This window comes from Amycolatopsis sp. NPDC058986 (assembly GCF_042741125.1).
Lineage (GTDB): Bacteria > Actinomycetota > Actinomycetes > Mycobacteriales > Pseudonocardiaceae > Amycolatopsis.
This window is the reverse complement of sequence record NZ_JBHYJW010000021.1, coordinates 1-57,671: the sequence shown is the minus strand read 5'-3', so window position 1 is coordinate 57,671 and position 57,671 is coordinate 1. Positions and strand designations below refer to the sequence as shown.

General features: G+C 69.0%; 44 protein-coding genes (1 of these 44 running past the window's edge). 33 read left to right on the top strand and 11 right to left on the bottom strand.

Features of this window, described 5'->3' with window-relative positions:
* A protein-coding gene (locus ACFW0G_RS19965) for a glycoside hydrolase family 99-like domain-containing protein (RefSeq protein ID WP_378326823.1) crosses the window boundary here: on the bottom strand, positions 1 to 326 show its 5' end (the start). The gene continues 1,264 nt to the left of window position 1, outside the view; only the first 326 of its 1,590 coding nucleotides appear in the window; it begins with the start codon at positions 324 to 326; its stop codon lies off the left edge, out of view.
* Positions 327 to 597: 271 nt separating this feature from the next.
* On the opposite strand from ACFW0G_RS19965, the gene ACFW0G_RS19960 reads away from it, so the two are divergent.
* The 17 genes from ACFW0G_RS19960 to ACFW0G_RS19880 all read left to right on the top strand — a co-directional run bounded on the left by ACFW0G_RS19960 (position 598) and on the right by ACFW0G_RS19880 (position 26,915).
* Positions 598 to 1,632 carry a pyridoxal-phosphate dependent enzyme gene (locus ACFW0G_RS19960; RefSeq protein WP_378326822.1) on the top strand — a complete coding sequence of 345 codons (1,035 nt, stop codon included), beginning with the start codon at positions 598 to 600 and terminating at the stop codon, positions 1,630 to 1,632.
* A 69-nt stretch (positions 1,633 to 1,701) separates the two neighbouring features.
* Positions 1,702 to 2,865, top strand: coding sequence for an MFS transporter (locus ACFW0G_RS19955; protein ID WP_378326821.1), 1,164 nt, complete (start codon positions 1,702 to 1,704; stop codon positions 2,863 to 2,865).
* A 37-nt stretch (positions 2,866 to 2,902) separates the two neighbouring features.
* A complete protein-coding gene (locus tag ACFW0G_RS19950; protein WP_378326820.1) occupies positions 2,903 to 3,973 on the top strand; it encodes an ornithine cyclodeaminase family protein in 1,071 nt (356 codons plus the stop codon).
* A gap of 15 nt (positions 3,974 to 3,988) precedes the next feature.
* A complete protein-coding gene (locus ACFW0G_RS19945) occupies positions 3,989 to 4,804 on the top strand; it encodes a class I SAM-dependent methyltransferase (protein ID WP_378326819.1) in 816 nt (271 codons plus the stop codon).
* Entirely contained in the window at positions 4,801 to 8,160 is a 3,360-nt protein-coding gene (locus ACFW0G_RS19940; RefSeq protein ID WP_378326818.1) for an amino acid adenylation domain-containing protein, read from the top strand. The genes ACFW0G_RS19945 and ACFW0G_RS19940 overlap by 4 nt, the downstream gene beginning before the upstream one ends.
* A complete protein-coding gene (locus ACFW0G_RS19935) occupies positions 8,160 to 9,974 on the top strand; it encodes an amino acid adenylation domain-containing protein (RefSeq protein ID WP_378326817.1) in 1,815 nt (604 codons plus the stop codon). Before ACFW0G_RS19940 ends, ACFW0G_RS19935 begins: the two co-directional genes overlap by 1 nt.
* Positions 9,975 to 10,012: 38 nt before the next feature.
* Positions 10,013 to 11,542 (top strand): M20/M25/M40 family metallo-hydrolase, encoded by a 1,530-nt coding sequence (locus ACFW0G_RS19930; RefSeq protein ID WP_378326816.1) that lies wholly within the window; start codon positions 10,013 to 10,015, stop codon positions 11,540 to 11,542.
* Positions 11,539 to 12,972 carry a condensation domain-containing protein gene (locus ACFW0G_RS19925; protein WP_378326815.1) on the top strand — a complete coding sequence of 478 codons (1,434 nt, stop codon included), beginning with the start codon at positions 11,539 to 11,541 and terminating at the stop codon, positions 12,970 to 12,972. The genes ACFW0G_RS19930 and ACFW0G_RS19925 overlap by 4 nt, the downstream gene beginning before the upstream one ends.
* Positions 12,973 to 13,210: 238 nt before the next feature.
* A complete protein-coding gene (locus tag ACFW0G_RS19920; RefSeq protein ID WP_378326814.1) occupies positions 13,211 to 13,387 on the top strand; it encodes a hypothetical protein in 177 nt (58 codons plus the stop codon).
* A gap of 501 nt (positions 13,388 to 13,888) precedes the next feature.
* Positions 13,889 to 15,250 (top strand): amidase, encoded by a 1,362-nt coding sequence (locus ACFW0G_RS19915; RefSeq protein ID WP_378326813.1) that lies wholly within the window; start codon positions 13,889 to 13,891, stop codon positions 15,248 to 15,250.
* Positions 15,247 to 16,431, top strand: a complete 1,185-nt coding sequence (locus ACFW0G_RS19910; protein ID WP_378326812.1) for an MFS transporter — start codon at positions 15,247 to 15,249, stop codon at positions 16,429 to 16,431. Before ACFW0G_RS19915 ends, ACFW0G_RS19910 begins: the two co-directional genes overlap by 4 nt.
* A gap of 69 nt (positions 16,432 to 16,500) precedes the next feature.
* On the top strand, positions 16,501 to 17,181 hold the full coding sequence (locus ACFW0G_RS19905; RefSeq protein ID WP_378326811.1) for a FadR/GntR family transcriptional regulator: 681 nt from the start codon (positions 16,501 to 16,503) through the stop codon (positions 17,179 to 17,181).
* A gap of 210 nt (positions 17,182 to 17,391) precedes the next feature.
* Complete coding sequence (locus tag ACFW0G_RS19900) at positions 17,392 to 19,656, top strand: ATP-binding protein (protein WP_378326810.1); 2,265 nt, start codon at positions 17,392 to 17,394, stop codon at positions 19,654 to 19,656.
* Positions 19,657 to 20,005: 349 nt separating this feature from the next.
* Positions 20,006 to 20,587: a DUF6801 domain-containing protein gene (locus ACFW0G_RS19895; protein WP_378326809.1), complete on the top strand. Its 582-nt coding sequence runs from the start codon at positions 20,006 to 20,008 to the stop codon at positions 20,585 to 20,587.
* Positions 20,588 to 20,666: 79 nt separating this feature from the next.
* Positions 20,667 to 21,539, top strand: a complete 873-nt coding sequence (locus ACFW0G_RS19890) for an alpha/beta hydrolase (protein ID WP_378326808.1) — start codon at positions 20,667 to 20,669, stop codon at positions 21,537 to 21,539.
* Between the two features lie 65 nt (positions 21,540 to 21,604).
* Positions 21,605 to 23,629, top strand: a complete 2,025-nt coding sequence (locus ACFW0G_RS19885) for an oxygenase MpaB family protein (RefSeq protein ID WP_378326807.1) — start codon at positions 21,605 to 21,607, stop codon at positions 23,627 to 23,629.
* A gap of 133 nt (positions 23,630 to 23,762) precedes the next feature.
* A complete protein-coding gene (locus ACFW0G_RS19880; RefSeq protein ID WP_378326806.1) occupies positions 23,763 to 26,915 on the top strand; it encodes a GH92 family glycosyl hydrolase in 3,153 nt (1,050 codons plus the stop codon).
* A 33-nt stretch (positions 26,916 to 26,948) separates the two neighbouring features.
* Here ACFW0G_RS19880 and ACFW0G_RS19875 read toward each other — a convergent pair whose 3' ends face one another.
* Genes ACFW0G_RS19875 through ACFW0G_RS19860 form a run of 4 tightly spaced genes read right to left on the bottom strand, consistent with a single transcriptional unit; the run spans position 26,949 to position 32,845 of the window.
* The gene (locus ACFW0G_RS19875; protein WP_378326805.1) at positions 26,949 to 28,589 is read right to left on the bottom strand and encodes an amidohydrolase; all 1,641 of its coding nucleotides are present in this window, start codon (positions 28,587 to 28,589) and stop codon (positions 26,949 to 26,951) included.
* Entirely contained in the window at positions 28,589 to 30,052 is a 1,464-nt protein-coding gene (locus ACFW0G_RS19870; protein WP_378326804.1) for a purine-cytosine permease family protein, read from the bottom strand. The genes ACFW0G_RS19875 and ACFW0G_RS19870 overlap by 1 nt, the downstream gene beginning before the upstream one ends.
* Before the next feature lie 37 nt (positions 30,053 to 30,089).
* On the bottom strand, positions 30,090 to 31,808 hold the full coding sequence (locus ACFW0G_RS19865) for an amidase (protein WP_378326803.1): 1,719 nt from the start codon (positions 31,806 to 31,808) through the stop codon (positions 30,090 to 30,092).
* Entirely contained in the window at positions 31,805 to 32,845 is a 1,041-nt protein-coding gene (locus ACFW0G_RS19860; RefSeq protein ID WP_378326802.1) for an agmatine/peptidylarginine deiminase, read from the bottom strand. Before ACFW0G_RS19860 ends, ACFW0G_RS19865 begins: the two co-directional genes overlap by 4 nt.
* Before the next feature lie 126 nt (positions 32,846 to 32,971).
* On the opposite strand from ACFW0G_RS19860, the gene ACFW0G_RS19855 reads away from it, so the two are divergent.
* The 3 genes from ACFW0G_RS19855 (at position 32,972) to ACFW0G_RS19845 (ending at position 34,250) form a co-directional block, all read left to right on the top strand.
* Entirely contained in the window at positions 32,972 to 33,592 is a 621-nt protein-coding gene (locus ACFW0G_RS19855; protein WP_378326801.1) for a TetR/AcrR family transcriptional regulator, read from the top strand.
* A 30-nt stretch (positions 33,593 to 33,622) separates the two neighbouring features.
* A complete protein-coding gene (locus ACFW0G_RS19850) occupies positions 33,623 to 33,754 on the top strand; it encodes a hypothetical protein (protein WP_378326800.1) in 132 nt (43 codons plus the stop codon).
* A 136-nt stretch (positions 33,755 to 33,890) separates the two neighbouring features.
* Positions 33,891 to 34,250: a beta/gamma crystallin domain-containing protein gene (locus ACFW0G_RS19845; RefSeq protein ID WP_378326799.1), complete on the top strand. Its 360-nt coding sequence runs from the start codon at positions 33,891 to 33,893 to the stop codon at positions 34,248 to 34,250.
* Positions 34,251 to 34,925: 675 nt separating this feature from the next.
* On the opposite strand, the gene ACFW0G_RS19840 is transcribed toward ACFW0G_RS19845, so the two are convergent.
* Together ACFW0G_RS19840 and ACFW0G_RS19835 are read right to left on the bottom strand one after the other, a co-directional pair.
* Positions 34,926 to 35,603, bottom strand: a complete 678-nt coding sequence (locus tag ACFW0G_RS19840) for a response regulator transcription factor (RefSeq protein WP_378326798.1) — start codon at positions 35,601 to 35,603, stop codon at positions 34,926 to 34,928.
* Positions 35,604 to 36,541: 938 nt separating this feature from the next.
* Positions 36,542 to 37,462, bottom strand: coding sequence for a LysR family transcriptional regulator (locus tag ACFW0G_RS19835; protein ID WP_378326797.1), 921 nt, complete (start codon positions 37,460 to 37,462; stop codon positions 36,542 to 36,544).
* Between the two features lie 499 nt (positions 37,463 to 37,961).
* Between ACFW0G_RS19835 and ACFW0G_RS19830 the strand changes: the two genes are divergently transcribed.
* The 4 genes from ACFW0G_RS19830 (at position 37,962) to ACFW0G_RS19815 (ending at position 42,053) form a co-directional block, all read left to right on the top strand.
* The gene (locus ACFW0G_RS19830; RefSeq protein WP_378326796.1) at positions 37,962 to 39,470 is read left to right on the top strand and encodes an AMP-binding protein; all 1,509 of its coding nucleotides are present in this window, start codon (positions 37,962 to 37,964) and stop codon (positions 39,468 to 39,470) included.
* A 75-nt stretch (positions 39,471 to 39,545) separates the two neighbouring features.
* On the top strand, positions 39,546 to 40,496 hold the full coding sequence (locus ACFW0G_RS19825; protein ID WP_378326795.1) for an aldo/keto reductase: 951 nt from the start codon (positions 39,546 to 39,548) through the stop codon (positions 40,494 to 40,496).
* A gap of 32 nt (positions 40,497 to 40,528) precedes the next feature.
* Positions 40,529 to 40,963, top strand: coding sequence for a nuclear transport factor 2 family protein (locus tag ACFW0G_RS19820; RefSeq protein ID WP_378326794.1), 435 nt, complete (start codon positions 40,529 to 40,531; stop codon positions 40,961 to 40,963).
* Between the two features lie 49 nt (positions 40,964 to 41,012).
* Positions 41,013 to 42,053 (top strand): NAD(P)-dependent alcohol dehydrogenase, encoded by a 1,041-nt coding sequence (locus ACFW0G_RS19815; RefSeq protein WP_378326793.1) that lies wholly within the window; start codon positions 41,013 to 41,015, stop codon positions 42,051 to 42,053.
* A gap of 62 nt (positions 42,054 to 42,115) precedes the next feature.
* Here ACFW0G_RS19815 and ACFW0G_RS19810 read toward each other — a convergent pair whose 3' ends face one another.
* Positions 42,116 to 43,753 (bottom strand): AMP-binding protein, encoded by a 1,638-nt coding sequence (locus ACFW0G_RS19810; RefSeq protein ID WP_378326792.1) that lies wholly within the window; start codon positions 43,751 to 43,753, stop codon positions 42,116 to 42,118.
* 51 nt (positions 43,754 to 43,804) lie between these two features.
* Positions 43,805 to 44,254: a nuclear transport factor 2 family protein gene (locus tag ACFW0G_RS19805; protein ID WP_378326791.1), complete on the bottom strand. Its 450-nt coding sequence runs from the start codon at positions 44,252 to 44,254 to the stop codon at positions 43,805 to 43,807.
* Positions 44,255 to 44,436: 182 nt separating this feature from the next.
* Between ACFW0G_RS19805 and ACFW0G_RS19800 the strand changes: the two genes are divergently transcribed.
* Together ACFW0G_RS19800 and ACFW0G_RS19795 are read left to right on the top strand one after the other, a co-directional pair.
* Entirely contained in the window at positions 44,437 to 45,630 is a 1,194-nt protein-coding gene (locus tag ACFW0G_RS19800; protein WP_378326790.1) for a sensor histidine kinase, read from the top strand.
* On the top strand, positions 45,627 to 46,313 hold the full coding sequence (locus ACFW0G_RS19795; protein ID WP_378326789.1) for a response regulator: 687 nt from the start codon (positions 45,627 to 45,629) through the stop codon (positions 46,311 to 46,313). The genes ACFW0G_RS19800 and ACFW0G_RS19795 overlap by 4 nt, the downstream gene beginning before the upstream one ends.
* Positions 46,314 to 46,336: 23 nt before the next feature.
* Here ACFW0G_RS19795 and ACFW0G_RS19790 read toward each other — a convergent pair whose 3' ends face one another.
* Complete coding sequence (locus ACFW0G_RS19790) at positions 46,337 to 47,734, bottom strand: DUF2079 domain-containing protein (RefSeq protein ID WP_378326788.1); 1,398 nt, start codon at positions 47,732 to 47,734, stop codon at positions 46,337 to 46,339.
* A gap of 404 nt (positions 47,735 to 48,138) precedes the next feature.
* Between ACFW0G_RS19790 and ACFW0G_RS19785 the strand changes: the two genes are divergently transcribed.
* The 3 genes from ACFW0G_RS19785 to ACFW0G_RS19775 all read left to right on the top strand — a co-directional run bounded on the left by ACFW0G_RS19785 (position 48,139) and on the right by ACFW0G_RS19775 (position 50,633).
* A complete protein-coding gene (locus ACFW0G_RS19785) occupies positions 48,139 to 49,551 on the top strand; it encodes an NAD(P)/FAD-dependent oxidoreductase (protein ID WP_378326787.1) in 1,413 nt (470 codons plus the stop codon).
* Between the two features lie 67 nt (positions 49,552 to 49,618).
* Complete coding sequence (locus ACFW0G_RS19780; RefSeq protein WP_378326786.1) at positions 49,619 to 50,185, top strand: hypothetical protein; 567 nt, start codon at positions 49,619 to 49,621, stop codon at positions 50,183 to 50,185.
* A 70-nt stretch (positions 50,186 to 50,255) separates the two neighbouring features.
* Complete coding sequence (locus tag ACFW0G_RS19775) at positions 50,256 to 50,633, top strand: putative quinol monooxygenase (RefSeq protein WP_378326785.1); 378 nt, start codon at positions 50,256 to 50,258, stop codon at positions 50,631 to 50,633.
* A gap of 85 nt (positions 50,634 to 50,718) precedes the next feature.
* Here the strand turns inward: ACFW0G_RS19775 and ACFW0G_RS19770 are convergent, their stop codons facing one another.
* Positions 50,719 to 52,332: a PucR family transcriptional regulator gene (locus ACFW0G_RS19770; protein WP_378326784.1), complete on the bottom strand. Its 1,614-nt coding sequence runs from the start codon at positions 52,330 to 52,332 to the stop codon at positions 50,719 to 50,721.
* Positions 52,333 to 52,532: 200 nt separating this feature from the next.
* Here ACFW0G_RS19770 and ACFW0G_RS19765 point away from each other — a divergent pair, with 200 nt between their 5' ends.
* The 4 genes from ACFW0G_RS19765 to ACFW0G_RS19750 all read left to right on the top strand — a co-directional run bounded on the left by ACFW0G_RS19765 (position 52,533) and on the right by ACFW0G_RS19750 (position 57,644).
* On the top strand, positions 52,533 to 53,990 hold the full coding sequence (locus ACFW0G_RS19765) for an alpha/beta hydrolase (protein WP_378326783.1): 1,458 nt from the start codon (positions 52,533 to 52,535) through the stop codon (positions 53,988 to 53,990).
* A gap of 167 nt (positions 53,991 to 54,157) precedes the next feature.
* Positions 54,158 to 55,462, top strand: coding sequence for a M1 family metallopeptidase (locus ACFW0G_RS19760; RefSeq protein WP_378326782.1), 1,305 nt, complete (start codon positions 54,158 to 54,160; stop codon positions 55,460 to 55,462).
* Positions 55,463 to 55,485: 23 nt separating this feature from the next.
* Complete coding sequence (locus tag ACFW0G_RS19755; protein WP_378326781.1) at positions 55,486 to 56,886, top strand: M1 family metallopeptidase; 1,401 nt, start codon at positions 55,486 to 55,488, stop codon at positions 56,884 to 56,886.
* A 350-nt stretch (positions 56,887 to 57,236) separates the two neighbouring features.
* Entirely contained in the window at positions 57,237 to 57,644 is a 408-nt protein-coding gene (locus ACFW0G_RS19750) for an Hsp20/alpha crystallin family protein (RefSeq protein WP_378326780.1), read from the top strand.
* Positions 57,645 to 57,671 lie beyond the last annotated feature (27 nt).

Here is a 57,671-nt window from a genome sequence, read left to right as displayed (position 1 = left end):
TCGATCTCGTCCTGGTCGGTACTGATGATCCAGTTGCCGGTCGCCGTCTGCTTGAGGCGGTGGATCGGCTTGGTCGACTCCCCGGAGTTCGCGAAGACGTATCCGAGCGGCCGCGGCGAGGGCATCTTCATATCGAAGCTCTTCTGCGCCGAGACGACTTCTCCCCAGTTCGCGCTGTAGAGGTACTTCTGGCCCGGCTGGTCGTACAGCTCGCGCAGCGGAAGCGGTTTCAGCTGGTTCACCGGCGTGGCGGCGTCCGCGGCCGGAGTGACCACAATGGACAGTGCGAATACGGCGACGACCGCGGCGATGGCGCGCAGTGGCATGATCCCTCCCTTGATCGAACTCAGACTAGCAAGCAGAGGAATTGACGCTTCCCGTCGCCAGTGCCGCCCACCGTTTCGGCCAGGTCCCGGCCGCGCCGGACACCGCATCCGGATCGGCCGGGTCTAGCTGCGCCATTCGGTGCATTCTGGCCGATCGCGTTGACCAGTGCGGCCGGGCTGGGGCACAGTCGAAGACGAGAGGGTTTGCGCACGTTCGAATGCCGGTCATGGGGGCCCGTGCGCGATCTTCAGGCTGTGCTGGGGGTAAAAAATGATGGGGAGTTCCTTTCTGCGGGTCGAGCAGGCTTTCGAAAGGGTCCTGCGTCGTACTCCACTGCGTCGAATCCAGATGTCACTACGGGGCCGCGCGGTGAGTTTTGGCCTCAAGCTGGAAGAATGCGGTACTGCCAGGTCCGTCAAGAGCCGTACCGCGGTGGGCTTGTTGAGCGACCTGCATCGTGAAAGCCCTCTCGTGCCGGGTACCGTGGTCGTCGAATCCACCTCGGGAAACCTTGGCCTGGCCATGGTTCACCTCCTCGCGGGTATCGGCTGCGGTTTTCTGGCCGTCGTGGATCCGAAGACCCCACAGGCCACCCGGCGAGCGCTGCTCGAGCAGGGAGCCCGGCTCGTCGTCGTGGAGGAACCCGACGAGCAGGGTGGCTACCTGTCGCGGAGACTCGAAGCCGTGCGCCGAATTCTTGACGAGCACCCGGACTACCGCTGGCCGAACCAATACGAGAACCCGGCGAATCCCGAGGCGCATCGGATCAGTACGGGGCCCGAGATCACCGAACAGGCAGGCGCGGATCTGGGTGCCGTTTACGTACCGGTATCGACCGGGGGAACATTGGCGGGAATCGCGGCCCATCTGCGCGCCCACCGTCCGGACGTCAGATGTGTTGCCGTCGACGTCACCGGTTCGGTGGCTCTGGGCGGTGCCGGCGGCAGACGTCTCATTTCCGGGATCGGTGCGGGCAGGCGCTCGGTTTTCCTGCGCGGCGACGAATACGACCACGCGGTGCACGTCGATGATGCCGAGGCCATTGCGGTCTGCCGCATGGTCAGGGAAGACCTCGGCCGCACGGTCGGCGGATCCACCGGTTGTGTCCTGCGCGCACTGCTCGACGACGTCACCGTGGGCTCGGTCGCCGGTTTTCCCGTTTGCCTGGCCGCGGACGGCGGCACCAAATACGCCGACACCATTTTCTCCGACGACTGGGCGAGGGGACAGGGCATCCACGCGGACATCGGCGCCGCGGTGAGGCGATGGCGCGCGGCCGGGCTGACTTTCCGGGTTTCGGGGTGAGCGCGGGTTCGAATGTTTGCCACGCGGACCCGGATCACATCTTACCTGCCGGCGATTCAATTGCTGGCGATGGTGGAGTGGACGGGGACAGGCCTCTTCCTGGCTGTGTCGACCATCTACTTCGTGAAGGTCGTCGGGTTGGGCACCGCGTCGGTGGGCGCCGGGATGAGCGTCGCGGGCGGGCTGGCGATGCTGGCAGCGGTTCCGATCGCCCGGCTGTCGGAGCGCTTCGGTCCCCGCCCGCTGCTGGTCGCGCTCAACCTGGTCCGCGCCGTCGCGACCATCGCGTACCTCCGAGTCGACGGCTGGGGCGGCTTCCTGGTGATCGCGACAGTGGTCGCGGTCACCGAACAGTCGCTGCCACCGCTCGTCCAGGCGTACATCGGCAGCCGTGCCCGGCAAGATCTGCGCGGCAGGGTGATGGCACTGCAGCGCACGGTCGTCAACGTGGGCATCAGCTTCGGCGGCCTGATCGCGGGCGTGGTGCTCGGTGCCGACAGCCGTTCCGCCTTTCACTGGTTGCTGGTCGGCGGTGCGGTGGCCTACCTGGCCGTCGCCCTTCTCCTGCTCGGTATGCGCGACGAGGGCGGGAAAGCGGGAGCCCGGCCGGATTTCCGTGCCCTGCTCACGGATCGCCGCTTGCTGAGCCTCACCGCCTACCACGCCGTGCTGTCCCTGTGGACGCCCATTCTCAACGTCGCGTTCCCACTCTGGCTGGTGACCCGTACGGACGTGTCCGACCGCTTCGTGGGCTTTCTCTATGCGGTGAACACCGTCGGCTGCATCGCGCTGCAGTACCCGTTGAACGGTTTGTACGGCACCGTCCGGCGTTCCTGGCTGGCCTGCGGTATCGCCGGTGGACTGCTCGCCGTCTCGTGTGCCGGATTCGCCGTGGCGCCGGGGTTCCCGGCCGCCGGTGCGATAGCGATCTTCGCCGGCACCATCGTCGTGCTGACCTTCGCCGAAGTGCTGCAAGTAGGTGCCTCATGGACGCTGTCGTACGAGTTCGCCCCGGACAACGCGCGCAGCGCCTACCTGGTGCTGTTCAACCTGGGGCGCACCACGGCCAACCGGGTGGCGGGCCCGTTGCTCATGACCGGAGTCGTCATCGCTCTCGGCACGACGGGCTGGATAGCGCTCGGCGTGGTCTTCGTCCTCACCGCGCTCGTCCCCGTCCTCGTGCTTCGCACCCACCGAACCGGAAAACGGTCCGTCGCGCGAGCGAGCGGCTAAGCCGATGTTCCCTCGTCAGTCCCGGAGGTCTGGTCCTGTGGATTTCGAACGCTATCCCGAGCACGCGTTCCGCTATCTGACGCGGGCGGATGTCATCGAGGCGGTCCACGGTGTGGACATCGTCGAGACCGTGGCCGAAGCCGTTGTCCTGCATGGCGAAGGCCGGTCGATCCTCCCGGAGGAGGCCTATCTCGGCTGGACCACGTCCGACGGCGCCGCCGCTCGCTGCCTGGCCATGCCGGGAGCGCTCACCGCGGGCGCGCGACCGGTGATCGGGCTCAAGACGATCAACGCGAGCCTGGCCAACCCCGACCGCGGTATTCCCCGTTCCCAGGGCGTCACCCTGCTCCTCGATCCGGACACGGCCCGGCCCGTCGCGATGATGGAGGCCGCGTACATCAGCGCGATGCGTACCGCGGGCGTCACCGCCCTCGCCGTGCGGCACCTGGCCGTCGAGTCGCCCCGCACCCTCGCGCTGCTGGGCTGCGGCACGCTGGCGAAGGCGCACGCGTGGCTGCTCCTCGACACGGCGCCCACCATCGACGCGGTCGTCGTCTACGACACCACGCCGGTCCGGGCGCAGGCGTTCCGGGAGTTCGTCGCCGGGCTCCCCGGCGGAGACCGCGTCACCGTGAAGGCCGCGGGCGGTCCGATGGAGTGCGTGTCGGGGGCCGATCTTGTCGTCTCGGTGACGACCGTCACGGAAGGGTACATCGAGCCGGACTGGCTGAAGCCCGGCGCGCTGGTCGCCCACGTCTCGCTCGACGACCTCACCGAAGCGGCTGTGCTGGCCGCGGACCTCCTCGTGGTGGACGACTGGGGCCTGGTGCGCGACGATCCCCGGCGGCTGCTCGGTCGCATGCACCGCGCGGGAACGCTGCTGGGCCCGGACGGCGAGTCGCGCGCCGGGGTGACCCCGCACCCGGATGCCCGCCGGGTCGACGCGTCGCTGGGCGACGTCGTGACGGGGCGCCACCCCGGCCGGCGCAGGGACACCGACATCGTCATCAGCAACTCCTTCGGCATGTCGATTCTCGACATCGCCGTCGCCGACCGCATCCGTGCACGGGCCGAGACCACGGGCATCGGCAGCCTGCTCAACCTCTGAAGGAGAGGAGACACCATGCCCACCGATCAGGACCTCCGGGAGGTCAATCGCACGATGTGGTCGTACGGCGAGTACCGCCACGTCGCCGACCTGCTCCGGCCGGGAGCCGTCGAACTGGTCGACCGGCTCGCCCCCGAACCCGGTACACCTCACCTGGACGTGGCGACCGGCAACGGCAACGTCGCCATCCTGTCGGCGCTGCGTGGGGCGCATGTCCAGGGACTCGACCTGACCGACGAGTTCTTCCCGGACGCCCGCGAGCGCGCGGCGGCGGCCGGTGTCGAGATCGAGTTCCACCTTGGCGACGCGGAGGATCTCCCGTTCCCGGACGACTCGTTCTCGCTCGTCACCTCCACCTACGGTGTGCAGTTCGCCGGCAACCATGAGGCCGCGGCGGGCGAGCTGGCGCGGGTCTGCCGCCCAGGGGGCCGGATCGGCCTGTGCAACTGGACCAGTCGCAGTTGGACGGCGCACTTCCAGGAGATCCTCTCCGCCTACTTTCCTTTTCCGACAGGGCATCAGGGCCAGCCCATGCTCTGGGGCCGCGAGGATTACCTGCGCGACCTCTTCGGGGCGCGGTTCACGCTGGTCACCGAGCGCCGTTGGCTGTGGTACCCGTTCACGGAGGCCGAGGCCCTCGTCGCGTTCTTCGAGTCCTGTTTCGGTCCGTGCATCGCCGCCCGCAACGCCATTTCCCCGCCCAGCCGATGGGCCGATCTGCGCGCCGAAATGGTGGAGATGACCGAGCGTTTCATCACCACCGACGACCGGGGCACCGGCGTGCCGGTCGAGTACCTGCTGGTGATCGGGGAAAAGGAGAGCCGCCGATGACCGGACAACGCCCGCTCGTCGCGCCTGCTGATTTCCCGCTGCTGCCCATCGCCGACGGCCAGCGAAAGGAAGCGATCGCGAACGCCCTGTCCCGGGTCGAGCCGTACGACCGCACCGATGCGGTGATCACGCATGTGATGCGGCACGCGACCCGGCGGCCCGAGCAGCCGGCGGTGACGGAGGCGGGTCGCACCGTCGGCTACGGCGAACTCGCCGACCGGGCGTGGCGCGCGGCCGCGGTGCTCGCGGCCCGAGGGGCCGGCCCTGGTCAGGTCGTCGCCGTGGGCGGTGAGCGCGGGGTCGAGGTCGTGACGGCCTTTCTGGCCCTGGAGTTGCTGGGCGCGGTGTACCTCCCGGTGGACCCGGGATGGCCGGCGGCCCGCATCGAGGGCGTACTCGCCGACAGCGCGGCGGCGCTCCTGATCACCACCGGGCGGACGGACAGCTGGGCGTCCCTCCAGGCAGGCGCCGGCGCGGCGGACTGCCCCACGATGCCGCTGACCCTGGCCGAGAACGAGGCCTTCGCCGTGGCCCGGCCGCTGCCACCGGCTCCCGGCGAAATCCGGTACGTCCTCTACACCTCGGGGTCCACCGGGCGGCCCAAGGGCGCGCTCGTCGAACACCAGGGGATGCTCAACCACCTGTGGGCGAAGGTCCAGGACCTCGGACTCGGCGCGGGCGACCGGCTCGCCCAGACCGCGCCACTGGGTTTCGACATCTCCGTCTGGCAGATGCTGGCCCCGCTCCTGGTGGGTGCCACGGTCCAGGTCTACGGCGACGACGAAGCCCGCGAAGGCGAGGTCCTGCTGGACGCTGTCGCCGGCCGCGGCACGACCGTCCTCGAGGTCGTCCCCACGCTGATCCGCCTGCTGCTGGATGCCCATGACACCCGCGCGGAACCCGCGGACCTGGCGGGACTCCGGTGGCTGATCGCCACCGGCGAGGAACTTCCGCCCGCCTTGGCCACGCGCTGGTTCGCCACGTTCCCCGCGGTCGGTCTGCTGAACGCGTACGGCCCGACGGAGTGCTCCGACGACGTGACGCACGCGCGGCTGAGCCCGCCGGACTCCGAGGTGCGCCATCTGCCGATCGGCGGCCCCATCGGCAACGTCACGCTGTACGTCCTGCGTAAGGAAGACAACGCCTGGGCGGCTTGCCGGCGGGGCGAGGCCGGCGAACTGTTCGTCGGTGGCGTCGCCGTCGGCCGTGGCTATCTCGGTGATCCCCGGCGCACGGCAGGCAGCTTCTACCGTGATCCCTTCACCGGGCACGGCCGGGTCTACCGGACCGGCGACGCCGTGCGCGTGCTGCCGTCCGGTGAGCTGGAGTACCTGGGCCGCGTCGACCGGCAGGTGAAGATCGGTGGTGTCCGGACGGAACTCGGCGAGATCGAGGCGGTCCTCGGCGCGCATCCGGCGGTGGCCGCGTGCGCGGTGACGGTGCACACCGCGGCGCCGGACCCCGCACTCGTCGCCAGGGAGACGGGCCTGACGACTTCGGCAGGGCCGGCCCGCCTCATCGCCTACGTGGTGCCCGCGCGCACACCGCTGTCCGCGGACGGGTTGCGTGCGCACCTCGCGGAGCGGCTGCCCACGGCCATGGTGCCGCGTACGTTCGTCGAACTCGCCGACCTGCCGCTCACCCGCAACGGCAAGACGGACTACCCGGCCCTGCCCGCGCCGCCACGCCGGGAACGGTCGGTGGACCGTTCCCTCAGTCCACCGAAGAACCCCGCGGAGCGGCACATCGCGGAAGTCGTGGCCGAACTGCTCGATGTCGACGCGGTCGGCCGGGACGACACTTTTCTCGAACTGGGCGGCGATTCCCTGCTGGCCATGCGCCTGCTGTCCCGGCTCCGATCCGGCGGATCGACGGCCGTCCTGCGCGACGTCCTGAGCGACGGCAGTCCGGCCGCACTCGCCGCACTGGCCACCTCGGCTCCGGTCGCGCGCTCCGGCGCGGTGCCGGAGCCGATGGGGGCGCGTACCCGGCCACTGACACCGCAGCAGGAAGGCGTGTACTTCCACTGGCGTCTCGACCCGGACAGCCCCTACTACAGCTACCAAGGTTCGCTGCTCCTCGACGGCCCGCTCGACCTGGACCGGCTCGGCCGGGCTTGGCGACTGCTGCTGCGGGAGAACCCGCTCCTGCTCGCCCGGTTCACCGAACAGGACGGCACACCGGTCCACATCTATCCACATTGGACGGTGAGTCTTCCGGAGGCGGAGGACCTCAGGCACCTCGACACCGAAGCGCGATACCGCGAGTACCGCGAGGCGGCCGCCACCGAGGCGGCTCGCCCGTTCGACCTGGCCACGCAACCGTGCCTGCGGGCCCGGCTGTTCGTCCTCGGTGACCAGCACCACCGGCTGCTGGTCACCATGCACGAGATCCTGCTGGACGGCTGGGGCGCCACGGTGCTCTTCCAGGACCTCGCCGAGCTGTACCGGGCAGCGGCCGACCCCGGCGCCGCCGCGAACCCGGAACGCGCCGCGCGCTATGACCACTACCTCGACTTCCACGACCGGCTCCTGCGTTCCCCGAGGATCGCCGAAGCCGGTGCCTACTGGAAGCGTCAGCTCGACGGCGAACTGCCCGTGCTCGATGTGGCGCAACGCAGCCGGCCGGCCCGGCCCACGTACCGAGGCCGGATCATCGAGGCCGTCATTCCTCGGGAACTGACCGCGACGTTGCGCGAAGCCGTGGCGAGCACGAGCCGCACCCCCTTCGTCTACCTCGTCGCCGCCTACGCACTGGCGCTCACGTACTACAGCGATGCCGACGAAGTCGTGATCGGCGCCCCGATGGCCGGTCGCGACCGCCCGGAGCAGGCGGATGTGCCCGCCTTCATGCTGTCGATGCTGCCCCTGCGCATCGCGGTGGACGCGGACATCGACCTCGGTGCCTTCACCGGCCGGGTGGGCGAGGTGGTGCTGGACGGCTATGCCGCGGCCGACTACCCCTTCGGCTGGATGCTGCGGGACCTGCCCGCGGCGGCTCGGAGCTCCGCCACCACACCGGTGTTCCAGACCATGCTCAACATGCCCGCCTACCCGGTCCGCCACGCCACCGCGGCCGGGGTCCGGTTCCGGTTCGTGGAGCTGGACACCGGCTACACCAAGTACGACTGCGCGCTCTACGCCCAGCACCACGGACCGAGGGAACTCCTCCTGCAGTTCGCCTACCAGGACGAGCTGCTGTCCGCGGACGCGGCCCGCCGCGTGCTGGAGAGCGTGCTGATCGCCCTGCGCGCGCTCGTCGAGACGCCGCACGTCAGGGTTCGGGCGCTGGACCTGTTGCCCGACCCGAGGCACCACCACCTCGTCACCGCACTCGTCACGGGAGGCATTCACTGATGCTGTCCGACATGGCCGGAACCGGCACAACCACAACCGGCACAACCACAACCGGCACAACCACAACCGACGACCGTGCCGCGTGTCTGGCGAGACTGTTCACCGACCGCGTAGCGCTCACACCCGACGCCGTCGCCGCGAAAAGCGGTGAGCAGGTCGTGACCTACCGGGAACTGGACGAGTGGAGCGGTCGCCTCGCGGCCCGGCTCGCCGACCGCGGTGTGGGCCCCGGCAGCGTCGTGGCCCTCGCGGCCGACCGGGGACCGCGGGCGCTCGTCGGTGTGCTCGCCGTCCTGCGTACCGGCGGCGGCTACCTGGGGCTCGACCCGGCGATCCCGGCCCGCCGCCAGCGCCGGATGGTGGAGGAGACGGCGCCCGACTGCGTCCTCGCCGCGCCGGGACTCGATCAGTTCCCGATCCTCGACGCGCCCCGGGTGCGTCTGGACGAGGTCGCGGACGGGCCGGTGCTCGCGCCTCGGGATATCGACGACTCCGCCTCACGCGTGTTTCATGTCGTCTACACCTCCGGTACCACCGGAGACCCCAAAGGCGTGCGCATCAGCCACCTCGCGGTCCTCAACCGGCTGCGCTGGATGTGGCGTGACCACCCCTTCCCGCCCGGCTCGGTGCTGGCGGTCCACAAGCCCGTTTCCCTGGTCGCTTCGCCCTGGGAGTTGCTCGGTGGCCTGCTGGAGGGTGTGCCGTCGGTCTACCTGAGCCAGGACGAGGTGCTGGACCCCGCGCTCCTCGCCGACGCGCTCGAACGGGAGCGCCTCACGCATCTGTACCTCACCCCGCACCTCATCGCCGGACTGGTCGACGAGGTGGGCAGTAGAGGCGGTCCGGCACATCTGCCGACCCTCGTCACCAGCGGGGCGGACGCGCTGCCGGTGAGCACCGTGCGGAAGTTCCGCGAAGCCTTCCCCGGAACCACGCTGCTCAACCTCTACGGCATGACGGAAACGGCGTCGAACGTCGCGGCCTTTGACACTTCCGCGCTCGAGGCGGACGCCGACCGGGTGCCGGTGGGCAGGCCGGTGGCAGGCGCCTCCCTCACGGTGCACGACCGGTTCGGCCGGCGGCTGCCGCCCGAAGTGGTCGGCGAGGTGTGGGTGGCGGGGCCGCCGCTCGCGCTCGGCTACGTCGGCGACGGCGATGATGACCGGTTCGTCACCGGGGACGATGGTGTCCGGCGCTACCGGACAGGGGACCGAGGCCGGATCACGGGCGGTGGTGACCTGGAGATCGCCGGGCGGACCGACAACCAGGTGAAGATCCGCGGTTACCGGGTGGAGCTCGAGGAAGTCGAGGCCACGCTGCGCGGGGCCCCGTCCGTCGCGGACGCGGGCGTCTACGTCTCCGACGAACGAGGTGATCCTCGTTTGGTGGGGTGTGTCACCGAAAACGAGGAGACCGATCCACTGGTCCTGCGCGCCTATGTCCGGGACCGGTTGCCGGACTACATGCTGCCGGCGCGGATCGTCGTGCTGCCCGGCTTGCCGTTGGGCGCCAACGGAAAGCTCGACCGCGTCGCACTCGCCCGGCTCGCCGGCCACGCCGCAGGGAACCGGAGCGAACGCCTCACGCCGTCCGACGACACCGAGCGCACCGTGCTCGGGATCTGGGAGCAGCTGCTCGGTGCCGCCCCGGCCACGGCGGAGGACAACTTCTTCGAGGCAGGCGGCCACTCCCTGCTGGCCGTCCGGTTCGCCACCAAGCTGGAGAAGGCTTTCGGCCACCGCGTCGCCTTGCGCAAGCTGCTCGGTTCCCCGACTTTCGCGGGGATCGTCAAGCTCGTTCACCGAGTGGGCTGATCGGCTCCCGGCCGCGAACTATCCAGAAAGGACAGATCGTGACGAATCCACGGCACCCGAGCGGCCTTTCTCGCCGGCGAGCGCTCGGCCTCGGCACCGCCACAGCCGGTGCGCTGCTCGGCGGGACCGGCCGCGGCGCCGCGACGGGGAGCCCGGCCTTGCCGGCGGTACCCGGTGGGCTGGATGCCACCGATCCCGTCGAGCTGGCCCGCGCCATGGTCCGCCAGGACACGTCCAACGCCGGCGGTGGCGCCGTCACCCTTCCCTACGCTCTGCTGCTGCGGGACCTGTGGCGGGCGGCCGGGGTCGCCGGCGAGGTCATTCCCACGCCCACCCCGGACAATGTTCACTTCGTCGCCAGGGTCACCGGACAGGGCGCCAAAGCGCCACTGCTGTTCATGGGCCACTCCGATGTGGTGCCACCCGGCCCGCAGCAATGGAGCGTGAACCCCTTCGGTGGTGAGCTGCGTGACGGATGGCTCTACGGCCGAGGCGCACTGGACATGAAGGGGACCAACGCGATCTTCATGTCGGCCCTGCTCCGCCATGTTCGCGAGCGCGCCGTCTTCGACCGCGACATCATCTTCCTCTCCGACTGCGACGAGGAAAACGGCCAGTACGGGGTGGCTTGGCTGGCCGACCACCACTACGACAAGATCGCCGCCGGGGTCGCCATTACCGAAGGCGGTTGGTTTCTCGCCCAGCGCGATCAGCGGAGCCCGATGCTCGCGTCACTGACCTGCGCAGACCGCAGGGGTGTCTCGGTCGCCCTCGTCGCCGATCGGTTCGCCACACACAGTTCCCGGCCCTACCCGAACCAGGCCGCCGTCCTGGTGGGACGCGCGCTCGGCCGCCTTGACGACTTCCCCCGGCATGTCCGCCCCAACGCGTTGGTGCGGGCGTACTTCGCCGAGCTGGCCACGAGCACGCACGACGAGCACTTCGCGAGCGCCATCCGGGCGATGCTGAACGCCGGGGACCAGTCCACCCGCGATCGCGCGGGCAGGATGATCGTCGCGCGCAGCGATTACCCCTGGTTGCACGACGCCCTGCTCCGGACCACGGTGTCCGTGATGTCTGCGAGCGCCGGGGACTATCCCAGCGTCATACCCAGCCACGCCGCCGCGCAGCTGCGCATCGTGTTCCAGCCCGGCGGCGACAACCCTCGCGAGGTCATCGCCGCGCTGCGCCGCTTCCTCGACGGCTCGGGCGTGTCGGTCGACGTCCTCGGCGAGCCGGGAGCGACCGAGGAACAGACGCTCTCGCGGCTCGAAGCCGACCTCGCCCTGCCACCGTCCACAACGGACACCGACGTCTTCCGGATGTGGCGCGACGCGGTGCACGAGACCTACCCCGGCGCCGGCGCCGCGGCCACCCAGTTCGAGGCCAGGACGAGCGCGGGTCCCCTGCGGGCCCGAGGCGTTCCCGTCTACGGGATCTACCCACACCTGATCGACAACGAGAGCCTCAACCGGATGCACGGCACCGACGAACGGGTCGGCGCGGCAGCGTTGCGCCAGGGCGCCGAGATGATCTACCGCATGCTGTCCGCGATGCGAGTCCGATGAGCGCGCGACCGGGGGACCCGCCACACCACGACCGCGCCGACGAGGAAGCCGGCTATCCGCTGCGCGGCGACCAGCTGGAACGATGGACACAGGCAACGGGCGGTGCCACGCGCAACGCGGACCAGATCTCCACCACCTACCTGCTCACGGGACCGCTCGACACGAGCGTCCTCCAGCGCGCCTTCTGCCTGTTGCCGAGCAGGCACGACGCTCTCCGGCTGCGCATCGTGAACGAGCACGGCCGGCCGAGGAGCGTGCTTCGCCCCGCCCCCGGACACTTTCCCCTTCCCATCATCGAGATGTCCAATGTGGACGAAGACGTCGCGGTGTCGATCTGCGAGCTCTACCGGGCACGCGAGGCGGCGATCCCGCTGGACCTGTCGGTGGACGCCCCGCTGCGGGCGATGCTGCTCCGCCTGGCACCGGACCGGCATGTGCTGCTGCTGACAGTGAGCCACCTCGTCGCCGACGGCTGGAGTTGCGGCGCGCTCGTCCGTGACCTGCAACGGTGCTACCGCCACGCGTCCGGTGGGCCTGTCCCGCGGCCGGTGGCACCCTATGCCGAGTTCATCGCCGAGGATGCGGCAAGCGGGACATCGGCCATGGCCAGGGAGGACCATTCGTGGTGGTTGAACCACCTCGCCGGCGCGCCATGGCGCGTGCCGCTCGCCCGCGCCGGCGTGGACCGGGCCGACAACGGGTACGACACCTTCAACATCGAGTTCGTGCTTCCCGGGCCTCTCGGCCGGGCGGCCCGCGCACTGGCATCGGGCACCGGCACCACCGTGTACTGCGTATGCCTCGCCGCGCTGGCACTCTGCCTCGCCCAGTGGACCGGCAGGCGGGAAACGATGATCAACGCCACCTATGCCGGCCGCGACGAGGAGAAGTACGACGACACCGTCGGCCTGATGAGCAACCGGCTCCCCCTTCGCATCCCGGTGCGCCCCGGCGGCACCGTCGCCGAACTGGTGCGGGAAGTGGGGGAGATCGTGCTGGACGCGATAGAACACCGCCACGCCCCCTTCGACGCCGTGCTCCGAGCGTTGCGGGAACGCGGCGACAGCCCGGAACTCCAGACGACTCTCCAGGTCTACCCCCGGGCCATGTGCGAGGCACGCGCCCAGCGGCCGGGCGACCTCGACCTGCGCCTGCTCGATTTCCGCGCGGCCGGGCTGCACTACGACGTGGCGTTGTTCCTCGTCGAACCCGACGACGAGCCTTTCACGGGAGTCGCGACCCTGCGCACCCGCACCTTCGGTATCGCGGACGCCCGCGAATTTCTCGCCCGCTATCAGCAGATTCTTGCCGACACCACGCGAGACGCGGATGCCCCGGTCACCGAACTGCTCCACCGCGTGCGCCCGGCCCGGCTCATCGGCACCGATCTGACCTGGCCGACCGGCCTCACCGACATCCCGTTCCCTTGATGGCCCCGATGCCCCAGGGGTCCCGCCGTCCACCGGCTGGCCAGCTGACTATCCACAAAGGACGTACGGGCTCGGCCCTCGGCGCTACTCCGCTGCCTCGGTGCGGGACCCGTCCTGTGGCGGTACCACCGGAACCGAAGTCGCCCTAGGCTGCGACCGCCCGCCCGAAGCCCGCTGACGCGGCGGCGTCCGCACCGTCGCCGTCCGCACCGTCGCCGTCCGGATGTGAAGGGACGCCATGTTCGCCATCGCCGCCGCCGTGCTCTTCGCGCTCGCCTTGCTCCTGGAGCTGATCGACACCAGTCTGGGACGCCTCGTCACGACCACCACACTCACGACCGCGGGGCTGCTGTGTCTCGCACTGCACCTGTCCGGCGTCGCCGCCGACCGCAGGGCCTGGCGCAGACGCCGGTAGGGCGCAACCAAGGTCCGCCTCGAGTCCCGGCCACTCGAAGCGCGACCTGTGCTGACGTTTCCGCGGCCTGGGCTGGTACCGCCGCGACGGTGGGCCGCACTGAGGTTTCTCGGTAAGGGGTGGGAGTCTGGCTTCGCTGGGGGTGTTTTCCCGAGGTGGTCGGGTGGTGTCGGTGGCTGGTGGGGTGGGGTTGCGGTGGTGTCGGTGTCTCGGAAGCTCCGTTGGGGACGGTGAACGTCCTGAACGACGCGTTCGGGGCAGGGGGCCTCGGCACTGGAGTGTCGCGGATGCGACATTGACGGCATTGAACGTCCCCCATGTCCCATTCGCGACAGTGCTGACCAGGACGCAAGCCCGCGACAGCCGTCGCCCGTATCGAACGCAACCGACCACTACTGAGAAAACCTCACTGCGCGGGTGCCCGGACGAAGCTTAATTAGGATTGCCTAACACCGCGTGCTCGGCTACCGTGCAAGTCCTCAGATGACATGAGGAGTTGAGATGGCAGATCTGACGCTCGTGGAGCAGGCGGCCGCGGTGCGGACACGCGAGGTGTCCCCGGTGGAGCTCACCGAGGAGTACCTGGGCCGGATCGATCGCGACAACGACGGGGTGGGTGCCTACCTCACCGTGGACCACGAGGGTGCGCTCGCGGCCGCCCGCGAGGCGGAGGCGCTGGTCGTGTCCGGCACGCGGGACCTGCCGCCGCTGTGCGGGGTGCCGGTCTCGGTGAAGGACACGTGGCCGGTGAAGGGGCTGCGGTACACCGCCGGATCGAAGGTCTTCGCCGACCGGGTGGCCGAGGTGGACGCGGCGGTGGTGACGCAGTTGCGCCGGGCGGGCATGGTGGTGCTGGGCAAGACCAACGCGGCCGAGTTCGGGTGCTCCTCCTACACCGAGACGGTGTTCGGTCCGGCCCGCAATCCGCACGACCTCACCCGCATCGCGGGCGGATCCAGCGGCGGGGCCGCCGCCTCGGTCGCGGCGGGACTCGCCCCGGCGGCGCACGGCAGCGACGGTGGCGGCTCGGTGCGGATCCCGGCCGCGTGCTGCGGACTGGTGGGGATCAAGCCGACCAGGGGCAGGGTGAGCCCGGCACCCGGCCCGGACTCGGCCGGGCTGGCCACCGCCGGTCCGATCGCCCGCACGGTCGCGGATGCCGCGCTGCTGCTGGACGTCATGAGTACCGCCCGTCCCGGCGACGCCCATCAGCTGCCGCCGATGCCGCCCGGACACTTCCTGGACAGCGCGAAGCGCGATCCGGGCCGCCTGCGGATCGGCGTGATCCGGGGACCCGAGAGCGATGCCCCGCCGTGCCGGAAGGCGTGCGAGGACACCGCCGAACTGCTCGCGGAGCTGGGCCATGACATAGCGGAGGCCCCGCCGGCAGGCCCCGGCGACTATCGCGCGGAGTTCACCGTCGTGTGGTCACTGCTCGCCGGGTCGGTGCCGGTCCCCGCCGGGCGGGAGCAGGACCTGCTGCCGCTGACCCGGTGGCTGCGGGAGAAGGCACGGGGCTACGACGCGCTCACCTTCATGTCGGCGCTGGTGTCGCTGCAGGCCACCGCTCGCCGGATCGCCGGCCGCTACGACCGGTTCGACGTCGTCCTCGGCTCCGCCACGGCCCGGCTGCCACCGCTGGTGGGTGGCCTTGTCGATGCCGATCCCGCGCGGACCTTCGAGAACATGCTGGAGTTCCACCCGCTCACCCCGCTGGCCAACATCACCGGTCAGCCGTCGGTGACCGTCCCGATGCACCGGACGCCGGACGGGCTGCCCGCCGGCGTGCTGCTCACCGGCCGCCACGGTGCCGAGACGACCCTTATTTCCGTTGCGGCACAACTGGAGCAGGCGAAGCGATGAGAAAGGCTCAACTGGGTTTCCTGACCGGAACCCATGTCGTCAACGATCTGTACCAGGGCTCGGTGCCGGCGTTGCTGCCGTTCATGATGAGCGAGCGACACTACAGCTATGCGGCGGTGTCCGGAATCGCCTTGGCCGCAACGGGTTTGTCCAGTGTGGTGCAGCCGGTGTTCGGGATGATCGTGGACCGGTCCCAGCGGAACTGGCTGGCACCCCTGGGTTTCCTCGTGGCCGCCGGCGGGATCGCCGGTGCCGGCTTCGCGCACGGCTACCTGCTCACGTGGATCTGCGTTGCCGTGGCGGGAATCGGCGTGGCCGCCTACCATCCGCCTGCCACCAATCAGGCTCGCGCGGTGGGCGGCAGGTCGCAGCAGGCGATGAGCCTGTTCTCGGTGGGCGGCACGCTGGGCAGTTCATTGGCTCCCGCCCTGGTCACCGTGGTCGTCGGATCGTTCGGCCTGTCGGGAACCTCCCTGCTGGCGGTCCCGGCAGTGGTGATGGCGTTGCTGTGGCTGCTCAATCGTCGCAACGTCCCCGCCCTGGTCAACAGCGGAAGCGCGGCTGGAAAGTCCACTGTGGACATCTCGGATGACTGGCGCGCCTTCGGCAGGCTGGTCGCGGCGACCATCGGCTGGTCGATCCCTTATGTGACAGTCAGTTCGCTGCTGTCGTTGTACGCGCTTCGTGAGCTGCACACCTCGGCCGCGGCCGCGGCGGTCACGCTGACCTCGTTCACGCTGGCCGGCGCCGCGGGTACCGTGCTCGGCGGTTGGCTGGGTGATCGGCGCGGCCGCCTGGTGCCGATCAGGGCGGGGTATCTGCTGGGCATTCCGGCGCTGGCGGGGGTGGTGTTCAGCCCGAACCATCTCGTACTGGAACTCGGCGCCGTGCTGTTCGGTCTGGCCATGTTCCTGCCGTTCGCCAATCAGGTGACCCTCGCTCAGGACTATCTGCCCACCCGTCCCGGTACCGCCAGCGGGTTGACCCTCGGCCTGGCGATGTCGGTCGGCGGGCTGAGCTCGCCGCTGTTCGGCTGGCTGGCCGACACCGAGGGCCTGCGGTTCACGCTCGGTGTGGTGCTCGTGGTGTTCGGTGTCGCCGTGCTGTTCGGTACCCGGCTGCGCGACCGCGTCCTGCCCGCTCAGCCGTCGGAAAAGCCCTCTGAGGAGCTGGTGACCTGATACATTGCCCGGGACGTACGCCGTGGTCCGCGGACCCGACCAGGGCTTCGACGGGGAGAGGAACACGACATGACGGTCCGGGCGGTGCAACGCACCTCACTGGTCGACGCGGCGACGGCCGAACTACGCCGGCTGCTCGGCGAGGGCGAGTGGCCGGTCGGCGCCAAGCTGCCCAACGAGATCGAACTGAGCAGGCTGCTCGGGGTCGGACGGTCCACCGCGAGGGAGGCCGTCCGCGCCCTGATCTCCGCCGGTCAGTTGTACTCCCAGCAGGGCTCGGGTACCTACGTCGCCTCCGCGACCCCACTGTCCGATTTGGACCGCAAGCTGCGCAGGGCCGCGGTGATCGACGTGTACGAGGTCCGCGTCGCACTGGAGGTCGAGGCCGGCAGCCTGGCCGCGGCCCGTCGCACCACCGCCGACCTCAAGGCGCTCCGCACAGCGCTGGCGGCCAGCGACCGGGCCGGCTCACTGCCCGAACTGCTCGACGCCGACGTCGCCTTCCACCGGGCGGTCGTGGTGGCGGCCCACAATCCGGTGCTGACCGAGGTGTTCGACTCCTTCCTGGACGCCATGCGCGCCGTGGCCACCAGCGTCACCACCCTGGACACCGACGAGGAAACCACGCACGATCACCAGCGGGCCCACCACGACCTCCTCGCCGCGATCGAGGCAGGCGACGCGGACGCCGCCGCACAGGCCACCCGCCGCAACGTCGAACACACCCTGACCCAGCTCCGCCAGGGCTAGTACCGCGACCGCGCTCACCGGCGTCAGCGGTTTCCGGGTTCTGCCGTACTTCCGGTTATCCTGTGCGGAGTTGCCCGGTCTCTGGAGAGAGCGCGTAGCCGCAGTGCTCGGCGTCGGTCCGCATGGTCGCATGTGGACCTGTAGGTCGCAGGGGGACGGAGGGGAGCGCGGGAACCGGTGCAGCGTCGAACGCCGGGTCTTCCGGCCGAAATGGCGAGTTATGTGGGGCGCCGGCACGAGCTGGTGAAGGTGCGGGGGTTGCTGGCGTCGGGCCGCGTCGTGACGTTGACGGGCACGGGCGGCGTGGGCAAGACGCGGCTGGCGGTGCGCGTCGCCGCAAGCGTGCGGGAGTGGTTCCCCGGAGGCGTGGTGTTCGTCAAGCTGGCGGAGCTGCAGGACGCCAGGTTGGTGGCCGCACTGGTCGGCGGCGAGCTGGGGTTGCGGCACCTGTCCCGGCGCTCCGCGCTGGACGCGGTGGCCGAGCATCTCCGGGAGCGTCGGCTGTTGCTGGTACTGGACAATTGTGAGCATCTGGCTTCGGCGTGCGCGGAGTTCGCGGACGCGGTGCGGGCGCGGTGCGCCGACGTGGTCGTGCTGGCCACCAGCAGGCACCCCTTGGGTGTGTGCGGAGAGTCTGTACTGCAGGTACCGCCCTTGCGCGTTCCAGGGGCCGGTGAGGTGCGGTCGCCGTCGGAGTTGAAGCGGTACGACGCGGCGCGGTTGTTCGTGGACCGGGCGCGCGCTGTGCTGCCGTCGTTCGAGGTGACCGAGGAGAACTATTCCGACATCGCGCTGGTGTGTCGGCAGGTGGAAGGGCTGCCGCTGGCGATAGAGCTGGCCGCCGCGCGTGTTCGGGTGCTCTCGGTGTCCCAGCTGGCGCGGCGGTTGTCGACGCGATTGGGGCTGCTGACGACCGGGCCACGGGTGGCGCCGGAGCGGCACCGGACACTGCGGGCGACCCTCGACTGGAGTTACGGGCTGTGTTCGGAAGCCGAGCAGCGGGTGTGGACGCGGGTGTCGGTGTTCTCCGGGAGCTTCGACCGGGTGGCGGCGGAACATGTCTGCGGGGCGGGCGCGGCCGAGGTGCTCGACGGGCTGGTCGACAAGTCGGTACTCGCCAGGGAGGAGCAGGGCGAGAGCCGGTACCGCATGACGGAAGTGCTGCGGGAATACGGTCAGGATCTGCTCGAAGAGTCCGGCGACCGACAGCGGGTCGCCCGGCGGCACCGGGATTTCTACGCGGCGTTGTGCGGGCGGTTCGAAGCGGAATGGTCGGGGCCCGAGCAGGTCACGTGGCTGGGCAGGATCCAGCGCGACTACGCCAACATTCGCGCCGCGTTCGATTTCTGCCTGACCGAACCCGCGGAAGCCGCCACCGCGCTCGAAATGGATCGAAGTCTGCAGGATTTCCTCGCCGTCCAGGGCTACGGCGCCGAAGTGTTCATCAGGCTCGATCGCGCGCTGCGGTTGGTACCCGACGACGAGCCGCTGCGGGTCACGGGTCTTCGCCGGAAGGCTTCGTTCGCTCTTTTCCTGGGGGACGCCGACGCGACCATTGCCGAACTGGTCCGGGCCGGCGTGCTGGCCGAACGGCTTCACCACGAGGTCGAGGCCGCCTATGTGGCGGCCCTGTGGGGGCTCGCGGCCCTGATCACCGGTAATCCGGGCCCGGCGGTACCGCTTTTCGAAAACGCTCTGAAAACCTTCCGCGCGCGGGGAGTGGTGCGCGGCGAGTTCTTCACACAATGTTGTTACGGGCTGGTGATCGGCCTTTCCGGGGAGCGCGACCGTGGCCGCGACGTCATCCAGGAGGAAATCGCCCGTTGTGTCGCGTGTGGTGACATCTACTGGCAGGCGTGGTCGTGGTTCGCGCTCGCTTTTCTCGACGTCTACCTCGGCGAAACGGCGGCGGCGGAGGACGCCGGACAGCACGCCCTGCGGCTCATGCGCGACATCGACAACGTGCTGGTCAAGGCGCTCACCAACGAGGTGCTCGCCATCGCCGCGGGAGAGCGGGGCGAGCATACGCGCGCGGTGATGTTGCTGGGCATCGCCGATGCCCTGTGGGCCAAGATGGGCGAGCTGCCGAAACGGACCACAGCCGGTGTGCGGCTCCACCACAGGTACCGCGGACGCGCTCGCCTGGCCCTGGCCGGCGCCCAGCGAATCCTGGGCGACGCCGTTTTCGCCACGACCTTCGCCGAAGGCCGGGCACTGGCCGGCGACCTCGCACTGCGGTACGCGCTCGGGGAGAACCACGCGGCTTCAGGGGACGCCGAGACCCGGCAGCTGACCAGGCGAGAGGCCGAGGTCGCCGCGCTCATCGCGCAGGGGCTGACCAACCGGGAGATCGCCGGGCGCCTGGTGATCGCCCAGCGGACCGCCGAGGTCCACGTGCAGCGCATCCTCGCCAAGCTCGGCTTCACGACCCGGGCCCAGATCGCCGCCTGGCACAGCCGCACATCGCCCGGTTGACGGCTCGCTCCAGACGCCTCGCGCCCGGCGGGCGTGTTCCGGTTTTGTCATGTCGATCATACAAACAACTCGCCGTCATGTTCCCGGCGGCAGAAAAATTCGAACATCCCGACGACCGGACTCCGAATAAGTATATCTCGGTATGTAGCTCACCCGGCTTCCTCGCTAACGTCACAATCTGCATCGAACGGACTACGAGCCGAGACGGTGCGGAGCCCGGCCGAACCCCCGGTAATCGTCGAGATGTGGGTCGCTGTTTCCGAGCGCGCTGCCGGTCTCCTTGCTGTTTTTCTGTGTTCATTCAACGACGAAGAGGGTGCGAGAAATGACAGCGACAACGGTACGACCGATGGTGCGCAGAGCCGGCCGTCTCGGCGTTCTGGCCACGCTGACGGCGGTCGCGGCGGGTGTTCTGGGCGCCGGCCCGGCGAACGCGGCGGACAAGGAGGTGACCTGGAAGGCCGGGTTCCCGATCATCGGCGACCAGCAGGTGAAGTCGGTCATCCACACGGAAATCCCGGCGACGGTCAAGATCGGCGAGACCGTTTCGGTGCCGTTCACCATCGACGCCGACGCGGGCGACGTCGCGGCAGACGGTCTCCGGCTCGTGGGCGGAACGAAGATCTCCGGGGCGATTCGCGGGTCGGTGGTCCTGACCGTCAGCAGCGGCCAGAGCCTGCCACTGGCCATCAACGTGCCCATTCCGGAGACCCCGGTGCCGCCGCAGGGTCCGTTGAAGTTCACGGCGAGCGGCAAGGTCGAGCTCACCATCCCGAAGGGTGTCCCGACAGGACCGGCGAAGTCGGCAGTGGGCCCGAAGGCGACCTCGCACGTCGTGACGGACAGCGGCCTCGGCGAGTTCGACGTCGACCTCGCCCTCGACCCGCCGACGCAGGACACGCTCCTGGGCACCACCACCGTCCAGGGCTGATCGCCACGCGGATCGGGCCGGGTCCCGGCCCGATCCGTTTCACCGTCGAAAACCATTCCGCCCGAGGAGCCTGAAGACCATGCGAACACGGCACAAGATGATGTCCGCGGTGGCCACGGCCGCCACGATCGCGGTGATCGGAGCGGGCCAGGTGTCCGCCGCCCCCGTGGCGTACGCCGGCAATCCCTACCAGCGTGGCCCGGACCCCACGATGACGAGCATCGAGGCGGAAAGGGGTCCCTTCGCGGTGACCCAGGCGTCGATCCCGGCCGGGAACGGGTTCGGCGGCGGGACCGTGACCTACCCGAACGACACCAGCCAGGGCACCTTCGGCGCGATCGCGATCGCCCCCGGCTTCCTCGAGCCGGAGGCCCTGCTCGGCTGGTTCGGCCCCCGGCTGGCCTCGCAGGGCTTCGTCGTGCTGACCTTCGGCACCAACTCGCCGACCGATTTCCCTGCCGCACGGGCTGATCAGTTGCTGGCCGGGCTGAAGTTCCTGGTGGAGAAGAGCCCGGCCAAGGACCGCATCGACGCCTCGCGGCTCGCGGTGATGGGCATCTCGATGGGCGGCGGCGGAACCCTGGAGGCGGCGGCGCGCAAGCATGACCTCAAGGCAGCCGTCCCGATCGTCCCGTGGGACATCGGCGGGGACTTCTCGGGCATCCGCACGCCGACGCTGGTCATCGCCGGCGAAGGCGATCTGATCGCGCCGACCCCGATCCACGCGAAAGCGTTCTACGACAAGCTTTCCCCGGGACTGAACAAGGCCTATGTCGAGGTTGCGGGCGGCGGCCACATCGGACCGGCGCTCCCGAACGTCACCGTCGCCAAGTACGGCATCTCCTGGCTCAAACGCTTCGTGGACGACGACGTCCGGTACGAACGGTTCCTCTGCCCCATCCCGAAGGACCCCAAAACGTCGGCCTTCCAGGGAAACTGCCCGCACACCTGACGCCGGAGCACGACCACCGGAACCGATGAATATTCCTAGGCGGCTCAACGAAGAGGACTAGCACGATGGAGCATTTCGACAGTCGGCTGCGCGTACCGGAGCCGCCGGGCAAGGCGCTGGCCTCCGCAGTGCGGGACGGTTTGTTCGGGCCGCTCGTAGTGGTCTGCGGGGGATTGTTCCTCGTGCTGTACGTGGGCAGCGGCGCGACGGATGTCTGGTTCGCGTGGACGGTGGCGAACCCGCTCACGGCCACGACGATGGGTGCCGGTTTCGGTGCCGCCTTCGTGTTGTTCCTGCTCGCCGCGCTGGAGCCAGGCTGGACGAACGCCCGGATCGCCGGTTTCGCGCCGCTCGTCCTGGCCGGGGGCAGCCTGTTCACCACCGAACTGCACGACGGGGACCTGAACCCGTCTCGCGGAGTCACCGTCGCCGGGATGTCCTTCAGCGTGCCCGTCGCGGGCGTGTGGCTGTTCGTCACCGGGCTCACGCTGCTGCTCGCGATCCTGACGCTGCCTGCCCAGCTCACCCGCCGAGCGGACAACGATCTCGACAGCCGCGTTCGCACCGCGCCGATGCCGGTGTGGGCACGCCTCGCCGCCGGGATCGAGGGGACCGGGCTGGTGGCCGCCGGGGTGGTGTTCTTCGCCCGCCCCGAGCGGTTCCGGACGTGGTGGCCCTGGCCGGTGAGTCCGCTGGACCTGCGCGAGCTGTGCGTCTGGATGATCACCATCGGCGTGCTCGTCCTCTGGGCCACCATCGACGGCGATCTGCGGCGCGTCGCGATCGGCCTGACGGCGCTGGCCGACTTCGGGCTGCTCGCACTGGCCGGCGTGCTCCGTTACCCCGGCGACGTGCACTGGAATCTGCCCTCGGCCTGGGTCTTCCTCGCGGTGGTGGTGGTCCTGCTCGGCACCGGCGCGATCGGCCTGGTACTGCTCGGCCTGCTGCGGGTGGTGCTGCCGGTACTGGCCTCGGTGACCGGCGCCGAGCCCGATGGGCCACCCTCGGCCGGACGCGTGCTGCGGCTCGCGCGCGGCGCCCGCTCGGCGATCGCGCCGCATGCCGACCACGGCTTCTTCGGCCCCGGCTCGGTGACATGGAAGGTCTGGTCGTATCCGACCTCGCTCACTGTGGGTTTCCAGCGCGCGGTCGTCGTCGAGGAGCTCGACCCCGGCCTGGTGGCGTCCGTCGACGCGACCCAGCAGATCCGCACCCGCCCGCGTACTCGCTATGACCGTACGTTGCGGTACTTCGCGATGGTCGCCTTCGGCGGCACCTACGGCACCATGAAAGCCGCCGACGTGCTGGTCAAGGTCCACTCGGTGGGCATCGGTATCGAGCCGGGCAGCGGCAACCGGTACGACGCCAACGATCCCGGGTCGCAGTTGTGGATCCACCTGACCGCCTGGCACTCGATCCTCTACGCCTACGAGAAGTACGGGCCTGGCAGGCTCAGCGCGGAGGACGAGGCCCGCTACTGGGCGGACTGCGCCACCGCGGCCGAGTTGCAGACATGCGATCCCGCCGAGGTACCCCGTGACCGTGAGGGCGTCCGCGCGTATTTCGAGGAGATACGCTCCCAGTTGGCGGGTTCCGCGGTCGCTCGGTCCACAATGGACCATCTGTTGCACGCTGAGGTGATGCTGCCGCCGATGCCGCCGGTGTTCTGGCCGGGGGCGCTGGTGATGACCACCGCCCTGCGCATCGCCACCATCGCCTCGATGCCGCACTGGATGCGCGACATGGCCGGGATCCGTCAGGGCCGCCTGCTGGACACGCTGATCGTGCCGGTCATGCGCATCTCCTTCCGGCTGACCCGGATCAGCCGCTGGCTCCAGCTGAGCGCGCTGCATCTGCTGTCTCCCTCGACCACATCCGTCGTGGCGCCCGTCCTGTTCGACGTCCCGCCCGCGGCTCCGGAGACGTTCAGTCCCGCCGAAGCCCGTGAGCGTTACGGCTATCCCAAACCCGCGGAGGCGCACCTCGACCTGCGCGCCCGGCAACACCAACGCGTGTTCGCCGACCACCAGGCACCCAGCGACGTCGGTCTGGTCGAGTCCGAGCCCATCCTGGGGACACGCGGGAGCTGAGCCGGGTGACCGTGCCAGGAAACCTGACGGCCCTTGTCCGGCCAAGTCTTTGTCAAAGTGTTGACCGCGGGGCGGCGGCACCGGAAAGTCCAGGAGGAGGAAACGTCCGTCGGCTCGGCCCTGGGAGGCACCGGTGCGGCAGAGGTTGATGATGACGATGCTCGCGGTGGCGGTCATCGGGGTGCCCGGCGTCGCTTCGGCGACTCCGACAACGATGTCATCGGAGTCCGCGCTGGTCGGTGACCCGGCGGCGTACGTCGATCCGCTGATCGGGACCGGGCGCGGTGGCAGTTCGGTGGGGGAGATCAACAACTTCCCCGGTCCGGCGGCGCCGTTCGGGATGATGCAGTTCTCGCCGGACACCAAGGGCGCCTACGCCGGGTACCAGTACCACAGCGACCAGATCCGGGGGTTCAGTCTTGACCACGCCTCGGTCGGCTGCACCGCGTTCGGGGACGTGCCGATCCTGCCGGTCGCCGGGGACGTCGGCGCGGCGCCGTGGGACCGGGTCGAGCACTTCACCCACGACGGCGAAAAGGCCGAGCCCGGTTATTACGCGGTGACGCTCGCCGATTCGAAGGTCCGTGCCGAGCTGACCGCGACCACGCGCAGCGGTCTGGCCGCGTTCACCTTCCCGGCCGGTGCCACCGCGCAGGTGCTGGTCAAGGGCGGTGCCAGCCTGGCGGGGAACTCGCACGCGGACCTGAAGATCACCGGTGATCGTGAGGTCAGCGGGTCGGCGACCACCGGCGGATTCTGTGGTAAGCCGAACAAGTACACGGTGTACTACTCCATCGCCTTCGACAAGCCGTTCACCGCGCACGGCACCTGGGACGGCTCGGCGGTGAAGCCGGGCACCGGCAGTGTCGACTCGCCCAAGGCGGGCGCGTACCTGACTTTCGGTGCGGAAACCTTGGTGCACGCCAAGGTTTCGATGTCGTATGTGGGTGTCGGCGGCGCGAAGGCCAACATGGCGGCGGAGATCCCGGGCTGGGACTTCGGGGCGGTCCGTAAGTCCACAAAGGACAAGTGGACGGCGGCCCTTGGCAGGATCCGCGTCGCGGGCAAGGACACCGCGCAACTCAAGACGTTCTACACCGCGCTGTACCACTCGCTGATGCATCCCAACACCTTCAACGACGCCGACGGCCGCTACATCGGCTTCGACGACCAGATCCGTACTCTGCCCAAGGGGCACGACCAGTACGCGAACTTCTCCGACTGGGACACCTACCGTTCGCTCGCGCCGTTGCACGCCATGCTGTTCCCGAAGGAAGCGAGTGACATGGCGCAGTCGCTGACCAACGACGCGGTGCAGGGCGGCTGGTGGCCGCGCTGGCCGTTGGCCAACGACTACACCGGCCAGATGACCGGGGACAGCTCGGTCGCGCTGCTGTCGAACCTGTACGCGTTCGGCGCGCGGGACTTCGACGTCAAAACCGCGTTGAAGTACCTGGTGAAGGGCGCGACGTCGGTCGACAACACGCCCGGCGCCTATCAGGAACGGCGGGGGATCGCGGACTACGTGGCCCGCGGGTACTTGCCGAACAACGACGCCTCGGGCGGTGACCATGCCCGCGTCGGGGCGTCGAGCACCCTGGAATGGGCGATCGACGACTTCGCCATCGCGCGGTTCGCCCAGGGGATCGGTGACCGCGATGTCGCTCGCGAGTTCACCAAACGCGGCCAGAACTGGCAGAACATCTTCAACCCGGCCACCGGGTACCTGCAGCCGCGCGGTCAGGACGGCCGGTTCCCGGACGGACCCGCCTATGTGCCCCCGCCGCCAGGGAAGTTCGGTCAGGACGGCTTCGACGAGGGCAACGCCGCGCAGTACACCTGGCTGGTGCCGCAGGACTCCGCCGGACTGGTGACGGCGATGGGCGGGCAGGCGGCGGTCGCGCGGCGGCTCGACACGTTCTTCCAGAAGCTGAACGTCGGCCCGAACGAGCCGTACATGTGGGCGGGCAACGAACCCGATTTCGGCGTGCCGTGGCTGTACAACCACGTCGGGCAGCCCTGGAAGACCCAGCAGGTGGTCCGCAAGATCGCGACGACGCTGTTCAGCGCGACGCCGGACGGTGAACCCGGCAACGACGATCTCGGCGCGCAGTCGTCCTGGTACGTCTGGGCCGCGCTCGGCCTCTACCCGGCCACGCCGGGAACGCCGGACCTGGTCGTGCACAGCCCGCTCTTCGAACGCGCGGAGCTGGCTCTGCCGAACGGGCGCACCATCGACCTTCGCGCGCCGAAGGCGTCGGCCGATACGCCCTACGTACACGGCCTGCGGCTGAACGGCCGGGGCTGGGACCGCACATACCTGCCGCAGAACATCGCGCGGGACGGCGGGCGGCTCGACTTCGACCTCGCCGCGCAGCCCGACAAGCGGTGGGCCGCCGACACCGCGCCACCGTCCTATCGCGACAGTGAACGCCCGTTCCTCGCCTCGGTCGCGAACCAGGTCACCGTGGCGCCCGGCGGCGCGGGCGAGGTCACGGTGAGCGCGCAGCGGCTCGGTGGCCACGACCGCGTGCTCGACGTCGTCGCGAATCCGCCCGCCGGGCTCACGGTGTCCGGCCCGCGTCGGCTCGAACTCGACGGCCGCACCGGCGGCGGCAGCGCGAAGCTGTCGATTTCCGTCGCCGCCGGGACCGCCGAGGGCTACTACGAGGTTCCGGTGACCGTGCGTGGCGGCGGGACGTCCCTGCCGGGTTCGGTGATCGTGCGGGTCGCGCCGAAAGACAGCCTCACCGCCGCCTACGGCAATGTCGGCGTCTCCGACGACGGCGACTCCGGCGCGGCGAACCTCGACGCCGCCGGAAACAGCTACTCACGGCAGGCGCTGGCAGCCGCCGGACTCGTCGGCGGCCGGACGTCGCAGGTTTCGGGCACGTCGTTCGTCTGGCCCGCCGCGCCCGCCGGACAGCCGGACAACGTAGTGCCCGCCGGGCAGGTGATCGGCTTGCGGGGCAGCACCGCGACGCGGCTGCTGTTCGTCGGCGCGGCCGCCAACGGCGACCACCGTGCCACCGCCACGGTCACCTTCACCGACGGCACGACCGGGCAGGCCGACCTGTCGTTCGGCGACTGGGTGTTCCCCGGCGGCGGCACGACCCCGGTGTTCGGCAACACGCTGGTCGCGCGCACCGACCATCGCAACCCGCGAGGCGGCGGAGCGTCGGTCTACGCGACGACACCGTTCGAGGCGCCCCCGGGCAAACACCTCGCCTCGGTCACGTTGCCGCGCGAGGCGAACCTCCACGTTTTCGGCATCGGGCTGGGCTGAGGCGGCTCGGTGGCCTGCCGTCGGAACCACCGATCACGGGATGGACCCCGGACGCTGCCGGGTCGTCGGTTCGCCTGCCACGACGGTCGAACGGGCACGGGCGCGCAGTAGCGAGTCGAGTCCTTCGGCGAATGGGTTGTGGTCCAGCACGACGAAATCCGCGGCGAACCCAGGGGCGAGGCGGCCCGTGTGGTTCTCGGCCCGGCACGAGTACGCGGCGTGGCGGGTGCCGTGCGCGAGGGCGTCGGCGAGTGGAAGGGCGTATTCGGGAACGTTCGGCGCGAGCCGCGGATCCACCGCCGAGCGCCGGGTCGTGGCGACGAACATGTTGGGCAGCGGTGGGTGTGGCGCGGTCGGCGCGTCGGAGCCGAACGCCACCACCGCGCCGGCGGCGGTGAACTCGGGCCACGGATAGCCGCGCAGCGTCCGGTCGTCGCCGAGCATCGCGCGCCAGTTGTCCTGGATGGCAGGATCGGCGTGCACCGGCTGCATGGAGGCGACCACGCCCAGCCGCGCCAGGCGTCGCACATTGTCTTCGGTCACGGTCTCGAGGTGCTCGATACGGTGCCTGCGGTCGCGGGGTCCGTTGACCGCGATCGCGTGCTCCAGCGCGGAAAGCGCGATATCCGATGCCTGGTCGCCGATGGCGTGCATCGCCACCTGGAGTCCGGCGGCGTCGGCTGCCGTGACCACCGGGGCGAGTGCGTCGAGGTCCCAGATGGGGCCGGGGTGGCTGCCGTCGGCGAACGGCTCCTTCATCGCCGCGGTGCAACTGTCGATCACGCCGTCGACCATCAGCTTGATGCCGGTCACCCGCAGCCACGGCCCGGCGAGCCCGCGGCTCAGCTCCGCCGCCATCGCGACCTGCGCCAGCTCCTCCTCGGGGCGCCCGGTCCGTTCGACCAGCCAGTGCGCGGCCACACGCAGCGGCAGCCTGCCACCGCCCCGCTCGGCGGCCCGTTCCAGCGCGCCGAGGTCCTCGCGGGTGAGCGCCATGTCCACCACGGTGGTGACCCCGTCGGCGAGGTAGCGGTCGAACGCGGATGCCAGCGCGGTGTCCCGCTCGGCGTCGTTCACCGTGCTGTCGAGGAATCGCCGCATCAGCCCCAGCGCGGCGGCTTCGTAGAGCATGCCGTCCGGTTCGTTCGCCGCGTCACGGCCGATGCGTCCCCCGACCGGGTCGGGAGTGTCCGCCTCGATCCCCAGCTCCCGCAGGGCGGCGCTGTTGACCCACGCCGAGTGGTGGTCGTTGGCGGTGAGATAGACCGGCCGGTCGGCCACGACCGCGTCGATCATGTGCCGATCCGGGGTATGCCCGTCGAGGGCGCCGAACAGCCAGCTGCGGCCGAGCACACGCGGCGCCGCGGGCTCGGCGGCGGCCGCCGCGCCGATCCTGGCCTGGATCTCCGCGAGGTCGGCGGCGTCGAAGAGATCCACCTGCCGCAGCGACTCACCCAGCGACAGCAGATGGGTGTGCGCGTCGATGAAACCCGGCAGCACGAACGCGCCGCCGAGCTCGACGACCCTGGCGCCCGCCGCCAGCGCGTCCGCGGACCCGGTGTCTCCGACGAATTCGATCGTGTCCCCTCGGACGAGCAGGGACTCCGCCCAAGCTGGTTCGGTGGCGGTGAAAATCCGCCCGCCGCGGTAGTGCACCAGTTCCGGTTCGCGCATCACGCCACCGCCTTTCCTGTCTCGGTCATGTCGTTCCGCGCCGCCGCGAGGCGCGGGCGCATCGCGGCCGTGTAGAGCGCCGCCGCGAGCACGATGCCCGCCGGGAGCGAAAGATCGATTCCGCCGATGGCGTCGGCCAGGAAGCCGGTGTACAGCCCCGGGATCGAGAGGAACGAACCCGCGACGACGGCCCCGGCGGCCAGTGCGGCGATGCCGATCCAGTTGACGCCGCCGACGTACCAGAACGGGCTGCCCTTCGTCTGCTCGCTGAGCACATGGCCGTCGTAGCGGTTGCGGCGCAGGACGATGTCCGCGACGTAGATCGCCATCATCGGCCCGAGCAGCACGACCATGAGCTGCAACAGATGGTTGACGGTGTCGAGGAAGTTCGACACCAGCAGCGCGTACAGGGTCAGCAGCACGCCGAGGGTGCCGTCGAGCAGGACGCTGCGGGACCGGCGCAGCCGCACGCCCATCACCTGGAGGGCGAGCCCGGAGCTGTAGACGGTCATGGCGTTGTTGGCGATCGCGCCCAGGATCACCGCGACCAGGAACACCGGGGTGAGCCAGCCGGGCAGCACCCCGGCCAGTGCCGTCTGCGGGTCCCGCATGTCCAAGGTGGTCGCCGCGAGCGCGCCGAGCAGGGTGAACAGCACGCTCGGGACGAACGCGCCCAGCGCGGTCCACCCCGCGATCGCGGCGGGGCGCGTCGACCGCGGCAGATACCGCGCGAAGTCGGCGCTGTTGTTGTACGACAGCGAGGCGGACGCGACCAGGGCGAGACCACCGGTGAGCGCCGCCCACAGCCCGGCACCGTGCAGCGGCGCCGGCGGCCGGTAGGCCCAGTCGGTGTGGCCGAGGACGTAACCGGCCAGCACCACGAAAACGACCGCGAGAACCAGGGTCAGGGGCAGGTACAGCCTCACGATCACGCCGTGGCCGTAGACGCTGATCACCAGTGTCACGGCCGCGATGCCGACGATCACCAGTACCTTGCCCACGGTGTTCAGCTCGATTCCGCACCGGGCGAACAGGCTGAACGCCGTCACCGACGCGGCAGCCCAGCTCAGCGCGACGTAACAGACCGAGACGAACCAGCCGTTGATCCCGATGACCACCCGGTTGCCGCGGACGCCGAACATCGCCCGCATGATCACCTCGCTCGGTGCCCCGGCGGCGGGCCCGCTGACCGCGACCACGCCGACCAGGACCCAGCAGAGATTCCCGGCGACGATCACCGCCAGCGCCTGCCAGAGGTTGAGCCCCATGAGCACCAGCGCTCCGCCGACCACCAGGCTGAGGTAGCTGACGTTCGGGGCGGCCCACACGCCGAACAGCTGCCGGGCGCGGCCGTGCCGTTCTTCGTCGCCGATCACGTCGATGCCGTGGGCCTCGATCCGGACGCCGCGGCCGGGCCCGCTCACGGGTACGTCGGCAGCAGGGGACAGGGGTGTCGAACTCATCGGAACCTCCGGAACAACGTTGTTCGCCGGGACGGGATCAGGAACGAGTCAGGGGTGGGGTGCGCGGTGGCGCCACGCGTCGCGTGCCGGTCGCTTCGAACGCGGCGGCCAGCCGCAGCAGTCCGGTGTCGTCGCAGGCGCGGCCCGCGATGGTGAGCCCGACGGGCATCCCGGTGTCGGCCATGACGCCCATCGGCACGGTGACCGTCGGGATACCGAGGTGCCGCGGGACGAGGTTGCCGTTGGCCACCCAGACCCCGTTGCGCCAGCCTTCGTCGGCCGACGCCGGATTGGTGTCCATGTCGGCGCGGCCGACGTCGGCCACGGCGGGGAAACAGACGGCGTCGAGCCGGAGGTTGTCCAGCCACCGGTCGAAATCGGCGCGGCGGGTCTCCTCGAGGCCCCGCACGCCCTCGGCGAGGCCGGGAATGTCGGTGAAGTGCCCGGCGGGAACGCGGCCGGGGTAGGCGGCGATGTCGTCGTCGAAACCGTTGTAGCGATCCGGCAGCGCTCCCTCGGGGTGCGGGAAGATGCGGTCGCCGTCCACCTTGGCGAGCCGGTTCAGCGCCGGATCGTCGTTGGCGCGCAGGAAATCGTCCCACGCCCATGCCGCGAGGTCGGTGATCTCCCGCTTCAGGAACTCGGGACGCACCAGCCCGCGGGTGCCGATGGTCGGGGCGCCGGGACGGTCGCCTTCGTAACGGGAAACGACCGGGAAGTCCACCAGCACGATTTCGGCGCCGGCGGCTTCCAGATCCCGCCGCGCCGCCTCCCACCGTTCCAGCACCGAGTCCCGGGTCACGATCCGCCTGCCCGTCGGGCCACCGATCCCCGGGCGTGCCGCCGTTCCGGCGTCCGGGTCGGCGTTGACGTACATCTTCGGCACGCCGAACCGCTTGCCCGCCAAGACGTCGCGTGCCGTCCGCGCGTCCGCCACCGCCAGCGCGGGGTACGAAGCCGGGCGCACCGCCGACGCGGACGGGATCGGCACCCACGGCTGGGCGCGCCAGAAGTCGCCGCGCGGGTCGGGGTCGTCGGCGACGATCACCTCCAGCACTTCCAGCAGGTCGGCCATGGTGCGGGTGTGCGGGACGACGACGTCCATGGTCGGCACGAGCGGCCAGTTGCCCCGGACGGAGATCACGCCGCGGGAAGGCGTGTAGGCGCACAGCCCGTTGTTCGACGCGGGCGCGCGGCCACTCGACCAGGTCTCCTCCGCCAGACCGAAGGCCGCGAAGCTGGCCGCCGTCGCGGTGCCGGAACCGTTGGAGGAGCCGGAGGCGAACGCGGCGGTGAGGTAGTCGCCGTGGTACGGGCTTTCCGCGCGGCCGTAGAGCCCGCGCTGCATTCCGCCGTTGGCCATCGGCGGCATGTTCGTCAGTCCGATGAGGACGGCGCCGCCGTTCCGGAGCCGCTCGATCGCGAAGGCGTCGCGGCGCGCCACGAGTTCCGCGAACGCGGGTGAGCCCGCGGCGGCGGTGAGCCCGCGCGCGAGGTAGCTGTCCTTTGCGGTGTAAGGAATCCCGTCGAGCGGGCCGAGTTGCTCACCCCGGGCGCGGCGCTCGTCCGAGGCCCGTGCGTCGGCGATGGCGGCGGGGTTGGGCACCACGACGGCGTTCAGCTTCGGCCCGTTGCGGTCGTACGCCTCGATGCGCGCCAGGTAGGCCGTGACCAGGTGCTCGCTCGTCGTCGTGCCGTCGGCCAGCGCCGCGCGCAGTTGTGCGATCGTGGCCTCGACGACGTCGAACGCGCTCATCGCCCGCCCCCGGCGACCGGCTGCTGCTGGGTGATGCAGTGGATCCCGCCGCCGCGGGCCAGAATCGGGCGCGCGTCGATGGTCACGACCCGTCGGCCGGGGTAGGCCTCGGCGAGGATCCCCGCCGCCACCGCGTCGGCACGCGCGTCGCCGTAGCCGCACGCGATCACGCCGCCGTTCACCACGAGGTGGTTGACGTAGTTCCAGTCGACGAAGCCGCCCGCGTCGCGCAGCGTCGGCGGCGCCGGGATTTCGACGATCTCGAACGTCCGGCCCGCGGCGTCGGTCCGCCCGGCGAGCGACGCGCGGATCTCCCGCAGCACCGCGTGGTCCGGGTGGCCGGGGTCGGGCTGGGCGTGCAGGAGCAACCGGCCGGGCGACGGGATCGTCGCCACCATGTCGACGTGCCCGCGCGTCCCGAATTCCGCGTAGTCGCGGGTCAGCCCGCGTGGCAGCCAGATCACCGTGGTCGCGCCGATCGTGCGCCGCAGTTCGGCTTCGACGCGGGCTTTGCCGGCATACGGGTTGCGGCCGGGATCGAGCTGGACGGTCTCGGTGACCAGAACGGTGCCCTCGCCGTCGACGTGGATCGCGCCGCCTTCGTTGACCAGCAGCGAACCGACCGGTTCCGCGCCTGCCTCGTCGGCGACGAACCCGCCGATCTCCCGGTCCCGCTCCCACGACGCCCAGGCGGGAGCGCCCCAGCCGTTGAACACCCAGTCGACCGCGCCCAGTACGCCGGGCCGTTCGTCGTCGACGACGAAGGTCGGGCCGATGTCGCGCATCCAGAAGTCGTCGAGCGGAGCCTCGACCTGCTTGACCTCGCTGCCCAGCAGGCGCCGCGCCCGTTCGCGCTCGCTCGGGTCGACGACCATGACCACGGGCTCGAACTCCGCCACGGTGTTCGCGACCGCGGCCCACGCGGCGTACGCCTCCCGCGCCGCCGCGGCGTCTTCGCCCAAGGTGTGCCCGGCCCGCGGGAAGGCCATCCAGACGCGTTCGTGTGGCGCGGTTTCCGCGGGCATGCGCCAGGCCATCCGAGCTCCCAGGTGTCGGCGGGCACGACCGGACCGGTGCCCGCTGGCTGCGGCGACGGTGGAAAACCGCGCCACTATTGATCGGTCGATCAATAGTGGCGGTGACGCTAACTAGACTGGTACCCGATGTCAAGCAATGTCAGGAAACGAGCAGCGCGGAAGGCTCCGGCGGAGCGCGCCGCGGAGATCACCGGAACCGCCCGCGAGATCGCACTCGACCAGGGCCTCGGCGCCGTCACACTGCGTGCCGTGGCGGCACGCGCCGGCGTGACGCCCGCGCTGGTCGCGCACTACGCGCCGAACATGGACAGGCTGGTCGCCGACACGTTCACCGGAATCGTCATGGCGGAACTGGACGACGTCATCGAGTTGCTGGCGGGGGAGACCGCGGCCAGCGCCCGGCTGGCGCGGCTCGTGGAGACGCTGTTCGACGAGGGCCGCGTGGACGTCACCGTGGTCTGGGTGGAGTCCTGGGCACTGGGCCGGCGCAACCCCACCCTCGCCGAGGCCGTCCGGGCCGCGATGGACGCCTGGCAGCAGGCCGTGGAGAAGATCATCGCGGACGGCGTGGCGGCAGGGGAGTTCACCGCCGACGATCCCGCCGCCGTCGCCTGGCAGCTGATCGGCATGATCGACGGCGTCAACGCCCAGGCGCTGGTCCGCTGGGGCCGCCCCGCCGAACGTGGCTCCCTGATCGTCCACGCCATGGAGGTCACCCTCGGCCTGCGCGCCGGAACCCTGCGCTGACCCCGAACCGTCCACAGAGGATTTGCCCGGGTGTCCACAAGCGACTGGCGGGCCCCCGTGAAGCGGATCTCCGGTCTGTGGCGGCAGCGCTACGACCTCGGGAGCGGTCATCCGCTGGCCGGCGCGACGATGCCCGCCCTCCGGCTCGCCGACGGCACCTGAGTTCCCGATCGATCAATGTTCGTTGTCCGGTTGGGTGCGTAATACTCGAAACGGTTGTTTTCCGGCCGTGGCGGAGGCTTACTGACATTCAGACCGGACTGATCGCAGAGCTTGTCCGAGTGAATGGATGGGGATAATGAAGAAGATCACCTTGGCTGGTGCTGCCGGGGTCGTGGCGGCTTCGCTGGCAATGCTGGTACTGCCGGCTGGCAGTGCCGGTGCACAACAGCTCCCTTGCGACAGGCATAACCAGTTCGTAAAGGTCAATTACCATACAACCTGGGGTAAGCACGAAACTGCCTGTTATGCCGGAGCCGGTAAGAACTGGTTTGAAGGTGTCAAAGGATCTACGAGCTGGATGGATTACCTTTGGACCGGGAACAACGACATCACCTGGGTGGACTGCAACGGGACGAGAGTGGATGTTCCGCGGTGGAACCAGAGGAACTACCGGGCGGCTCGCTGTATCAAGGAGCTCAACATCAAGCCGTTCTGAAACACTGAACACGCCGGCTTGGCGTGGATGAATCTCGACGACGGCTGGATGCCGGGCCTCAAGTCCGCGGTAATCCAGTTCCGGCGCAGAATCTGCGGGCCGGCGGCGAGGCAGGCCGGTTGTCCTGCGGTGAGGTGAACGACCCGCCCGCCGGAGGGCCCGGGCAAGAGCCGCTGAACCGGCAGAGTTTCGACGCTGGATCGACCCCGTGGCAGGCGCCCAATGTCGCAAGGCTCATCCATGCCGGCGTTCCGCTCATGAACAGCAGGAGAAAACCGACGGTGAGTCGCTTCCTCTGGGGCGTACCGGAGGAGGCCACTCCCCATCGGGGAGGGCGAACAGATTCATGACGGGCGTCCGGCAGCCGGTGTCGGACGTGACTGTCCTGGCGATCGTTCCATAAAAGCCGCCGGTTGCGACTTCACTATCCAAACGGGAAACGGAATCCGCGACCGGGTCGTAGGGTGGCCGGGGCGGGGTCCGGGCCCCGGCCAGGATCGGGGACCGCATGCGCAACCGGTTCGCTGTGGAGATTGAAGGTCCCATCCGGTCGACGATGGCGCGCCGTCCTCCCTGTCGGTGAGCAGTTGGAGCACCGTCACATCCGACCTCATCATGGAGGCGCGGTGGTCGAGGTTGTTCGGCGGCGGGTCGGACCGCCCGACGGGGATTCTGTCAGATTACCCCGTTGCGGATCGCAAATGCGACTGCGTGGGTGCGGTTGTTGAGGTTGTAGCGGGTCATCATGCGGTGGAGAGTCAATTTCACCGTGCTCTCCGAATAGGTGAGCCTGGTCGCGATTTCCTCGGTGTCGTGCCCATCGGCGAGTAAGCGGAGAATTTCGCGTTCGCGGTCGGTGAGGCCGAATAGTGTAAGGTTGCGGGGGTCCACCATGTCTTGGTGGAGCCGACCGATTTGGGTGACAAGGCTGCCCAGTACGTCGGGTGGCAGGGACGGCAAGCCTTTGCTGACCTCGAGTACCGTTCGGACGAGTTCCTTGCCGTCGACGGTGGACCGTCGCAGCACCGCTGCCATGCCATATTCGATCGCCGACATCACGGTCTCGGCGCGAAGGGTATTGATGACGACCACGCAGGGTGGTGGTGACGCGAGACGTGACGCGGCGCGGGCCTTGTGCAGGTAGGTGAAAGCTCCCTCGTCGAGGGTCTCCTCGGTCACTACAAGCACCTCGGCGGCCGCGAAGTCGGCCTCGTCGAGTATCTTCACTCGCTCATCGCCGCTGAGCATGTTCGCTACGCCAATTCTGGACAGCGAATCCGGTGCGTACACCAAAACCGCCACGCCCGCGGCTTCATCGGTGCTTCCGCAGTCGCACTTGGGATCCTTGTTCATAACCCCTCCGCAAGACCAAGATGAAGTGTCGAGACACAGGTGTGTCCGATGGCGCCGGGGTGTCGCGAGTATGCCGGACCAGTTCGAGCAGTGTCGGCAGCTGCCGGGGCCTGCCCAGTTCCACCAGGTCCCGCTCCTCATGCCGGTCCAGGCGGTCGTGGCGGTCATTCGAGCAGCATGCCCATGACACATGTCCCGGACTTCGTTGCGACCGTCAATGATGACGACTGCGTGTTGGTGGAGGTAACAAAGAGGAATTTGGCGGAGGGCACGTCGAGTATCGCGTCGTCGGCACCTGAAACAGGGAAGCGTGCGCTCGGCGTCTTGTCATTGGTCGGTATCTTCTGGCGTCCAGGGCCCTTGCGGGCTCGAAGTTTCCGTCGTCGGCGCCAGGTCGGGTATGGCACGGCACTGTTGATGATCGCCGTGGTGCCCGGCGTCACCCGCAGGCCGCGGTCAGCGAGGTGGCCGACCCATCAGCAAGGCGGCCCGGCACCGACTGGCCGGATCAGTTCCCGTCTGGTGATGCACTCGTATTGCGTCATGCAATTCAGCATCCACGGTGGACCAGGTTGTCACCAGCGCAAAGTGTGGATCACCCCTATGCGCCCGGCGCATGACGCACGTGAGGCCCCGGATCGCCGACGTTTGCAGTGCTACCGGGTCGGAGCCGATCGGTTCGGCTGGAGCCGGCACCAGGCGCCCACGGTCCCGGACCGACGGCGACTGGCTGATCGGCATGGGGATGCCCGCCTCGGCGCGGGCACGATTCCGCGACGACGGCCGCGTCGCCGCCGCCTCAGCCACGTCCGGCATCGGCACCGGCGCCTTGCCTCCGCCGCGGTGATCGGTAACGCCGTGTTCGAGGCGACCGGGATCCGCGTCCACGACCTGCCGATCACGATCGGCGAACTGCTCTGAGGCGGTACGCGCGGCGGTCAGTTCTCCGAGCGACGAGAGGCCATGTCCTGTGCCGCCGCGCGGATCATGTCGCGCAGCCAGGAGTGCATGGGATCGGATTCCAGGCGTGGGTGCCAGATCATTCCGTACGGAAACGTGTCGAGCCCTTCCGGAGCCTCGACCAACCGCACCTGAGGACAAGCGGCCACCTGTAACTCCGCGAGCCGCCGCGGAATCGTCGCGACGAGGGCCGCACCGGGCAGAGCGTCGAACGCCGAGCGGAAGTGCGGGACCCGCACAGCCGCCCTCCTGCTGTGGCCGAGGGTCTGAAGCCACCGTTCGATCATGGGTTGCTCTCGTTGGATCAGGGTGACCACCACATGGCGGGCCGCGACGTAGTCGGCCAGTGAGAACCGGTCTCGCACGGGGTGGTCGCGGTCCACCACGCAGACCGCGTCGTCGGTGAACAACCGCTCCCATCGCAGCCGGGTGGCCGGGTGGAGCACGGACAGTGCGATGTCGGCCCGGCCTCGTTCGAGATCCTCGTACGAGGAATCGTCTCGCGATTCGATACGGACTTCCAGCTCGGGCGCGGCCAGGCACAGCCGGGGCAGCAGGTGCGGTCCCAGTACCGCGGTGGTGTAGTCGGTGCCGATGATGCGTACGATCCCGGTCGCCGTTGAGGGATCGAAGCCACGGCCGGTCACGAGACCTTCCAGCCGTGGCAGGAGCAGGGCGAGTTCGCGCTGCATTTCCTGCGCTCGGGGGGTCAGCTCGTAGTCGCTGCCGGATCGGACCAGCAGCTCGTCACCGAACAGCGCGCGAAGCCGCTGTAACGTCCGGCTCATGGACGACTGGCTCAGGTGAAACCGCCCGGCGGCGCGGGTCACGTTTCGTTCCTCGAGCAGGATGGACAGAGCACGCAGTTCGTGCAGCAGCCCGAGATCACCATGCGGCATGCGCATAGTATGCACCTGTCCTCCGCATTCCGCCTTCGCCACTCGTGACCACGGATAGGCGACTGGCCATCGTGTTTCGTCCACCACGTGGACCGCGGTCTTGGCATCGCGAAGTTCTCCAAGCTGAAACGCCCAGGCTCTGGCTGAACGGGTACCCGCGGTCGGCCGTGGCCGATTTGCTGGAGTACCGACTGGGCCGGAACTCGGCGGCGGGTCGGACGATGCTCGCGGCCATTCGCACGGGCGGCCCGCGCCTGGTCCTGGCATGCACTGCACTTTTGTATAGAAGCCGTTATCCGATAGTATAACGACGGACGGGCCGGAACCTTCGCGCAGTACGATCCATGACGCTACTATTGCTGCCCATCTTTCCGTTGATTCCGCGTCGGCTCGGTCAACCGGACATCAATGGATCGGGAATTTGCCGGGATGTTCTTGAGTCGCGTCGTAATATCCGAGTGACGTGGAGCGGTGAAGCTGTTGGAAAGGTTGATGTGCTGTGCCTGGTGACGTTGAGCCGGATCTCGCCGCGGTGGTCTTCCCCGCTGCCGCTGAACCCTATGTGCGGATCCTGGCCCGGCTGGCGGGCGAAGCTCCACGGCAGCCAGCCATCAGCTGCGATGGCGAGATGATCACCCGAGACGAGCTCGAGACGCGGTCGAACCGGCTCGCACGGGCGTTCGGCAACCTCGGGGTCGGCTACGGGGACTTCGTCACCATCGGTCTGCCGAACTCGATCGGTTTCTACCTCGCTGTCCTCGCATGCTGGAAACTCGGCGCGATTCCCCAGCCGATCTCACCCCGGCTTCCGGCCGCCGAGCGACGGGCGATCGTCGACCTTGCCGACTCCGCACTCGTCGTCGGCGCCGATCCGGTCGATCACCCCGGCCGAACCTGCGTCGCCGCGGACTTTCAGCCCGATCCAGTCCTGGACGACGGGATGCTGCCGGAGGTCGTGTCGCTCGCGTGGAAGGCTTCGACCTCCGGTGGCAGCACCGGGCGACCGAAACTGATCGTGTCCGGTAACGCGGCCGAAGGGGCACCGGCGCTGGCCGGCGCCGTGGCCCGGATGCGGCCGGACGACAGCCAGCTGGTCGCCGGCCCGCTGTACCACAATTCCCCGCTCACCGCTTCGCTCACCGGACTGCTGGTGGGGCAGCATCTCGTGGTGCTGTCCGAGTTCGACGCCGACGGCGCGCTCAAGGCGATTGCCGGGCATCGGGTCGGCTGGGTGCAGCTTGTGCCCACGATGATGCTGCGGATGCTGCGGCTCATCGAGGAAAGCCCTGATTCGTATGACGTGTCCTCACTGCGCACGCTATGGCATACGGCCTCGGCCTGTCCGCCGTGGCTCAAGGAAGCCTGGATCGATCTGCTCGGCGCCGACAGGATCTTCGAGATGTACGGTGGGACGGAGTCGCAGGCCGCCACGATCATCACCGGCCCGGAGTGGCTCGAGCATCGAGGCTCGGTCGGTAAGCCGGCGCTCGGGGAGATGGTGGTGCTCGACACGGACGGGAAGCGCGCACCAGTCGGCGAGGTCGGTGAGATCTACCTGCGCCGGCCGTCCGGTGCCCCGCCCACCTACCGCTACATCGGCGCGGAAGCCAAGGAGCGGGAGGGGTGGGAGTCGCTCGGCGACCTCGGCTGGATGGACGCCGACGGCTATCTCTACCTCAGCGACCGGCGCACGGACCTGATCGTCGCCGGCGGGGCGAACATCTATCCCGCCGAGGTGGAAGCCGCGATCGACGCTCATCCCCTTGTCCTGTCCAGTGTTGTCGTCGGACTTCCCGACGAGGACCTCGGTCAGCGGGTCCACGCGCTGGTGCAGGCCAAGCCCGGGCTGACCGCCGAGGAGCTGCTCGCGCACCTCGGTGAGCGCCTCGTGCGCTACAAGGTGCCGCGCTCGATGGAATTCCTCGACGAGCCGCTGCGCGATGACGCCGGCAAAGTCCGCCGCGGCGCGATGCGGGACGCGGCCATCGAAAGAATGCCGCACGCCTGACGCCGCGCCTCGAACCCGTGCGTCCGATCGTGGTGGCGCAGAGTGAAGAATCCCCGACCCAGGAGTTCTCGATCCATGACTGATCTTCGCCCCCTTGGCTCGTCCGGTCTCGTCGTTTCCCCGCTGTGCTTGGGCGGGAACGTGTTCGGCTGGACCGCCGACGAAGAACAATCGTTCGCGGTACTCGACGCCTACTCCGCCGCGGGTGGCAACTTCGTCGACACCGCCGACGCGTATATGTATCACTTTCCCGGCAACGAAGCGGGCCAGTCCGAAACCATCATCGGCACCTGGCTGGCCGCCCGCCGCAACCGCGACGAGATGGTGATCGCGACCAAGGTCGGCGACCACCCCCGGCACAAGGGCCTCGCACCCGCGAACATCAAGGCCGCCGCGGAGGAATCCCTGCGTCGGCTGGGCACCGACCACATCGACCTCTACTACACCCACTTCGACGACGAGTCCGTCCCGGTCGAGGACATCATCACCGCACTCGACGAGCTCGTGAAAGCCGGCAAGGTCCGCGCGATCGCGGCCTCCAACATCGGTCCCGAACGGCTCTCGGCCTCGCTGGCCTTCTCCGACCGTGAAGGCCTGGCCCGCTACGTCGCGCTCCAGCCGCAGTACAACCTCGTCTCCCGTGACACCTACGAGGGCGAGCGGCGGGACATCGTGCAGCGCGAAGGGTTGGTGTGTGTCCCGTACTTCGCGCTCGCTTCCGGCTTCCTGACCGGCAAGTACCGCCCCGGCAAGACCGTCGACAGCGTGCGTGTCCTGCCCAGCCTGGCCGGTGGCTACGTGGACACCGAACGCGGCGTGAAAGTCCTCGCCGCGCTGGAGGAGGTCGCGACGGCCCGCGGGGTGGAGATGGCTACCGTCGCGCTGGCCTGGCTCGCGCAGCAGCCGACGGTGGCCGCGCCGATCGCTTCCGCGCGCACGGTCGAGCAGTTGCCGGCGCTGCTGGCCCTGCACGACCTGCGTCTGTCGGACGCCGAACTCCGGACCCTGACGGCGAGTTCGTCCTGACCGTCAATCGTCACAGTGCGCTAGGAGAACAGATGCTCGACATTCAGGAGATTTCGGACCGGCTGGAGATCCAGGATCTGGTGGTGGCCTACGCGACCGCCGTCGACGGCCGGGATTTCGACGCGCTGGACCGGATATTCGCCGATGATGCCTACCTCGACTACACGGCGTTCGGCGGCGTCACGGGCAACCTCGCCGTCGTCAAGAAATGGATCGCGCAGAATCTTGCACAGCTTCCCGCGATCCAGCATCTGATCGCCAACCCGGACATCCGCGTCGATGGTGACCGGGCGACGGGGCGGGTGATGTGCCTGAACCCGATCGCGCTGCCTGCCGAGGACGGTGAGCCACCGGTCGCGATGCTGGGCCTGTGGTACCTCGACGAGTACGTCCGCACACCACAGGGCTGGCGCATTTCCCGACGCGACCATCAGCGCAGCTGGTCACAGGGACTCGGCGGCCACTGAGCCGCCATGTCGGAAAACCTCGCCGACCGAAGAGACAGGAGCAGGACCAATGAAAGCAGTTCAGTACCGCAGTGCCGGCGCGGCTCCCGAGGTCGTCGAGGTCCCCGATCCCGAACCGGGCACCGGCCAGGTCCTGGTGAAGGTCACCGCGGCCGGGCTGTGTCACTCCGACCTCACCCTGATGCACCTGCCCGCGGAACGACTGATGTTCCCGCTGCCGCAGACCCTCGGCCACGAGGCCGTGGGCACGGTGGCGGCGCTCGGTGAGGGCACGACCGGGGTGGCGGTCGGCGACAGCGTCGCCGTCTACGGGCCGTGGGGCTGCGGTGTCTGCGCCGCGTGTGCGGCGGGCCGGGAGAACTACTGCCCGCACGCCCGACGGCTGGGAATCCGTTCGCCCGGGCTGGGTGCCCCCGGCGGCCTCGCGCAGTACCTGCTCGTCGACGACGTGCGCCACCTGGTGCCCTTCGCGGGGCTCGACCCGGTGGCCGCCGTGTCGCTCACCGACGCCGGTCTGACCCCGTACCACGCCGTCAGGTGGGCGTTGCCCGCGCTGGTGCCGGGCTCGACCGCCGTGGTGATCGGCGTCGGCGGCCTGGGCCATGTGGCGATCCAGTTGCTGCGCGCGCTCACCCCGGCGCGAGTCGTCGCGCTCGACGTGAGCGAGGACAAGCTGGCCCTCGCCCGGGAGGTCGGCGCCCACGAAGCGTTGGTGTCGGACGAGTCCGTGCCCGAGCCGATCCGCGCGCTCACCGGTGGCCTCGGCGCCGAGGCCGTGTTCGACTTCGTCGGGGTGGAGGCGACCGGCCGCATCGCCGTCGCGTCCGCCGCCGTTCAGGCACGGGTGCTCAATGTCGGACTCGGCGGGGGCGCGATGGCCATGGGATTCATGCTGGTCCCACCCGGCATGAGTGCCTACGCCCCGTACTGGGGTACCCGTGGCGAGCTCATCGAGGTGATCGCCCTCGCCCAAGCGGGTGCGTTGTCCGTCCGAACCGAGACCTACTCTCTCGACGAGGCCCCGCTCGCGTACGAACGGCTGCACGCCGGAAAGGTCACCGGCCGCGCGGTGATCCTGCCCAACGGCTGACAGCCCGCGGGTTTTTCTTTCGAGCCGGGCTGCTCGTTTCACCGGAGCAGCTGGGCCTGGCGTCAGAGTTCTTGGAGTTCGCCGTGGTCGATTTGTCCGCGGAGCCGGTGTTTCTGGACTTTTCCGGAACCGGTGAGGGGTAGTTCGGTGGTGTGGAACCAGCGAGCGGGTGTTTTGTGGGGTGCCAGCCGCGCGCGGCAGAAGTCGTGTAGCTCCGTCGCCGTGGGTGCATGGCCGGGTTCGGTGGACACGAGCACCGCGGCGACGATTTCGCCCCACATGGGGTCCGGCAGGCCGAGGACGGCGACGTCGCGCACCCCGGGGTGGGTGAACAGCACCTGCTCGATGTCGGTGGCGTAGATGTTTTCCCCGCCCCGGATGATCATGTCCTTGAGCCGTCCGGTGACCTTGAGGTAGCCACGTTCGTCGAGGCTGCCCAGGTCGCCGGTGTGCACCCAGCCCGCCTGGTCGATGGTCTCGGCGGTGCGTTCGGGCAGTTCGAAATAGCCGAGCATGGCTTGGTAGCCGCGGGCACAGATCTCCCCGGGTTGCCCGACGGGCACGATGTCCCCGGTCTTCGGATCGCGGACGGTGACCTCGACCTGCGGCAGTGGACGGCCGGCGGTGGTGGCCTTGTCCTCGGGTGCATCGTCGGGACTGGTTTGGGTGAGCACCGGGGAGAGTTCGGTCTGGCCGTAGACGGAGGTGAACCGGGCGCCGAAGCCGTCCTCGACGTGACGGACCAGCTCGGGCGGGATGGGGCTGCCGCCGGAGAGCACCCCCGTCAGGTGTGACAGGTCGTACTGCCCGAAGCCGGGGTGGTTCAGCAGCGCTATGAGCATCGTCGGGACGCCGCCGAGCATGTCCGCCCGGTGATCCTGGGTCGCGGTGAGCACGAGCGCGGGGTCGAACAGCCGGCACAGGACGTAGGAAGCTCGTTGGTGGGCGCTGCCGAGCACGCCCATGGCACAGCCCGCGGTGTGGAACAGCGGCGCGGCGGAGGCCATGGTGCCTCGCTCGGGCAGCCGGGCCCGGTCGATCATGAACTTCGCGTTGGTCACCAGCCCGCGGTGGTGCAGCAACGCGCCCTTGGGGAACCCGGTGGTGCCGGAGGTGTACTGGATCTGGGCCGCGTCATCGGGGCGTACTTCCGGCAGCGGCCCGCTGCCCTGATGAGCACGGACGGTCGTCTGCCAGTCCGCGAAACAGACGGTTGTTCTGAGTTCCGGGAGTCCGTGCGCGGCGTCTCGGGCGATCGCGGTCATGTCGCTGCCGCGGAACGCCGCGGTGTGGAAGAGCCCGGCCGAGCGGGATTGCTCGAGTACATAACGCAGTTCCGCGGCTCGCAGCGCTGGGTTGGCGGTCACCACCACCAGGCCGGCCAAGGCCGCGCCGTACTGGAGAATGACCCACTCGGGGATGTTGGGAGCCCAGACGGTGACCCGCTCGCCCGGGGCAAACCGGGTCAGCAACCAGCGCGCGCATTGCTCGGCCTCGGCCAGCAGTTGCCGGTAGGTCCACTGGCGGTCGGTGCGTCCGGCGCCGGACGGTGACACGGTGTCCGGCGGTGCGGCCTCGATCAGCGCGGTCCGCGACCCGGCATCCCGCGCGGCCGCACGCAACAGATCCCCGGTGGTGAGCTCCAGTACCGGTGCGCTGGTGTCGGCGGGCCAGTACGACTCCGTCAGGATTTGCGGCATCGCTCGCTCCTCAAGCCCGACGGTCCGTACCTGGCCGCTCGGGAACGCGGGTCAGTGTGTGTGGTGGGGGACGTCGTCGAGTCCTTGTGTCCAGCTGCGTTGCTGGCTGCGCCGGGAGATCCGCCAGCCCCGCGGTGTGCGGGTGTATTCGTCGAGGTACCACATGCCCAGCAGCGCGAGGTGCGGGTCGCCGTCCTCGACGGGGAAGCCGAGTGTGTTCAGGCACATCACCCGACCTGTCGCGTGGTCGCCGTCGAGATGGATGGCGGGGTTGGCGATCAGGTGCTGGCACACGGCGAACTGTGCCATGCTCGAGGTGAGGAATTCCTTCAGTTCGGCGCGGGTGCCCGCGATACCACCGAATGTGGTGTAGTCGATATGGGCGTCGTGTGTGAATATCCCGTCCAGGGCGCCGAAATCCTTGCTGTCGATCGCGGTCGCGTAGGTCACCAGCAGCTCCTGGATCTCCAGCCGGTCGGAAATTTCCTGAATGTCGAGCATCTGACCTCCTGCGATACTGAAATGATGCACCGGCACCCTAACCAGCGAAGCAGGTCGGGACCGTTGTCCTGCGGAGAAGGGGGCAGGAGGGTTTATCCGATGGGGCAACCGTGGAGGCCGTGAGCTGGAGAATCCACTTCGGACGGTCGCGACGAAGCGGGATGCGTGGTTAGGTGGTCAGGGTGCGCAAGTTGTTCGCCGGGGCGGGTGTCCGGTCATGGGTGACCGACCTGCTGATCGTCGTGGTGCTCGGTGCGGCCTCGTTGGTGAGCCTTTTGTTGTCGGGCCGGTGGTGGGGTGCGGTGCTGGCGATCATCGTGGCCTTGCTCGCGCCGGTCTTCGCGCGGCGCCGGTTCCCCGCGCAGGCGATGCTGTTCGTGCTCGCCGTCTTCGCCGCGCAGGCGTTGCTGCCGCTGCCGTACGCGGGTGTGCTGCTCGCCGCGGACCTGGCGCTGGTGGTCCTCATGTACTCGGTGGTCGTCCACGGTGGCCGGCGCAGCAAGTGGTGGCTGTTGCTCGCGTCGGAGATGCTGTTCCTGATCGGGGCGTTCCTCGTCGGGGGCGGCCAGATCGCGGCGATCCTGTTCGTGGCGGAGACCGCCGTCATGGTGGCCGCGGTGGCCGCCGGTGAGGTGACGCGCAGCCGTCAGTTGCAGCTGGCTGACGCGCGGGAGCGTGCGATCGAGGCCGAGGAACGTCGTGACGCGCTGGCGAGGGCCGCGGTCGTCGAGGAACGCGCGCGGATCGCCCGGGAGATGCACGATGTCGTCGCGCATGCGGTGAGCACGATGGTGCTGCAGTCCGAAGGCGCGCGGTTGCTGGGTATGCGGGATCCCGGCGCTGTGGACGAGGCGCTGCGGACGATCGGCGTGACCGGGCGTGAGGCTGTGGCCGAGTTGCGGCGGATTCTCGGTCTGCTGCGCGAATCCGGGACCGGTACGGAACCTCAGCCGGGTGCCGGCGCGCTCGGCGAGCTTGTCGGCAAGGTGCGTTCCGCCGGGCTGGAGGCTCGTCTTGTGGTCGAGGGCGACCGCGAGGGGATCCCGCCCGGTGCGGTGCTCACCGCGCACCGGATCGTCCAGGAGGCACTGACCAATGTGGTCAAACACGCCCCGCCCGGTGCCCGGTGTACGGTGACGGTTCGCTACGGGACATCGGACGATCCACACAGGACGGTCGTGGTCGAGGTCGGCAACGATGGCGGCCACGGCCCCCGTCCCCACGCCGCCGAGCGGAGTGGTGCGGGCTATGGCATCCGCGGGATGCGGGAACGTGCCTCGATGTTCGGCGGCGAGGTGACCGCCGAACCGCGGCCGGACGGCGGGTTCCTGGTCACCGCACTGCTTCCGCTCACGACATCCCCGGAGGAACCATGACACAGCCCGGGCCCCACCGCGTGCTCGTCTGCGACGACCAGGCGCTCATGCGGGGCGGGCTGCGCATGATCATCGAGAGCGCGGACGACCTGGTGCTGGCAGGGGAGGCTGAGAACGGGAGCCAGGCGGTGGACCTGGCCGTCACGGCGCGGCCGGACCTGGTGCTGATGGACGTCCGCATGCCGGTGCTCGACGGAGTGGCGGCCACCGAACGGATCTGCGCGCGGGACCCGGCGGTCAAGGTGCTCATGCTGACCACTTTCGACCTCGACGAATACGTCCTCGCCGCGACCAGGGCGGGCGCGGGCGGTTTTCTGCTCAAGGACGCGAGCGGGGAGGAGATGCTCCTGGCGATGCGGGCCGTGCTGCGTGGCGACCGCGTGCTCGCGCCGTCCGTGGTCGATCGGATGATGCGGCGTTACCTCGCCGCGCACCCCGCGCCGTCGGACGATCGGCGGCTGGTCCGGCTCACCGACCGCGAGCGGGACGTCCTCGTGCTCGTCGCGCGAGGGCTCAACAATTCCGAGATCGCCGAGCGGCTGTTCATCGGCGTGACCACGGTGAAGACCCACCTCGGCCGGGTGCTCGACAAACTGGAGCTGCGTGACCGGCTGCAGGCCGTGGTGTTCGCCTACGAACACGGCCTCGTCACGCCATCGAACCCTGGCGGGTTCCACGACTGAACGGCGCCGAGCGCGGCACAGGCTCATGAGCCGGGACGCCGGTGAAGCAGGGTAGCCGTGGCGTTCCCCGCTACCACGTCGTAGCTTCGCCGGGTCAGCTCCGCCAGACGTTTTTCCTGTTCGGGGACCGAAAGCGGCCACGTGCCTTCCGGCCGGGTCACCACGACCCATTCGGGCTGCTCGGCACCCGAGGGATAGGTGGGGTAGAGCAGCACCCGGCATCGGCTCGTCAAATGCGGGGCCAGCCGTCCGGCTGCCGCGACAGTGGCACCGTCCGGAACCCCGGCCAGGACTTCCCTGGCGGCGGCTTGCTGCTCGTTCGTCCAGCGCGGCTGATTCGCGTGCAGCAGCACCACCGTCGTCGAGCAGACCGCCGCGACCACCGCGCAGATCGGGGCGGCCCGGCCGAGCCAGGTGCCCCGTGCGCGCCCGATGCCGTCGACAGCCGCCAGGAACGCGATCGGGATCAGCACCGCGTCGTAGTAGAGCGCCGGGCTCCAGTAGAAATGGAACCCCGACAACAGCCGCCAGGCGAGGGTGGGGACGAGCAGGATCGCCATCGGTGACCGGAGCGCGGCGAACGCGGTGGGCGCGAGCAGCACGGCGAGGGTCGCCACCTTGACGGGGAATCCGGCGAAGGGCGCGAACCCGCCCCATTTGTCTCCGTAGGCGTAGCCGCCGCTGCTGTTGATCGCGGGCAGCACCACTCCGACGACCACGACCGTGCTGAGAACGCCGAACGCGGCCGTTGCCCAGCCCAGCCTGCGCTGGCCCTGAACGACGAGGTACAGGCCGAGCGCTGCCAGCGTCATCGGCAGATCTTCCTTGACCAGCACGAGCGGCGCCGCGTACGCGACCGCCCATCCCCACTGCCGCCGGAGCAGCCGCTCGCCGGCGAAGGCCAGCATCGGGACGGCGAAACAGATCTCGTGAAAGTCGTGGATCACCGCCTCCAGCAGGCCGGTGGAGAGAACGTAGCCGACACCGATCCCGGCGCCCCGCCACGGGCCGAGCGCGCGGATCGCGCACCGGGTCACGGGAATGACCGAGAGGGCCAGCAGCGCGGCCTGCGCCACCAGCAACAGAGCCGGGGACGGCCAGAGCCAGTAGAACGGCGCGAGCACCGCGAGAATCGGCGAAAAGTGGTCGCCGAGCAGAATGACGCCGGGGCTCTTGAGATCCGCTGTCGGCCAGTGCCCGTCCGCGTAGGCGTGGACCGCCTGCTCGAAAAGGCCGAGATCCTGCCCGCCACTCTGGAACGCCCTGTGCAACCAAAGCGACCACACCGCATAGACCACGAACGCACAACAGGCCAGTAAGTACGGGAGACAACGCGGCGCCCTGCCTCCCGCGACCGCGCCCGCCAATACGGTGCGTTGGCCGCGCTTCGCCGTTTCCAGCGCATCGACCTGCCCCATCATCCGCTCTCCTCACCCGCGGACCCCCACCTGTCCCCGCGGGTCGGTAGTGGAATTCCGGTGCCGTAAAAGGAAAACCGGCCGCCCAACGGCAGCTCCGGTCGTTCTTCGTGCACCCAGAGTGCCGACCGGCGACGGCACCGGCATCCGATCACTGGCCCGGCCTGATCATGCGCCGGGAGGACCCGGGTCGTCCCCGGGGAGGACCCCGCGAGTACGCGAACATTCCCCTGCCGGTTGCTGCCGGCCGGAGTCCGAAGCCCCGGTACCGTCCACGTCGGACAGGGCACGTTCGTATCATGAATCTTGTCTCTTCTTCGTTACTGGCACGTTGGGATTTCCTCCTGGGCCAGGATGCGAGAACTGGATCCCCGATCGTTTGATCAGCGGTGTGAGAGGCATATTCGATGCGGAGAGTCGTTGTTGTCGGTGGGGGGATCGTCGGGTTGTCGACGGCGATGATGCTCGCCAAGGACGGTATGGAGGTCATCGTCCTGGAACGAGATGGCGAGGCGATGCCGGACTCGCCGGAGGAGGCCTGGTCGAACTGGGCCCGGCGCGGGGTCAGCCAGTTCCGGCAGACGCACATGCTGTGGCCGAGGGGTTACCGGATTCTGCGGGCCCGGATTCCTGAGGTGCTGGAGGCCGCGCGGGGGGCCGGTGCGAGCGAGTTCAGTTTTCTTTCGCTGTTGCCTTCCCATATCGAGGATCGCGCGTCGCGTCCGGACGACGGAAGGTTCGATACGCTGGCGGTTCGCCGTCCGGTCCTGGAATACGCGGTGGCGAGCTGCGCACGCCGGGCGGTCGACGTGCGCCGAGGTGTCGGGGTGACCGGGCTGCTGGCTGAGCCGTCCACGGTGGGCGATGTGCCGCGGGTCGTCGGTGTACGCACGTCGGCCGGTGAGGTCATCGGCGCGGATCTCGTCATCGATGCCTCGGGCCGGCGGACGAAGCTGCCGGCCTGGCTCGGGGATCTGGGTGCGCGGCCGCCTCACGAGGAGGTCGAACCGACCAATTTCACGTACTACACGCGGTTCTTCCGCTCGTATGACGGGGAGACCCCGATGCTTCCCGACGGCGGGCTGCTCCAGCATTTCGACAGCTACTCGATACTCACCGTGCCCGGAGAACGCGGTCACTGGTCGATGAGTCTCTGTTTCTCCTCGGCGGATCAGGAGTTGAAGGAGCTGCGTCATGTCGGCAAGTGGATGGAGGTGGTTCGGGCCTGTCCGGGGCATGCGCATTTGCTGGATGGTGAGGTCGAGGATGGAATGCGCATCATCAGTGGGAACGCCGACCGGTTCCGCCGGTTCGTGGTGGACGGCGCTCCGGTCGCGATCGGGGTGCTTGCTGTCGGTGACTCGCTGGCGACCACGAATCCCGTTTATGGGCGCGGGATGAGCATGGGACTCATCCAGGCCGCTGGTACCGCGGAGGTCGTTCGGGACCGTGGTGACGATCCGCTCGAGCTGGCCCTCGAGCATGACCGGATGGTGCAGGATCGGGTGGTCCGGTGGTATCGCGAAACGGTTCGGATCAACAAGGCCCGCGCGAACCAGATCGACGCGACCATCAACGGGCGTCCCCGGAAAGCCCCGGAAATCGGTACCAAACTGTCCTACGATCTGCTGGTCGCCAGCCATCATGACGCTGACCTCTTCCGTACGTTCCTGGAAAACGTGGCGCTGCTGACCTCGTTCGAGGAACTGCTTTCCCGGCCGGGAATGGCCGATCGCGTCGCGGTCGCGACGAAAGGCCGGGAGATGCCGATCCCGGCCGGGCCGTCGCGGCCGCAGCTGCTGAAAATGCTGGCCGACTGATCCCTGTTTCGATGGGTGACGGGCGGACCGGGGACTATCCGATAAAATTGACGAAGGCGGAATTGCCATGGTGCGAACAAACGCAGGGTTCAGGTGGTCGCTCGCGATCGGCGCGGTAGTCGCCGCGCTTGTCCCGTTCACGAGTTCCCCGGCCTTCGGCGCTGAACCGGGGTCGACGGGGCCGCGGGTCGCGGCGGCGGACAAGGTGTGTCTCAAGGCGTATATGCAGAAGCGCGGGTGGCAGGGCGAGCAGTGCGCTCCGGCCGGAAGGGCGGCGACCGTCGGCGGGGCCGGGCAGGGGCTCCGGATGGAGGCGTTGACGATGTCGGTCGGTGGAAGCGGCTTCTGCGCCGCCGGTTACGTGCAGGACAGCGGATGGCAGCCGTGGGCCTGTGCAGCTGCCGGTGGGCACCTCACCGTGGGTACCGCCGGGAAGAACAAGCGCCTGGAAGCGGTGAGCTACCGCGTCCAGACCGGTGTACTCTGCGGGAATTCCTATGTGCAGAACGTGGGCTGGAACAAGAACTGGTACTGCGGCGCCGACGGTAAGACCAACGCGATCGGTACCACCGGGCAGAACAAGCACATGGAAGCGGTTTCGTTCCAGGTATGCCGGTCCGTCAAGAACTGCTGAGCGGCAATTTCCGTGTTAGCCCGAGGTTCGGCGGCGTCACCGGGGCTGAAGAACAAGAAAAAGGGAAACGATGAGTAAAGGATCCCAGGTACCCACTCCGCAAGAGCAGGAGGCCGCGTTGCGGGCGGTCACCGAGCGGGGCGTGCCACTGTTCATGAACGTCACCCTGACCATCGACCCGCAACGGCGGGAGACGTTCCTGGCGGCATTGCGGGACGTGCTTCCGCGGGCTCGTGCCGAAGAGACCTGTGTCCACCTCCACGCCGGTCACTCGGCCGCCGACCCACGGATCTTCATGTTGTCCGAGGGGTGGTCCGACCTCGTCGAATACCGTGACACCGTGCTGCGGCGGCCGTACTTCCAGAAGTATCTGCGGATCTCCGGGGAATGCTATGCGCAGCCAAGGGTGGTGGCTCCACTCGTGCCCATCGATCCGGTGGCCTGGTAGTCCAGCGGTAGCCGGAAGTCCTTGTTTTCCTCCTCTCGCGGGCCAGGCGGCCGACGGTCCACCTCATAGCCGTGCCGACGTCGTGTCAGGCCCGGGTCCTCCGCAGCGCGCGAACCCTGAGCTGGAGGTGCGCGAGCAGCATGGCGTCGGCATTGGTGAAATCCAGCCCGGAGATCTCGCGGATCCGGCGCAGCCGATAGCGCATCGTGTTGGCGTGGATGTGCAGGGCGGTGGCTGCGATGTCGGTGGCTCCCGCGGAGTCGAGGTACGCCGCCAGGGTCTCGGGCAGCAGGCCGTCCGGACCGTCGTACTGGCACAGCCGGTGTAGCGCGCCGGTGCTGTCCGGCAGGCCGAGCGACTCGGTGACGTCGGCGAGATGCAGCAACAACATCGACAGCGCCATGTCCGCCACGGTGCGCACGGCCGGACCGTGCGTGGTTGGGTGTCGGAGCGCCCGTAGCGCGGCGTCGGTCTGCGCCCGTACTTCGGCGATTTGCCCCAGCGAGCCGGTCGGCCCGCCGACGGCGACCACGTAGTCGCCGGCCAGTGGTGTCCTGGCGAGGAAATCCCGTGCCAGGTTGACAGTCGCCTCCAACGCGGTGGTGTGCTCCGGAGGCCAGGCGACGAGTGCGTACACCGCGCCGGTACCGGCCACCGAGGCGGAGCGAGGGTGTACGGCCGCGAGGAAGTACTCCAGCGTTTCGGCGAACCGGCGTAGTCCGCCCGCGGTCACCGCATCCGTCGCGGCGCCGGAGCTTTCGGTCTCGGGCAGCCGGGGTGCCGCGGCCAGGACGCACACCGGGCCGGAGCCCAGCTGCAACCGGGTCGCCTCGACGCGGTCGGCCGATCCGCCGAGCACCGCCGCGGCCAGCTCGCCGCGCTGCTGGCGGGCGTAGCTGGTCTCGGTGCGCAGGCCGACCAGGCGCAGCGCGACGATCGACGCGAACTCGCGCAGCCGGGCGGTGCTCGCCTCGTCGAGTGGCTCGGTCACCACCGCCCAGATGTAGCCGAGGACATCCGAGCCTGCCCGGACCGCGATCGCCACCCGCGGCAGCTGGTCGGGCTCGGTCGCTTCCAGGTAGACCGGGGCACCGCTGGCGTGCAGGCGCGCGAATTCGCCCCGCTCGCGCTGTTCGGCCAGCGTCCGCTGGTGCACCGCACGGCCCAGGATGGTCTCGATCCGTTCGGCGTCGGTCCTGTCCTGGCCTTCCGACCAGGCGATCAGTGCGGAGAAACGGTCCTCGATGGTCACCGGGGCGCCGAGGGCCGTGTAGATGGCGTTGGCCAGGGTGAACAGGTCCGAGCCGTCGTCGGAGCGGACGCGTGCCCTGGCGTATTCGAGCAACTGCTCGCGGATGGTCGTCGCGACGTGCATCCAGGACGCGTCCTGGTTGACCTCGATGACCGTCAGCTTCTCGTCCGGTGAAGGCGGTGCCGGGGCCTTCACCGCCAGCACCCTCGCTCCGGCGCGGTCCATCGCCGCGGCCAGGTCGAGCAGTTGGGCTTCGGCGGTCACGCCGATGCCCAGTACCACGCACCCCGGCCCGAGCTGGGTCGGCGCGCCCGGAGCGTAGAGAGCGATCTCGGTGAGCGGCTCGTCGAAGCCGGCACCTTTCTGGACCAACCGCAGCAGCGCCGGGCCGACGTCGCGCACCAGTTGCCGGACGGGCAGATGCCGCCGCACGTCGGACTCGCTCATCCACCAACTCCCTGGCTTGGGCCTTGGAGCCAGTATCGGGCGCGGCCCTTGATGCCGACGTCAAATCTCCGCGTCCTGTCTTGACATCCTCAACGAAGCGGACACAACGCACACCGCATACGGTTGGCGCGCGACTGGAGAACGTTCATCCACCGGAGGACGCTGTGCGCTCCTGTGCCCTGACGGCGGTACTTTCCACCGTGCTGCTCGTGCCCCTGGCCGGCATCGCCACCGCCACCCCCGCGCCGTCCAAGGTCGCCTGGCACGCGTGTGGTGATCTCGGTGGCGAATGCGCCACGGTCGCGGTGCCGACCGACTGGGCGATGCTGTCCGGCCCGAAGTTCGACCTCGCGATCGGGCGGAAGCGGGCGACCGATCCCGCGCATCGGATCGGGGTGCTGTTCGCCGCCCCCGGCGGCCCCGGCGGCTCGGGCATCGACTCCTTCGTACTCAAGGACGAGATCCCGGCGGACAGCGTGCTGCGCCGGCGGTTCGACATCGTCACCTGGGACCCGCGCGGGGTGAAGCGCAGTCGCGAGGTCCAGTGCGATGCGGGACTGCTGAGCCAAGCGCCGAAGAACTTCCCTGACAACGAAAAGGAGTACCGGGAGCTGTTCGCCTACAACGCGAAGCTCGGTGCGGACTGCCGCGCGCACACCGGCCCGCTGTTCGACCACGTCGACACCGCCAGCGCGGTCCGGGACCTCGACGCGATCCGGGCCGCGCTCGGCGAGCGGCAGCTGAGCTTCTACGGGGCGTCCTACGGTACCCAGGTCGGCCAGCAGTACGCCGAACTGTTCGGCGACCGGATCCGTGCGATGGTCATCGATTCCAACATGGACCACAGCCTGACGTCTGCGGCGAAGTACATCGAGACGGCTTCGGCAGACCAGGAGCGCTCGTTCACCGTGTTCGCCGACTGGTGCGAGCGCACCACGAACTGCCCGCTGTACGGCGAGGACGTCCGGAACATCTGGGACAGACTGCTCGCAAGGGCCGAGGACGGTACCTTGGCCGACCCGAAGAACGGCGAAGCGATCAGCCCAGAGGTGCTGCGGGCCGAGCTGATGAACGCCATGTACGAGCCGGAGAAGCAGTGGTACGGCGAGGCCGGCCGGCTCCTGAACCTCGATGCCGGACCGTCCTACCGGACGGCCGCGTCGGCCGGGCCCGTCCTGTCCGGCAACTCTTACCAGGCGATCTGGTGCGAGGACTGGAAGTGGCACGTCAGCGGGTACCCGGAGCTGAAGGCTTACCTTGACAACGCGGCGAAGCATGCCCCGCACACCAAGCTTTCGGCGCTGTGGAGCGACGTGACGATGTGTCTTGGCTGGCCGGCGAAGGTGGTCAACCCGCAGCACCGGCTGAACGTTCCTGATGCCTCGTCGATCGTGATCGTCAAGGGCAAGTACGACGTCGCGACCCCGCACGCGTGGAACTACGCCGTCGCGGAGCAACTCGAGGACGCCGCGCTGCTGGAGTACGAGGGCATCGGCCACGGTCAGTTCTTCACCAGCACCTGCGTCCGCGCGAAGGTGGAGGACTACCTGATCACCACGCGGCCACCCGAACACGGTGCGCGCTGTCCCGCGGTCTGGCCGGCCACCCGGCCCGTCCCGGCTGCTTCCCGAACGTCGGGAACGGAGTGGCCCCAGTAGTCGTGGTGAACTGACTGCGACGTCGTTTGGACACGACTGGGACAGGACTGGGACATCGCGCTCCTAGGTTCACGGTCGTGAAACCCATATACCGCTTGACCGCGATTGGCGTGAGCAGTGTCTGTATGGCGCTGGTGCTCGGTACGGGAACAGCCACAGGTCAGCCTGTGGCGGGTACCGGGGACTACGACGCTCTGGACTACACGGTATCCCTGGAATACCGGTCCGCTACCAAGGATATGGACGGCACCACCACGCTGAGGGCCAGGGCCACTCAGCCGTTGTCCCGGTTCGCCCTGGATTTCGCCGGCGGGAAGGTCGGCAAGGTCACCGTGGACGGCAGGCGGACCAGGTTCGAGACCAGGGACGAAAAGCTGTACGTCTTCCCGCGTGAGTTGGCCAGGGGAGCGGAGTTCACCGTCACCGTGGACTACACGGTCACCAGGACCAATGGGCCCGATGGGCACGGGCCGTGGCGGGAAATCGAGGACGGCTTCGCCATCTCTCCCCAGACACACGAGACCATGCACCACGTCTTTCCGTGCAAGAACGACATCGCGGACAAGGCCACGTACACCGTCAACGTGATCGCTCCGGCCCGCCTCACCGGCGTGACCAACGGGGACCTGGTCGAGACCACCCAGCTCGCCGGAGACCGCACGGCCCGCAAGTACCGGATGGCCTACCCGATGCCCGTCGACGACGGCCAGATCGCGGTGGGACCCTATTCGCGGATGACCCGCAGCGGTCCGGACGGGGTGACCATTCGCGATGTCGTCCCGACCGCGCAGGCCGGTCAGTTGCGCGAGACGCTGGGCCGGACCGATGATCAGCTGCGGTGGCTGACGGCGAAACTGGGGGCGTATCCGTTCGGCACCTATGGACTCTTCGCCCCGCTGGGGTCCGTGGGTGCCTTTGAGAGTCAGACGATGAGTACCATCGACGCGGCCACGTTGGCCAGCGGCACCGCGGATTACGTGCGCGTACACGAGTTGAACCACCAGTGGTTCGGTGCCTCGGTTTCGCCGAAGACTCTTGCCGACAACTGGATTGCCGAGGGGCACGCCCATTTCTACGGAGCCTGGTATGACGCCGAACTGTCTCATCCCGGTTCCGCCGATGCCTTCGCCGAGAGCATGCGGATGTTCTATGGCATGGATCAGCACCTGCGTGACGTGGAAGGACCGCCCGCCGCGCCAAAGCCGGTCTCCGGCCAGACTCAGCGCGCTAATGGCGCGCTGGCTCTCTACGCGCTGCGCCAGACGGTAGGTCCGCAGCTGTTCGAGAAGATCGAACGTGCGGTAGTCACCCGGTTCAAGGACGGTGTGGCGTCGACGGCCGACTACATCAGGACCGCGCGTGAGGTTTCCGGTCGCGACGTCACCGCGCTGCTGACCGACTGGCTGTACGCGAAGAAGACGCCGCCGATGCCCGGCCATCCCGACTGGAAGTCCGACGCTGTCGCGTCCTGACCGCTGCCGACGAAGGAGAAAACGTGTTGTCAGTAGTGAAACGCGGCTCGCTGACCGGGGGCGTGCTGCTCGCCTGCATGATGCTCGGGACGTCGGTCGCCTCCGCCGGTGTCGGCGGTGATGGCATCGGCGACCCCTATTGGCCGCAGGACGGTAATGGGGGATACCGCGTCTCCCACTATGACGTCAAGGTCGGTTACGACCCGGCGAAACCGGACGAGCTCACCGGCGACACCACGGTGTCGGCCACCGCGACGGAGGGGCTGGACCGGTTCAACCTGGACTTCACGAAGACCTTCACCATTTCCGCGGTGACGGTCAACGGTATTGCTGTCAGGGGTTTCTCCCGTGCCGGGGACCACGAGCTGGTCGTCACCCCGGCGAGGCGGATCCCCCGCGGTGCCAGGTTCGACGTGCGCGTGGTGTACTCGGGCAAGAACGGCGACGCCTGGTACAAACCGGAAACCGGCGGCATGCTCATCGTCGGGGAGCCACACTCGGCCACCAACTGGTACCCGGCCAACGACCACCCGTCGAACAAGGCCACCTTCCGGCTCACCGCTACCGTGCCCGATGGCTGGGCGGCGGTCGGCAACGGCAGGCAAGGACCCATCACCACCAAGGACGGCAGGACCACCTTTCGGTGGGACGAGGACAAACCACTGGCCACGTGGACCGCGGTACTGGCCATCGCGAAGTTCACCATGGTGAACGCCAGTCTCTCCGACGGCACCCCGGTTATCAGCGCCTACGCCCCGGGAGCGGAGACCGCGGCGAGGAAATACGGCGACCGCGTCCCGGAGATCATCGACTTCCTGTCTACGAAGTTCGGGAAGTACCCGTTTTCCTCGGCCGGTGGCATCTACTTCAACGAGAAGATCGCGATAGGGCTGGAAACACAGAGCAGGCCGATCTACCCGGGTACCGACAACACCGACGTCGTCTCGCTCATCGTGCACGAGCAGGCCCATCAATGGTTCGGCGACAACGTCACCGGCAAGCAGTGGCGCGACATCTGTGTCGCCGAATGCTTCGCCACCTACGCGCAATGGCTGTGGAGCGAGGCGAAGGAGGGGCAGAATCTCGACGCGAAGTACCGGGAGATCGTCGCGGCCAACAAGGACAAGCCGAAGTTCTGGCAGACCCGGCTCTACGACCCGGGTGCGGACAAGTACCTCGCCGCCGTGTACCGCACGGGCCCGCTGATGCTGCACGCGCTGCGGCGCACCATCGGAGACGACGCCTTCAACTCCGCGCTCACACAATGGCAGGAACAGCATCGAGGAGGCAATGCCTCCTGGCCGGACTTCGAAGCGCTCGCACAGCGCGTTTCCGGCAAGGACCTGAGCGGCTTCTTCCAAGCCTGGACAAGGAACACCACGATTCCCGCCGACGAATACCTCCACCCGGGCCCGCTGCGGTGATCGGACCGGCCTGTCCGTCGGATCCGCGCGCGGTAACGTGCAGCAGACCCTCGTGATGTCGTCTCGACATCATCTAGACAGTCTCATCGGCGAGCGAGACGGGAACCGGAAATACGCGCTCTCCGGTTCGACGGGAAACGGTTCCGGCGAGGGTACCGACGGACGTTTCGGCCACTCGGTGGGGCGGTGTGCGCTCCCGTTTGATGGTGCTGCCTGACGGTAGGTGCGTGCCGGTATGGGCGGCGATGGTCGTTGGTCCCTGCGGCCGGGGACTTTGGGCTGCTGCGCGGTGGCGGGTGGTGCGGTTGTCTGGAGGTGGGAACAGCGCCGCTACGAAGGAGAAAGGGATCATGGTCGCTTTGGTACCGTCGCCTCGGTTCGCCTTGCCGAGTATCGCCGCCTGGCTGGAGAATCCGTGGCCGTTCGCCGAGCACAACCCGGTGCGGATCGAGGAGTCCACAGAGGACGGCAGGTACGTCGTGCGTGCGGAGCTGCCGGGGTTCGATCCGGAGAAGCAGATTTCGGTGACCACGCACAACGGTCTGCTCACCATCACCGCCGAGCGGGAGGCCAAAGAGATCTCCCACGGCCGTAGTGAGTTCTTCTACGGCAAGTTCAGCCGCACGGTGGCGTTGCCACAGGGCGTCGACGCGGCGAAGGTGAGCGCGAGCTACGTGGACGGCATCCTCGAGGTCACGATGCCACACGACGAACAGGCGCGGCAGAAGGAAGTCAAGATCGACGTCGCGAAATCCTGAACCCGGGCACGCCGGGCGGGTGCGGCC

What these genes read in the sequence shown, in the direction of transcription:
- ACFW0G_RS19960 (WP_378326822.1), top strand. Translation starts at nt 598, where the DNA reads ATGATGGGGAGTTCCTTTCTGCGGGTCGAGCAGGCTTTCGAAAGGGTC.
- ACFW0G_RS19955 (WP_378326821.1), top strand. Translation starts at nt 1,702, where the DNA reads ATGGTGGAGTGGACGGGGACAGGCCTCTTCCTGGCTGTGTCGACCATC.
- ACFW0G_RS19945 (WP_378326819.1), top strand. Translation starts at nt 3,989, where the DNA reads ATGCCCACCGATCAGGACCTCCGGGAGGTCAATCGCACGATGTGGTCG.
- ACFW0G_RS19940 (WP_378326818.1), top strand. Translation starts at nt 4,801, where the DNA reads ATGACCGGACAACGCCCGCTCGTCGCGCCTGCTGATTTCCCGCTGCTG.
- ACFW0G_RS19935 (WP_378326817.1), top strand. Translation starts at nt 8,160, where the DNA reads ATGCTGTCCGACATGGCCGGAACCGGCACAACCACAACCGGCACAACC.
- ACFW0G_RS19925 (WP_378326815.1), top strand. Translation starts at nt 11,539, where the DNA reads ATGAGCGCGCGACCGGGGGACCCGCCACACCACGACCGCGCCGACGAG.
- ACFW0G_RS19920 (WP_378326814.1), top strand. Translation starts at nt 13,211, where the DNA reads ATGTTCGCCATCGCCGCCGCCGTGCTCTTCGCGCTCGCCTTGCTCCTG.
- ACFW0G_RS19915 (WP_378326813.1), top strand. Translation starts at nt 13,889, where the DNA reads ATGGCAGATCTGACGCTCGTGGAGCAGGCGGCCGCGGTGCGGACACGC.
- ACFW0G_RS19910 (WP_378326812.1), top strand. Translation starts at nt 15,247, where the DNA reads ATGAGAAAGGCTCAACTGGGTTTCCTGACCGGAACCCATGTCGTCAAC.
- ACFW0G_RS19905 (WP_378326811.1), top strand. Translation starts at nt 16,501, where the DNA reads ATGACGGTCCGGGCGGTGCAACGCACCTCACTGGTCGACGCGGCGACG.
- ACFW0G_RS19900 (WP_378326810.1), top strand. Translation starts at nt 17,392, where the DNA reads ATGGCGAGTTATGTGGGGCGCCGGCACGAGCTGGTGAAGGTGCGGGGG.
- ACFW0G_RS19895 (WP_378326809.1), top strand. Translation starts at nt 20,006, where the DNA reads ATGGTGCGCAGAGCCGGCCGTCTCGGCGTTCTGGCCACGCTGACGGCG.
- ACFW0G_RS19890 (WP_378326808.1), top strand. Translation starts at nt 20,667, where the DNA reads ATGCGAACACGGCACAAGATGATGTCCGCGGTGGCCACGGCCGCCACG.
- ACFW0G_RS19885 (WP_378326807.1), top strand. Translation starts at nt 21,605, where the DNA reads ATGGAGCATTTCGACAGTCGGCTGCGCGTACCGGAGCCGCCGGGCAAG.
- ACFW0G_RS19875 (WP_378326805.1), bottom strand. Translation starts at nt 28,589, where the DNA reads ATGCGCGAACCGGAACTGGTGCACTACCGCGGCGGGCGGATTTTCACC.
- ACFW0G_RS19870 (WP_378326804.1), bottom strand. Translation starts at nt 30,052, where the DNA reads ATGAGTTCGACACCCCTGTCCCCTGCTGCCGACGTACCCGTGAGCGGG.
- ACFW0G_RS19865 (WP_378326803.1), bottom strand. Translation starts at nt 31,808, where the DNA reads ATGAGCGCGTTCGACGTCGTCGAGGCCACGATCGCACAACTGCGCGCG.
- ACFW0G_RS19860 (WP_378326802.1), bottom strand. Translation starts at nt 32,845, where the DNA reads ATGGCCTGGCGCATGCCCGCGGAAACCGCGCCACACGAACGCGTCTGG.
- ACFW0G_RS19855 (WP_378326801.1), top strand. Translation starts at nt 32,972, where the DNA reads ATGTCAAGCAATGTCAGGAAACGAGCAGCGCGGAAGGCTCCGGCGGAG.
- ACFW0G_RS19845 (WP_378326799.1), top strand. Translation starts at nt 33,891, where the DNA reads ATGAAGAAGATCACCTTGGCTGGTGCTGCCGGGGTCGTGGCGGCTTCG.
- ACFW0G_RS19840 (WP_378326798.1), bottom strand. Translation starts at nt 35,603, where the DNA reads ATGAACAAGGATCCCAAGTGCGACTGCGGAAGCACCGATGAAGCCGCG.
- ACFW0G_RS19835 (WP_378326797.1), bottom strand. Translation starts at nt 37,462, where the DNA reads ATGCCGCATGGTGATCTCGGGCTGCTGCACGAACTGCGTGCTCTGTCC.
- ACFW0G_RS19825 (WP_378326795.1), top strand. Translation starts at nt 39,546, where the DNA reads ATGACTGATCTTCGCCCCCTTGGCTCGTCCGGTCTCGTCGTTTCCCCG.
- ACFW0G_RS19820 (WP_378326794.1), top strand. Translation starts at nt 40,529, where the DNA reads ATGCTCGACATTCAGGAGATTTCGGACCGGCTGGAGATCCAGGATCTG.
- ACFW0G_RS19815 (WP_378326793.1), top strand. Translation starts at nt 41,013, where the DNA reads ATGAAAGCAGTTCAGTACCGCAGTGCCGGCGCGGCTCCCGAGGTCGTC.
- ACFW0G_RS19810 (WP_378326792.1), bottom strand. Translation starts at nt 43,753, where the DNA reads ATGCCGCAAATCCTGACGGAGTCGTACTGGCCCGCCGACACCAGCGCA.
- ACFW0G_RS19805 (WP_378326791.1), bottom strand. Translation starts at nt 44,254, where the DNA reads ATGCTCGACATTCAGGAAATTTCCGACCGGCTGGAGATCCAGGAGCTG.
- ACFW0G_RS19795 (WP_378326789.1), top strand. Translation starts at nt 45,627, where the DNA reads ATGACACAGCCCGGGCCCCACCGCGTGCTCGTCTGCGACGACCAGGCG.
- ACFW0G_RS19790 (WP_378326788.1), bottom strand. Translation starts at nt 47,734, where the DNA reads ATGATGGGGCAGGTCGATGCGCTGGAAACGGCGAAGCGCGGCCAACGC.
- ACFW0G_RS19785 (WP_378326787.1), top strand. Translation starts at nt 48,139, where the DNA reads ATGCGGAGAGTCGTTGTTGTCGGTGGGGGGATCGTCGGGTTGTCGACG.
- ACFW0G_RS19780 (WP_378326786.1), top strand. Translation starts at nt 49,619, where the DNA reads ATGGTGCGAACAAACGCAGGGTTCAGGTGGTCGCTCGCGATCGGCGCG.
- ACFW0G_RS19775 (WP_378326785.1), top strand. Translation starts at nt 50,256, where the DNA reads ATGAGTAAAGGATCCCAGGTACCCACTCCGCAAGAGCAGGAGGCCGCG.
- ACFW0G_RS19770 (WP_378326784.1), bottom strand. Translation starts at nt 52,332, where the DNA reads ATGAGCGAGTCCGACGTGCGGCGGCATCTGCCCGTCCGGCAACTGGTG.
- ACFW0G_RS19750 (WP_378326780.1), top strand. Translation starts at nt 57,237, where the DNA reads ATGGTCGCTTTGGTACCGTCGCCTCGGTTCGCCTTGCCGAGTATCGCC.